50 protein-coding genes (1 of these 50 running past the window's edge) are annotated in these 57,671 nt (G+C 55.3%); 20 read left to right on the plus strand and 30 right to left on the minus strand.

All coding sequences use genetic code 11. The features are described from left to right. Positions 1 to 109 precede the first annotated feature (109 nt). The gene (amiC, locus tag DD597_RS09830) at positions 110 to 1,363 is read right to left on the minus strand and encodes an N-acetylmuramoyl-L-alanine amidase AmiC (protein ID WP_003862766.1); all 1,254 of its coding nucleotides are present in this window, start codon (positions 1,361 to 1,363) and stop codon (positions 110 to 112) included. Between the two features lie 227 nt (positions 1,364 to 1,590). Between amiC and argA the strand changes: the two genes are divergently transcribed. After that, positions 1,591 to 2,922 (plus strand): amino-acid N-acetyltransferase, encoded by a 1,332-nt coding sequence (gene argA / locus DD597_RS09835; RefSeq protein ID WP_003862767.1) that lies wholly within the window; start codon positions 1,591 to 1,593, stop codon positions 2,920 to 2,922. A 33-nt stretch (positions 2,923 to 2,955) separates the two neighbouring features. Here argA and recD read toward each other — a convergent pair whose 3' ends face one another. The 12 genes from recD to rppH form a co-directional block, all read right to left on the minus strand. After that, positions 2,956 to 4,776: an exodeoxyribonuclease V subunit alpha gene (gene recD / locus DD597_RS09840; RefSeq protein ID WP_129256141.1), complete on the minus strand. Its 1,821-nt coding sequence runs from the start codon at positions 4,774 to 4,776 to the stop codon at positions 2,956 to 2,958. Next, on the minus strand, positions 4,773 to 8,315 hold the full coding sequence (gene recB / locus DD597_RS09845) for an exodeoxyribonuclease V subunit beta (protein WP_129256142.1): 3,543 nt from the start codon (positions 8,313 to 8,315) through the stop codon (positions 4,773 to 4,775). Before recB ends, recD begins: the two co-directional genes overlap by 4 nt. Continuing rightward, positions 8,312 to 11,194, minus strand: a complete 2,883-nt coding sequence (gene ptrA / locus DD597_RS09850) for a pitrilysin (RefSeq protein ID WP_023314767.1) — start codon at positions 11,192 to 11,194, stop codon at positions 8,312 to 8,314. The genes recB and ptrA overlap by 4 nt, the downstream gene beginning before the upstream one ends. Before the next feature lie 139 nt (positions 11,195 to 11,333). After that, positions 11,334 to 14,708 (minus strand): exodeoxyribonuclease V subunit gamma, encoded by a 3,375-nt coding sequence (recC, locus tag DD597_RS09855; RefSeq protein WP_129256143.1) that lies wholly within the window; start codon positions 14,706 to 14,708, stop codon positions 11,334 to 11,336. A gap of 12 nt (positions 14,709 to 14,720) precedes the next feature. Then, entirely contained in the window at positions 14,721 to 15,044 is a 324-nt protein-coding gene (locus DD597_RS09860) for a prepilin-type N-terminal cleavage/methylation domain-containing protein (protein WP_003862776.1), read from the minus strand. Further along, positions 15,029 to 15,427, minus strand: coding sequence for a DUF2509 family protein (locus DD597_RS09865; protein WP_003862778.1), 399 nt, complete (start codon positions 15,425 to 15,427; stop codon positions 15,029 to 15,031). The genes DD597_RS09860 and DD597_RS09865 overlap by 16 nt, the downstream gene beginning before the upstream one ends. Further along, entirely contained in the window at positions 15,424 to 15,984 is a 561-nt protein-coding gene (locus DD597_RS09870; protein ID WP_003862779.1) for a prepilin peptidase-dependent protein, read from the minus strand. Before DD597_RS09870 ends, DD597_RS09865 begins: the two co-directional genes overlap by 4 nt. Further along, positions 15,975 to 16,439, minus strand: a complete 465-nt coding sequence (locus tag DD597_RS09875) for a prepilin peptidase-dependent protein (protein ID WP_003862783.1) — start codon at positions 16,437 to 16,439, stop codon at positions 15,975 to 15,977. The genes DD597_RS09870 and DD597_RS09875 overlap by 10 nt, the downstream gene beginning before the upstream one ends. Before the next feature lie 184 nt (positions 16,440 to 16,623). Further along, positions 16,624 to 17,418, minus strand: coding sequence for a thymidylate synthase (gene thyA, locus DD597_RS09880; RefSeq protein WP_003862785.1), 795 nt, complete (start codon positions 17,416 to 17,418; stop codon positions 16,624 to 16,626). A 6-nt stretch (positions 17,419 to 17,424) separates the two neighbouring features. Further along, positions 17,425 to 18,300: a prolipoprotein diacylglyceryl transferase gene (gene lgt, locus DD597_RS09885; protein WP_003862787.1), complete on the minus strand. Its 876-nt coding sequence runs from the start codon at positions 18,298 to 18,300 to the stop codon at positions 17,425 to 17,427. 227 nt (positions 18,301 to 18,527) lie between these two features. Then, the gene (gene ptsP, locus DD597_RS09890) at positions 18,528 to 20,774 is read right to left on the minus strand and encodes a phosphoenolpyruvate--protein phosphotransferase (RefSeq protein WP_045894997.1); all 2,247 of its coding nucleotides are present in this window, start codon (positions 20,772 to 20,774) and stop codon (positions 18,528 to 18,530) included. Between the two features lie 12 nt (positions 20,775 to 20,786). Beyond that, the gene (gene rppH, locus DD597_RS09895) at positions 20,787 to 21,317 is read right to left on the minus strand and encodes an RNA pyrophosphohydrolase (protein ID WP_003862791.1); all 531 of its coding nucleotides are present in this window, start codon (positions 21,315 to 21,317) and stop codon (positions 20,787 to 20,789) included. A gap of 683 nt (positions 21,318 to 22,000) precedes the next feature. Between rppH and mutH the strand changes: the two genes are divergently transcribed. The 3 genes from mutH to DD597_RS09910 all read left to right on the plus strand — a co-directional run bounded on the left by mutH (position 22,001) and on the right by DD597_RS09910 (position 24,213). Then, entirely contained in the window at positions 22,001 to 22,693 is a 693-nt protein-coding gene (mutH, locus tag DD597_RS09900) for a DNA mismatch repair endonuclease MutH (RefSeq protein ID WP_003862792.1), read from the plus strand. 128 nt (positions 22,694 to 22,821) lie between these two features. Continuing rightward, positions 22,822 to 23,040 (plus strand): YgdI/YgdR family lipoprotein, encoded by a 219-nt coding sequence (locus DD597_RS09905; RefSeq protein ID WP_003862794.1) that lies wholly within the window; start codon positions 22,822 to 22,824, stop codon positions 23,038 to 23,040. A 132-nt stretch (positions 23,041 to 23,172) separates the two neighbouring features. Then, positions 23,173 to 24,213, plus strand: coding sequence for an NADP(H)-dependent aldo-keto reductase (locus DD597_RS09910; RefSeq protein ID WP_003862795.1), 1,041 nt, complete (start codon positions 23,173 to 23,175; stop codon positions 24,211 to 24,213). Positions 24,214 to 24,306: 93 nt separating this feature from the next. Here DD597_RS09910 and lplT read toward each other — a convergent pair whose 3' ends face one another. Further along, the gene (gene lplT / locus DD597_RS09915) at positions 24,307 to 25,500 is read right to left on the minus strand and encodes a lysophospholipid transporter LplT (RefSeq protein WP_003862801.1); all 1,194 of its coding nucleotides are present in this window, start codon (positions 25,498 to 25,500) and stop codon (positions 24,307 to 24,309) included. Beyond that, positions 25,493 to 27,652, minus strand: a complete 2,160-nt coding sequence (gene aas / locus DD597_RS09920; RefSeq protein WP_023314771.1) for a bifunctional acyl-ACP--phospholipid O-acyltransferase/long-chain-fatty-acid--ACP ligase — start codon at positions 27,650 to 27,652, stop codon at positions 25,493 to 25,495. The genes lplT and aas overlap by 8 nt, the downstream gene beginning before the upstream one ends. 617 nt (positions 27,653 to 28,269) lie before the next feature. Here aas and galR point away from each other — a divergent pair. Continuing rightward, entirely contained in the window at positions 28,270 to 29,292 is a 1,023-nt protein-coding gene (galR, locus tag DD597_RS09925) for an HTH-type transcriptional regulator GalR (RefSeq protein WP_023314772.1), read from the plus strand. Here galR and DD597_RS09930 read toward each other — a convergent pair. The 4 genes from DD597_RS09930 to DD597_RS09945 form a co-directional block, all read right to left on the minus strand. Continuing rightward, positions 29,247 to 29,723 (minus strand): GNAT family N-acetyltransferase, encoded by a 477-nt coding sequence (locus DD597_RS09930; protein WP_003862808.1) that lies wholly within the window; start codon positions 29,721 to 29,723, stop codon positions 29,247 to 29,249. The two genes, galR and DD597_RS09930, sit on opposite strands and share 46 nt — an antisense overlap. Next, on the minus strand, positions 29,720 to 30,493 hold the full coding sequence (locus tag DD597_RS09935) for an FCD domain-containing protein (protein WP_003862809.1): 774 nt from the start codon (positions 30,491 to 30,493) through the stop codon (positions 29,720 to 29,722). Before DD597_RS09935 ends, DD597_RS09930 begins: the two co-directional genes overlap by 4 nt. Before the next feature lie 78 nt (positions 30,494 to 30,571). Next, on the minus strand, positions 30,572 to 31,999 hold the full coding sequence (locus tag DD597_RS09940; protein ID WP_129256144.1) for a glycoside hydrolase family 1 protein: 1,428 nt from the start codon (positions 31,997 to 31,999) through the stop codon (positions 30,572 to 30,574). A gap of 7 nt (positions 32,000 to 32,006) precedes the next feature. Then, positions 32,007 to 33,332 (minus strand): PTS sugar transporter subunit IIC, encoded by a 1,326-nt coding sequence (locus DD597_RS09945; RefSeq protein ID WP_003862812.1) that lies wholly within the window; start codon positions 33,330 to 33,332, stop codon positions 32,007 to 32,009. 299 nt (positions 33,333 to 33,631) lie between these two features. Here DD597_RS09945 and DD597_RS09950 point away from each other — a divergent pair, with 299 nt between their 5' ends. Continuing rightward, positions 33,632 to 34,669 carry a LacI family DNA-binding transcriptional regulator gene (locus tag DD597_RS09950; protein ID WP_003862814.1) on the plus strand — a complete coding sequence of 346 codons (1,038 nt, stop codon included), beginning with the start codon at positions 33,632 to 33,634 and terminating at the stop codon, positions 34,667 to 34,669. Here the strand turns inward: DD597_RS09950 and lysA are convergent. Then, complete coding sequence (lysA, locus tag DD597_RS09955; RefSeq protein ID WP_003862815.1) at positions 34,639 to 35,901, minus strand: diaminopimelate decarboxylase; 1,263 nt, start codon at positions 35,899 to 35,901, stop codon at positions 34,639 to 34,641. The genes DD597_RS09950 and lysA overlap by 31 nt on opposite strands. A 120-nt stretch (positions 35,902 to 36,021) precedes the next feature. On the opposite strand from lysA, the gene DD597_RS09960 reads away from it, so the two are divergent. Next, the gene (locus DD597_RS09960; protein WP_023314777.1) at positions 36,022 to 36,948 is read left to right on the plus strand and encodes a LysR family transcriptional regulator; all 927 of its coding nucleotides are present in this window, start codon (positions 36,022 to 36,024) and stop codon (positions 36,946 to 36,948) included. Here DD597_RS09960 and DD597_RS09965 read toward each other — a convergent pair. Continuing rightward, complete coding sequence (locus DD597_RS09965; RefSeq protein WP_023314778.1) at positions 36,943 to 37,635, minus strand: aspartate/glutamate racemase; 693 nt, start codon at positions 37,633 to 37,635, stop codon at positions 36,943 to 36,945. The two genes, DD597_RS09960 and DD597_RS09965, sit on opposite strands and share 6 nt — an antisense overlap. A 135-nt stretch (positions 37,636 to 37,770) precedes the next feature. Between DD597_RS09965 and DD597_RS09970 the strand changes: the two genes are divergently transcribed. Next, complete coding sequence (locus DD597_RS09970; protein ID WP_129256145.1) at positions 37,771 to 38,094, plus strand: cupin domain-containing protein; 324 nt, start codon at positions 37,771 to 37,773, stop codon at positions 38,092 to 38,094. Positions 38,095 to 38,127: 33 nt separating this feature from the next. Here DD597_RS09970 and wzz(fepE) read toward each other — a convergent pair whose 3' ends face one another. After that, positions 38,128 to 39,264: an LPS O-antigen length regulator Wzz(fepE) gene (gene wzz(fepE) / locus DD597_RS09975; RefSeq protein WP_129256146.1), complete on the minus strand. Its 1,137-nt coding sequence runs from the start codon at positions 39,262 to 39,264 to the stop codon at positions 38,128 to 38,130. Between the two features lie 544 nt (positions 39,265 to 39,808). Here wzz(fepE) and DD597_RS09980 point away from each other — a divergent pair. The 4 genes from DD597_RS09980 to DD597_RS09995 are packed head-to-tail and all read left to right on the plus strand — an operon-like array spanning position 39,809 to position 44,034. Continuing rightward, on the plus strand, positions 39,809 to 40,699 hold the full coding sequence (locus tag DD597_RS09980; RefSeq protein WP_003862825.1) for a carbohydrate ABC transporter permease: 891 nt from the start codon (positions 39,809 to 39,811) through the stop codon (positions 40,697 to 40,699). Next, complete coding sequence (locus DD597_RS09985) at positions 40,692 to 41,594, plus strand: carbohydrate ABC transporter permease (RefSeq protein WP_003862827.1); 903 nt, start codon at positions 40,692 to 40,694, stop codon at positions 41,592 to 41,594. The genes DD597_RS09980 and DD597_RS09985 overlap by 8 nt, the downstream gene beginning before the upstream one ends. A gap of 12 nt (positions 41,595 to 41,606) precedes the next feature. Beyond that, positions 41,607 to 42,734, plus strand: a complete 1,128-nt coding sequence (locus DD597_RS09990) for an ABC transporter ATP-binding protein (protein ID WP_003862829.1) — start codon at positions 41,607 to 41,609, stop codon at positions 42,732 to 42,734. Positions 42,735 to 42,747: 13 nt separating this feature from the next. Next, positions 42,748 to 44,034: an ABC transporter substrate-binding protein gene (locus DD597_RS09995; RefSeq protein WP_003862832.1), complete on the plus strand. Its 1,287-nt coding sequence runs from the start codon at positions 42,748 to 42,750 to the stop codon at positions 44,032 to 44,034. Between the two features lie 82 nt (positions 44,035 to 44,116). On the opposite strand, the gene DD597_RS10000 is transcribed toward DD597_RS09995, so the two are convergent. The 3 genes from DD597_RS10000 to kduI all read right to left on the minus strand — a co-directional run bounded on the left by DD597_RS10000 (position 44,117) and on the right by kduI (position 47,506). Next, positions 44,117 to 45,532: a sugar porter family MFS transporter gene (locus tag DD597_RS10000; protein WP_045895010.1), complete on the minus strand. Its 1,416-nt coding sequence runs from the start codon at positions 45,530 to 45,532 to the stop codon at positions 44,117 to 44,119. A gap of 312 nt (positions 45,533 to 45,844) precedes the next feature. Continuing rightward, on the minus strand, positions 45,845 to 46,606 hold the full coding sequence (gene kduD / locus DD597_RS10005) for a 2-dehydro-3-deoxy-D-gluconate 5-dehydrogenase KduD (RefSeq protein WP_003862835.1): 762 nt from the start codon (positions 46,604 to 46,606) through the stop codon (positions 45,845 to 45,847). 63 nt (positions 46,607 to 46,669) lie between these two features. Continuing rightward, complete coding sequence (gene kduI / locus DD597_RS10010; RefSeq protein ID WP_129256147.1) at positions 46,670 to 47,506, minus strand: 5-dehydro-4-deoxy-D-glucuronate isomerase; 837 nt, start codon at positions 47,504 to 47,506, stop codon at positions 46,670 to 46,672. 300 nt (positions 47,507 to 47,806) lie between these two features. On the opposite strand from kduI, the gene DD597_RS10015 reads away from it, so the two are divergent. Continuing rightward, complete coding sequence (locus tag DD597_RS10015; protein ID WP_045895014.1) at positions 47,807 to 48,982, plus strand: oligogalacturonate lyase family protein; 1,176 nt, start codon at positions 47,807 to 47,809, stop codon at positions 48,980 to 48,982. A gap of 187 nt (positions 48,983 to 49,169) precedes the next feature. Here DD597_RS10015 and DD597_RS10020 read toward each other — a convergent pair whose 3' ends face one another. The 3 genes from DD597_RS10020 to DD597_RS10035 form a co-directional block, all read right to left on the minus strand. Then, a complete protein-coding gene (locus DD597_RS10020) occupies positions 49,170 to 49,853 on the minus strand; it encodes an oligogalacturonate-specific porin KdgM family protein (RefSeq protein WP_003862842.1) in 684 nt (227 codons plus the stop codon). A gap of 318 nt (positions 49,854 to 50,171) precedes the next feature. Next, entirely contained in the window at positions 50,172 to 51,350 is a 1,179-nt protein-coding gene (locus tag DD597_RS10030; protein WP_003862843.1) for an acetyl-CoA C-acetyltransferase, read from the minus strand. Between the two features lie 92 nt (positions 51,351 to 51,442). Continuing rightward, positions 51,443 to 52,309, minus strand: a complete 867-nt coding sequence (locus DD597_RS10035; protein ID WP_003862845.1) for a LysR family transcriptional regulator — start codon at positions 52,307 to 52,309, stop codon at positions 51,443 to 51,445. A gap of 101 nt (positions 52,310 to 52,410) precedes the next feature. Between DD597_RS10035 and DD597_RS10040 the strand changes: the two genes are divergently transcribed. Next, positions 52,411 to 52,875, plus strand: a complete 465-nt coding sequence (locus DD597_RS10040; protein WP_022651793.1) for a multidrug/biocide efflux PACE transporter — start codon at positions 52,411 to 52,413, stop codon at positions 52,873 to 52,875. A gap of 115 nt (positions 52,876 to 52,990) precedes the next feature. Continuing rightward, positions 52,991 to 54,220, plus strand: coding sequence for an amino acid permease (locus DD597_RS10045; RefSeq protein ID WP_003862847.1), 1,230 nt, complete (start codon positions 52,991 to 52,993; stop codon positions 54,218 to 54,220). Between the two features lie 33 nt (positions 54,221 to 54,253). On the opposite strand, the gene DD597_RS10050 is transcribed toward DD597_RS10045, so the two are convergent. Together DD597_RS10050 and yjdI are read right to left on the minus strand one after the other, a co-directional pair. Further along, positions 54,254 to 54,526: a GNAT family N-acetyltransferase gene (locus tag DD597_RS10050; RefSeq protein ID WP_045346656.1), complete on the minus strand. Its 273-nt coding sequence runs from the start codon at positions 54,524 to 54,526 to the stop codon at positions 54,254 to 54,256. A gap of 10 nt (positions 54,527 to 54,536) precedes the next feature. After that, positions 54,537 to 54,767 (minus strand): 4Fe-4S mono-cluster protein YjdI, encoded by a 231-nt coding sequence (gene yjdI, locus DD597_RS10055; protein ID WP_129256148.1) that lies wholly within the window; start codon positions 54,765 to 54,767, stop codon positions 54,537 to 54,539. A 453-nt stretch (positions 54,768 to 55,220) separates the two neighbouring features. On the opposite strand from yjdI, the gene DD597_RS10060 reads away from it, so the two are divergent. The 5 genes from DD597_RS10060 to DD597_RS10080 form a co-directional block, all read left to right on the plus strand. After that, entirely contained in the window at positions 55,221 to 55,409 is a 189-nt protein-coding gene (locus tag DD597_RS10060) for a general stress protein (protein WP_022651794.1), read from the plus strand. A gap of 90 nt (positions 55,410 to 55,499) precedes the next feature. Beyond that, positions 55,500 to 55,997 (plus strand): ferritin-like domain-containing protein, encoded by a 498-nt coding sequence (locus DD597_RS10065; RefSeq protein ID WP_003862851.1) that lies wholly within the window; start codon positions 55,500 to 55,502, stop codon positions 55,995 to 55,997. Between the two features lie 62 nt (positions 55,998 to 56,059). Then, entirely contained in the window at positions 56,060 to 56,566 is a 507-nt protein-coding gene (locus tag DD597_RS10070) for a ferritin-like domain-containing protein (protein ID WP_003862853.1), read from the plus strand. A gap of 17 nt (positions 56,567 to 56,583) precedes the next feature. Then, positions 56,584 to 57,456 (plus strand): manganese catalase family protein, encoded by an 873-nt coding sequence (locus DD597_RS10075; protein WP_032610071.1) that lies wholly within the window; start codon positions 56,584 to 56,586, stop codon positions 57,454 to 57,456. A 70-nt stretch (positions 57,457 to 57,526) separates the two neighbouring features. Next, on the plus strand, positions 57,527 to 57,671 hold the 5' end (the start) of the coding sequence (locus DD597_RS10080; protein ID WP_003862857.1) for a cytochrome ubiquinol oxidase subunit I. The gene runs 1,259 nt beyond the window's last position; the window shows 145 of its 1,404 coding nt (coding positions 1-145); the start codon lies at positions 57,527 to 57,529; its stop codon lies off the right edge, out of view.

Consider the following 57,671-nt stretch of genomic DNA (forward strand, 5'->3'; position numbering starts at 1 on the left):
AAATCCGGCCCCCGCAACCAACACTTCTTAAAACAATAAACACCCTGAAGGGTGTTTTTTTGTATCTGGCGTTTGTGAAAATGCCGGGCATGATACCCGGCTTAATGCCCTACCCCCGCCGCGCCAGCGTTTCCCCGTCTGAGAAGTAGGCCCGGATCCCCGCCAGAATCGACTCCGCCACTTCCTGCTGGAATTTAGCCGTCTTGAGCTTACGTTCCTCTTCCACGTTACTGATAAACGCGGTTTCGACCAGAATGGAAGGAATATCCGGCGCTTTCAGTACCGCAAATCCGGCCTGCTCGACGCTGTTTTTGTGCAGCTTGTTGACCCGGCCCAGTTTGCCCAGCACCGCTTTACCAAACTTCAGGCTGTCGGTAATAGTCAGCGACTGCACCATATCAAACATCGTATGGTCGACGTAACGGTCGCCACTTTTGCTCACACCACCGATTAAATCCGAGGCGTTCTGCGTGTCCGCCAGGTATCTCGCCGCGGTGCTGGTCGCCCCTTTTGTTGACAGGGCAAACACTGAGGATCCGCTCGGCTGGCGGCTGGTGAAGGCATCCGCATGAATAGAGACAAACAGATCCGCGCGCTGCTTTTGCGCTTTTGCCACGCGGACCTTCAGCGGAATAAAGACATCTTCGTTGCGCGTCATATAGGCGCGCATATTGCCCTCTTTGTCGATCAACGCCTTCAGACGACGGGCAATTTGCAGCACCACATCTTTTTCGCGGGTGCGATATTTCCCGACGGCGCCGGAATCTTCTCCGCCGTGGCCAGGATCGAGCATGATCACAATCGGGCGATCGCGCCCCGCCTTGCCAGGCTTTGGACCACTTTGCGCTGGCGGAACCTGGCTGTCGAGATCGCCTTTGTTGTAATCCTCAAGTAATGCCAGGAGCGGATCCTGAATATCCGTCGCATTCGCCGGATAGAGATCCATCACCAGACGCTCCTTAAAGGCGGCAACAGGCGCAAGGGCAAAGAGCTGCGGTTTCACGTTCTGCTTCAGCTCAAACACCATGCGCACGGTTTGCGGATCGAACTGCCCGACGCGCGCCGATTTGATAAACGGATCGTCGCCACGGATTTGTGCTGCCATGCCTTTAAGCACGGAGTTAAGGTTCACACCTTCGAGATCAACCACCACACGTTCAGGATTGCTGAGGGCAAATTGCTTGTATTTCAGCACGCGATTGGACTCGACCGTCACGCGCGTATAGGTCGACGACGGCCAGACGCGCACCGCGACTACCTGGCTTGTGGCGGCAAGACCCACCTGGCTGACGCTAAGCAACCACATCGCCCCGGCCCCTTTTAACAGGCGGCGGCGGCTTATTGCTGAATTGGATCCCGACATGCTTCTCCCGAGCAAGAAATCTGATTGATGAACAAAACGCCCAAATTGACCGAAAACTTTAACGAATGACGCATAAACTGTCATCTATAAAAGGGTAAACAATCATACGTTAACGCACGGATTACTTATTATTTTCTGTGGGTCGCAGAAAATTTAGGCTTGCACACGCGGCCACGATCGAATAAAAATACATAAATTACGAATAAACATTCACTAAGGGTTGTGTCATGGTTAAGGAACGCAGAACCGAACTGGTCCAGGGATTCCGCCATTCTGTTCCCTATATCAACACCCATCGGGGAAAAACGTTTGTCATCATGCTTGGCGGCGAAGCCATTGAGCATGAAAACTTTTCCAGCATCGTCAATGATATCGGCCTGCTGCACAGCCTCGGCATCCGTCTGGTGGTGGTGTATGGCGCACGTCCGCAAATCGAAGCCAACCTGGCCGCCCATCACCATGAGCCGATCTACCACAAACACACGCGCGTGACGGATGCGAAAACCCTCGAACTGGTCAAACAGGCGGCGGGTCTGTTGCAGCTCGATATCACCGCCCGCCTGTCGATGAGCCTGAATAATACGCCGTTGCAGGGCGCGCACATTAATGTGGTGAGCGGCAACTTTATCATCGCTCAGCCGCTCGGCGTGGACGATGGTGTGGATTACTGCCATAGCGGCCGCATCCGCCGTATTGATGAAGACGCCATTCACCGCCAGTTAGACAATGGCGCGATCGTCCTGATGGGGCCCGTTGCCGTCTCCGTAACGGGTGAAAGTTTTAATCTGACCTCAGAAGAGATTGCCACCCAGCTGGCCATCAAGCTGAAAGCGGAAAAAATGATCGGCTTTTGCTCCTCGCAGGGTGTCGTGAACGATGAGGGCGTAATTGTGCCAGAACTTTTTCCGAATGAAGCCCAGGCGCGCGTGGAAGCGCTGGAAGCAGAAGGCGATTACTATTCCGGTACCGTGCGTTTTCTGCGCGGCGCCGTTAAAGCGTGCCGCAGCGGGGTGCGCCGCAGCCACCTGATCAGCTATCAGGAAGACGGTGCGCTGTTGCAGGAACTGTTCTCCCGGGACGGGATCGGTACGCAGATCGTCATGGAGAGCGCCGAGCAGATCCGCCGTGCCACCATCAACGATATCGGCGGCATTCTGGAGCTGATCCGTCCGCTGGAACAACAGGGCATTCTGGTTCGCCGCTCCCGGGAGCAGCTGGAGATGGAGATCGACAAGTTCACCATCATTCAGCGCGATAACCTGACCATTGCCTGTGCGGCGCTTTATCCGTTCCCGGAAGAGCAGATTGGCGAAATGGCGTGCGTTGCCGTGCACCCGGATTACCGTAGCTCCTCGCGGGGGGAACTGCTGCTTGAACGCGTGGCGGCACAGGCGCGCCAGATGGGTCTGAGCAAGCTGTTCGTGCTCACCACGCGCAGCATTCACTGGTTCCAGGAGCGCGGCTTCACGCCGGTGGATATTGATTCCCTGCCGGAAAGTAAGAAAGAGATGTACAACTACCAGCGCCGCTCGAAGGTGTTAATGGCGGACCTGGGATAACAGTCACCCTCTCCTGTTGGAGAGGGCGTTCACTCAGACAGATTCAAATATCGCGCTTAATCCGCTTCTGCGCTCGGTACGGGTGGCAATAGCCTGGCTCAACACGCGCTCATCCGCATATAGCGACAGGCGCTGGCGCGCACGGGTAATGGCTGTGTAGACCAGTTCGCGGGTCACTACCGGCGACAGCTGTGTCGGCAGGATCAGCGCCGCATGGTTGAACTCGGAGCCCTGAGATTTATGTACCGTCATCGCCCATGCCGTTTCATGCTCTGGCAGGCGGCTGGGCTGGACGGACTTCACGCTACCGTCCGGTAGCTGGAACCAGACGCGCAGACCGTTACCGCGATCGAGCGCAATGCCGATATCCCCGTTGAACAGCCCCAGCGCACTGTCGTTGCGGGAGATCATCACTGGCCGGCCTTCATACCATCGCGAATGCAGCTGACGGTTAATTTTGCGTTTCTGCACCAGCAACTGCTCCAGCCTGTCGTTCAGGCCCGTGACGCCAAACGGCCCTTCCCGCAATGCGCACAGAAGCTGGTATTCGCCAAATGCGGCGATGACCTGTCCGGGCTGACTGCACTGCTGCACGCAGCTCAGAAAATGCTGGTATCCCTGGAGAGCCTCCTCAAGCATAGCCTGATACTCTTCCCCGCTTTGCAGCGATTTCTTTTCAATGTCAGTGAAGGTACCGTCAAACACCGTGCGCGTGGCGTGCCTGTCGCCACGGTTGACCGCCGCAGCCAGCTGGCCGATGCCGGAGTCGCTACCGAAACGGTAGCTTTTTTGCAGCAGGCACAGGCTGTCACGCAGTGCGCCCGCGATCGGCGTGTGATCGGGTTCAAGCGAGCAGCCGGTCAGACGGGCGAGCTCCTGCGCCCGCGCGGCGGTATAACCGTAACTGGCGTAGGTACAGATATCTCCCAGCACCGCCCCGGCTTCTACAGAGGCGAGCTGGTCGCGATCGCCCAGGAAAACCACCCGCGCATGGGGTGGCAGAGCATCAATCAGGCGCGACATCATGGTCAGGTCGATCATGGAGGCTTCATCCACCACCAGCACGTCCAGATGCAGCGGATTACCCGCATGGTAGCGCAGCCGCTGGCTACCCGGCTGCGCGCCGAGCAGACGGTGCAGAGTACTGGCTTCACCCGGGAAAAGCGCAAGCTGCTCCTGGGTGAGCGGCAGCCGTTGCATCGCACCGCCCAGTGATTCGGTCAGACGCGCCGCGGCCTTCCCGGTGGGCGCCGCCAGACGAATACGGCATCGCTGCTCGCCTGAAAGCTGTATCAGGGCTGCCAGCAGCTTTGCGACGGTCGTTGTTTTCCCGGTTCCCGGGCCGCCGGATATCACCGAGATCCGCCGCGTCAGGGCGACGGCTGCCGCCACTTTCTGCCAGTCTGTGGCCTCACCGGAGTCAAACAGCCTGTCCAGCGTCTGGCGAAGCTGTGCTTCGTCGCAGGGAAGCGGCGCATTGGTCTCACTAAAGAAACGCGCTACCGTCAGTTCATTTCGCCACAGGCGGTTCAGGTATAAGCGCTCCCCCGTCAGGATCAGCGGTGCCTGGTTGTCTCCCGGCCCAACGGCTGACGATTCCCGCAAGATTTTCTGCCAGTCCACCCTCTCCCCCAGCAGCGCAAAGCAGGACTGGAGGACAGGCGGCATTTTCTCGTCAACCACCAGACGCGAGAGCGGCAGACACACATGCCCCTCTCCGGCATCTTTACTCAACAGGGCAGCGGCAAGCATCACGGCGGGCTGGTCAGCGGCAATCATCATGGCAAACTGCACGTCCAGCTGACGCAGCACGCGTTGCTCTACCGCATCCAGCAATAAGTCCTGCATCGTCATGCCATCTCCTCCGTGTTTGCTGCAAACAGGTTATCCATTTTATTAATCAATTCCGCATCCGGACGAGTGCTGAAGATCCCGGAGCGCGGATCGGCAGCGTCAACCCCGCGCAGGAACAGGTAGATGACGCCGCCAAAATGATCGTCGTAGCGGTAATCCGCAATACGGTGGCGCAAATAGCGGTGCAGCGCCAGGGTATAGAGCTGATATTGCAGATCGTAGCGATGCATTTGCATGGCGGCCGCCATCGCCTGCTGGGTATAGGCTGCGCTGTTCTCGCCCAGCCAGTTTGATTTGTAATCCAGCAGGTAGTACCGTCCTTCGTGACGGAAGACCAGGTCGATAAACCCTTTCAGCATGCCCTGCACCTGACGGAAGTTCAGCGGCGGGCAACCGGCTGACAGCGGATCGTACTGACGGATAAGCGCATCGAGCGCGTCGGCCTTAAGCGGGCCTGCGACGGGCAGATAAAACTCCATCTCAACCTGCTTATTTTTGGCCGTTAACTGGCGAAGAGAGAAGCCCTGCGCCGTCAGCGGCGCTTGCAAAATGGCGTTGATCCAGTCAGTGAGAACGGGCTGCCAGTGCGCGTCATAGCCTCCGCTCTGCAACATCTTCAGCACCCACTCCTCACTGACAGGCTGGGTGAAATCAAGCTCTTCAAAAAGGCTGTGCAAAAAGGTGCCCGGCGACGCGCCGCGTGGGAACTGATGCGGAGTTAACGTCGGTTCAACCGGAACATCGCCTACCCCTGCGGCATCCACGTCCAGCTTCGGCATGAGATCCTGCGCAATACTTTGCCCTTGCTGGTGCAGGCCAGAATAGCTGGTGACGCGCCAGTCGTCGGCAAGCACCCGTGTGATCTGGCGCGCGTTAAGATCGGTCACGGGCTCTTGCGCCATTTCCCAGCGGCTGTTGTCTGGCAGAGAAGGGATATGCAGGGCGATATCGTCTCCGCAAAGCGACTCAATACAGAGGCGCAACCCCGCCGCATCTTTTGGCTCACCACGCTGAATAAGCCGCCCTAAGGCGCTTAAATGGAAATCGCTCTCCCCTGTTTTTTCCCCGCGACGGCGGAAAACCGGCGCGACGCCCAGGCTGCAATGCCAGACAGAACGGGTCAGCGCCACGTAAAGCAGGCGCAAATCCTCCGCCAGACGCTCCGCTTCCGCCAGCTCAACGCTGGTTTCCGCCTTGCTGAGATCGAGCACCGCATCGAAAGTCTCGCGGTCATGATAATAGGCCTGATCCTGAACGCGGTAGTTGGCGATAAAGGGCAGCCAGACCAGCGGATACTCGAGACCTTTCGATTTGTGAATGGTGACGATTTGCACCAGATGCTTATCGCTCTCAAGACGCATCTGCTGGCTTGAGGCGTTACTGTTTGGATCCGCGATTTGCTGCGCCAGCCAGCGCACGAGGGCATGTTCACTTTCAAGCTGGGTGCCGGCTTCCTGCAACAGTTCGCTGATGTGTAAAATATCGGTAAGACGCCTTTCACCGCCGGATGACGCCAGCATATTTTCGGCAATCTGACGCCGCGTCATCAATTCGCGCAGCATCGCCATGACGCCGCGTTTTTGCCAGCGTTCACGGTAATGGACAAACTCTTCCACCACCGCATCCCATGCGTTTTCGTCATGGTTGAGCTCATCAATATCGCGCGCGTTCAAACCCAGCATAGAGCTGGCCAGCGCGCTTCGAAGCGTATTTTCGCGCTCCGGCGCCAGTACCGCCTGAAGCAGCCAGAGCATTTCCTGGGCTTCCAGCGTGTCGAACACGCTGTCACGGTTAGAGAGATACACTGATGGAATATCCAGCAACGTTAGCGCATCGCGGATTAACGCCGCTTCCTGACGACTGCGCACCAGCACGGTAATATCAGAGGCTTTAACAGGATTTGCCTGTTCCCCCTTCCACAGCAGCGCCTCGCCGCGGTTGCCTGCGCTCAGCCAGTCACGGATTTGCGCGGCGCAGTGCTGGGCCATCACCGCCTGATAGTCAGCAACGCCATAGCCTTCCCCTTCAAGCAGCCAGAAGGTCATGGCGGGCTGCTCCGCGCCACTGACTTCGAAGCGCAGGGATGCGTTTTTTGGGGCGGATTTCACCGGCAGAAAAGGGATTTCCTTGAACATGAACGCCGTCTCCATACGGCTGAACAGCGCATTGACGCTCTCAACCATCCCCGGAGCGGAACGCCAGTTGGTGTCTAACGTGTAATGCGCGACAACTTCACTACGGGCTTTCATATAGGTGAAGATATCTGCCCCACGGAAGGCGTAAATCGCCTGTTTAGGGTCGCCAATCAACAACAGGGCAGTGTCGGGCTGCTGTCGCCAGATGCGGCGAAAAATGCGGTACTGCTGGGGGTCGGTGTCCTGAAATTCGTCAATCATCGCCACCGGAAAACGGGTACGGATCGCGCTGGCGAGCGCTTCACCATTCTCGCTGGACAGGGCTTCGTCCAGGCGGCTCAGCATGTCATCAAACCCCAGCTCGCCCCGGCGACGTTTTTCGCGCGCGACGGCCTGGCGGATCTCCGTCATGGCGCGGGTGATCATCAGGTCATTGAGCGTTAATGGCTCCGCAAGCAGCGCTTCAATCGCCACAAACAGGGGATGCTCAGGCACAATACCGTCGGCTTTGGTTCGCTCGGTCAAAAAGCGTTGCGAAAATTTTTCCAGTGCGTCCGGAAGCTGGTAACCCCGCGTCTCCTCCTGGGCCCAGGCGCTGATCTTTTCGATCCACTTCCCCTGGTTCCCACGGTTGAACTTGCGTCTGTCGATGCCTGAGTTTTCGATGATTGCATCAATTTCACCAACCGACTCATTCCACTTCTGCTTAAGCGCGGTAATTTTGGCGACGATCTTTTCATGGCGCGAGGCCAGCGTTTCATCGGCAGGCGGAGGAGATTTAATGACCGGCGCCTCGCCTTGCAGGTAACGGTCGATGGCGCGAAGAAGCTCTTCCGGACCTTTCCACAGGGCGTGAACCGCTTCGGCAATGTCGCGCTGCAACGGATAACAGTGTCGACGCCAGAAATCCGCACAGGCCTGATAGCGAAGCTCGGATTCATCTTCAATAAGCTGCTGCTCAAAGAGCATGCCGGATTCAAACGCATTCAGGCTCAGCATGCGCTGACAAAAACCGTGAATGGTGAAGACGGACGCTTCATCCATTTGCCGTTCGGCCAGCAGCAGCCATTGCGCAGCCTGTTGCTTATCCGCAATCTCGTCCAGCAGGCTCGCGTAGAGGGGGTTATCCGTCGTCTGACGCAGACAGGCGATGCGCAGCTCATGAATGTTGCTGCGAATACGGCCACGCAGCTCGGCAGTGGCCGCTTCGGTGAAGGTTACCACCAGCAGCTCTTCCACGCTTAACGGGCGCGAAAAAGCGGCGTTGCCGCCGAGCCCCAACAGCAGACGCAGATAGAGCGCGGCGATGGTATAGGTTTTTCCCGTTCCCGCTGAGGCTTCAATCAGTCGCTCACCCTGTAGAGGTAAACTTAGGGGATCAAGCGGCTCAGCGGTATGGGTCATTCTTTCTTACTCCAGGGCATTGTTTGTTGCAGCGCGCTGACGCTCTTCCAGACGGTCCACTCTTTTGATTTTACGTAGTCCGTTTTCCCGTTCTGGCTGCCAGAAACCTGAGACAGGATGGCCATACCCTGCGGTTTTACTACCGCCTGATGGAAGAAATCGGCAACCTTTTGTGGCGTCAGCTGTTTTATTTCGGCCACTATTTTATCACGCGAATCAAATTTCATATTACCGCGATCAAAATCTTTGCTCAGCTGCGAGGTCTCTTCACCCAGCGTCTGCGGCGGTTGCATCACCTGGGCGATAACCGCCTGCTGGATTTGGGCAAACTCTTCCGGCTTCATGGCGCGCAGTTTTGCTTCCGCCTGCGGGAAGAACGCCTGATAACGCTGCCACAGGTAAGCGGGTTGCTTGTCACTGCTTTGCAGAAGGAAGCCCAGCCCCCACTGACGGCCCACATTCATGGAGAAAGCGAACACCGCATAGCCCAGCTGCTCTTCGGTGCGCAGCTGGTTGTAAAACCACGGCTGAATAATTTGACCAAGCACCGCACTCTGGGCAGAGCTGGTAAATTCGTCATAACCGACAGGGACAAACACCGCGGCCAGCGCGGAATCCGTGCTGCTTCCCGCTTTTTCGAAGATCACGTTCTGCTTTTTCTCTACCAGCACATCCTGGTTACGGCACCACTCATCGCCTTTTGAACCCAGTTGCGCACGGACGTTTTGCGCCAGCGTTTTAGCCTGATCTTCGCTCATATTCCCTACAACCAGGAACTCCGGACGGGTATTGGTTTTCAGCGCATCACGGTAAGCCAGCACCTCTTTTAAGGTGACTGAGGGCAATATCGCGCGGCGATCTTCGCGCTGGAAGTACGGAATTTGCGACAGCATCTGTGCTGGCATAATCGCCTGATCGTAGGCTTTACCCTTCTCGGCAGAATCCATCATCTGGGCATACCAGGACTTAGCCTGCTCGAGCTGTTCTTCCGTAGGCGTATAGCTGAAATAACCGTCCAGCAGCGCCTGGAACAGCTGCGGCAAACGCTGGGTATAGCCGTTGGCATTCACCATCAGGCCGTTATTGGCGTTGGTGGAGAAACTGATACCACCAACGGCAGCCTGGTTGCTGAGCTGATCGAGGGCAATACCGGCCAGATAATCATTAAGCGCAAACAGCACCTGGTTTCTGGCGCTGTCCATTGCTTTGGGGTTACGCAGCACCACGCTGACATCCGCTTTTGGCTCGTCGGCGAAATAGCGGCTTGGGGTATAGACCACGCGCAGCGTCGGCTCATCAACAATCAGCTCCGGGTGCGGATACGCCTTTGCGGGTTTGATCAGCGAGAAATCGTCCGGAATGTAGGGGTTAAGCTCCGGTAACTTCAGCGCAATTTCCCCCGCCTTTTTCTGCCAGCCCGCGAAGGTCTGTTCGCTGATTTTTTCAACCTGATACGGGGCATCAACGAAGTAGGCCATTTTGTTATGCGGTTCGTTCGGGCTGATATACCAGACGCGGGCATTCTGCGGAGTCATCATCGCCAGACGCGCTTTGAGCGCTCCGGCGTCAAACTGGTCGGCAATATTTACCGCATCCAGCGTATGTTCCACCGGCACGCGGATCATGGTATCTGCCAGCCACTCAACGTAGTCCATATCACGCGTGATAGAGGGATAGCGGAAATCGAGATCCAGCACGTGCGCCAGCTCGTCAAAGTAGCGTTTATCGACGCCTTTGTCGCGCAGCAGAGAGAGGTAACTGAAAATGGCCGCAACGACGTCGTCCCGGTGAGCCAGCCCTTTATCGGTCAGCGTCGCGGAGATGGCCAGCACGCCGCTATTCCCATTTACAACGGGATCGGAGTCAGCGCGAATACCTTCCACCAGCCCCTGCTTTTGCAGCCAGTCGGAGAGCGTACCCGGGCTGCGATTGCCGATAAGATACGTCACCAGCTCGTCGGTTTTGCTGCGGAACTGCGCAGTGTTGTTATCAATACGGAATTCAACGCGTAACACCTTGCGCGGCAAGGCCGGCACATAGTGAATAACAATGCCTTTTTGCGCGTCCGTGACAACTGGCACGTTAATCTGCGGCAGATCGATATTTTTATTTGGCACCCTGCCGTAGGTCTGCGCGGCCATGTTTGCCAGCGTCGGCAACGGTTTATTGCTGTAGATAACCGCTTTCATCAGATTGGCGGAATAGTATTTTTCACGAAACGCATGCAGCGCATCGAGCACCGGGCTACCTGGCTTGTCGCTCAGCGTTTCAAGGTTGCCGCCTGAGAAGCGCGAACCCGGGTGCGCCGGATTGATGGTTTCAGCACTAACCTGCGCCATGCGCATACCGTCTCGCGTGCGCGCCATCGTCAGTTCGGCGTTCACGGCATTACGTTCACGGTCAGCGTATTTTTTATCCAGCAGCGGTGCGGCGATGGCATCCGCCAGACGGTCCACTGCCCCATCAAGCGCATCATTTTCCACTTCCAGGTAAAACGCGGTGCGATACGGCGCGGTACTGGCGTTGTGGCTGCCGCCATGCATTTTCAGAAATTCGGACAGGCTGTCAGGCTGTGGGTATTTTTTAGATCCCATCAGCGTCATGTGCTCAAGGTAGTGCGCCAGTCCCGGATGGGCGTCAGGATCTTCCAGCGAACCCACCGGCACAACCAGCGCGGAGAGCGATTTCACCGCCTGAGGATCGGAAACCAGCAGTACGGTCATCCCGTTATCAAGACGAATCGCCTGATACTGACGGGTGTCCTTATCGCTCTTACGGATTGTTTCCTTGACAGGTTGCCAACCGGAATCGGCCTGAGTGACGGGAGCCCAAAGGGCGATAAACAAAACAAACGCTTTGAACAAGGTGCTGCCTGGCATTACGACCTCTTTATCACGGCTACATCATTAACAACGTGCGTGCTGGACACGCCAGCATCTCTTTCTTTGGGTACATCAGTCCGTGATAAGAGGTGCATCATAAATGAACACCTCATACTGCGCAATTTTTATACAGCACTCAGGACTGATTAAATTTGTATAACGGTAACAGGTAGCGTTGCGCCTCCTGGGTGATAATGTCGAAATATTCTGGCTCCAGCGTTCGCCATAAACGTTGATACCAGACATCGTCACCTTCGCCACGTACCATCATGTTCCCTTCGTAGGCCTGCAAAAACTTGCTGCGCGCTTTCTGGAGCGAAGCCTCATCCGTTAACATGGCATCATTCTGCGCGTCATAACAGGATTTTATCCATGCCCCCCCACTTTCAGGCAGCAAAAGCAGGGGTTTGTTCATGCCCTGCCGGTAGCCTTCAATATAAAGCGACAGGTACGTCAACGCCTGCTCAGGCTCCATCCGCGGGAAGCGCCATTCGCCGTCCTTACGTACAAACAACCGGCTTTCACCTTCGTGACCACTCGCACTGTAGACAAGATGTTCGAGCCAGAGTTGCAGGCCATGTGAAACGCTGAGCATGGATGGGCGCCAACGCAGCAGCCCGTCAGACTGCACGTGCGTGAGCCAGCCGCTAAGGTGCATACCGTTACAATCGAGATCGATTTCAATGCTGCTCGCCGGCTGCCGACACGCGATAACGCGGTCAGCTAGCGCTCGCATCTCCTCGCACTGGGCATCCCAGACGATTTCGCCGAATGCACCATACGGAAGTAATCCCGACGCCCTGTAACGTCGAAACAGTTTACTGGCGTCTTCTTCGTCAACCAGCGCATTCAGAAGCTGGGAATTAAGCTTAAAACGCTCCAGCCCATCAAGAATAAACGGTTCCGCATCGGGGATTTCGCTCTCTTCAGAGCGGAAATTCACCTGCAAGCGTTGCTGGAAAAACGCCCGAACCGGGTGTGCCCAAAAGCGCTGTAGCTGCTCAAACGTGAGGGTGTCTATAGCGCGCGGTTCGAGCGCCTGAATAAAATCGGTTTGCGGCGTCCCCGCTTTCTTCGCGGCGGGAAGCCACTCGCGGGCATAGCTTTGCAGTTCATCAGGAACGTAGTTGACAGGATCGAACGGCATACGGCTATGGTGGCAAGTGATATGCGCTATCACCCGACGTTCGCTTTCGTCGCAGTTGCAGGCTTCATCGCCCGGCAGATAGTGGCTCTGTCCAATGTAGTCCACTAGCTCCTGCACCAGCACAGACGGGAAACGCTCGCTGTTATCCTGAATTGAACGTCCGATATAGCTGATATACAGCCTGCTTTGCGCAGACATCAGCGCCTCAAGGAAGAGATAACGGTCATCATCGCGGCGGCTGCGGTCACCCCGCTTCGGTTGTGCGCTCATAAGATCAAAGCCCAGAGGCGGCAGCGCACGCGGATAAATACCGTCGTTCATGCCAAGCAGACAGACCACTTTGAACGGGATTGAACGCATTGGCATCAGGGTACAAATATTCACCGGCCCCGCAAGGAAGCGCTGGCTGATGCGCTCCTGATCGAGACGTTGCGTCAGCTCATCACGCAGAAGCGAAAGGGGAACCGCCTCGTGATAGTGCGAATTAACCCCTTCATCAACGATGGCCTGCCACTGCTTCTCGATAAGCGCCATGGCGGCTTCAGTTTCGCTGTCCGGCAGGAAGAAATCATTCAGCATTTCGCGGCAAACTGGCAGCCACTCTTCGAGCGGGCGGGGCTGCATCAATGCACGGCGCCAGCGGTTGAGCTGCATAAGCAGCGAGGCTAAGTGACCAACCAGTTCCGCGATCAACCCACTGGATTCATCGTACGGCAGCACGTCATTCCATTCGCCGTGGATGCTCTCCATTGCATACCCCAGCAGCATGCGCGTCAGCCCAAACTGCCAGGTATGCTGGCCGGTTGCTGGCAGTTCGAACTCCTGGACGTTATCATCGTCGATACCCCAGCGGACACCGGATTCGTTGACCCACTGGCGCAGATAGCGCAACCCCTCTTCGTTAATGTTGAAACGTGCGGCCAGAACTGGCACATCCAGCAGTGCCAGCACATCCTCAGAGATAAACCGGCTATCAGGCAGCGAAAGCAGGCTGATAAAGGCCTGTAGCGCCGGGTGTGACTGACGAGCGCGACGGTCAGAGATTGCGTAGGGCAAATAGCGGTCGCCCGTTGCGCTGCCAAATACCGCCTGAATAAACGGGCTGTAGCTGTCGATATCCGCCACCATCACCACGATATCGCGCGGTGTCAGGGTTGGGTCGTCCTGCAACATGGCCAGCAGGCGGTCATGAAGAATTTCAACTTCACGCTGTGGGCTGTGACAAACGTGGATCGCGATACTACGATCGTCAGGATCCAGTTTTCGCTTCTTATCGCTTCGCGCAAACTCCTCGGCAGTGATCCCGGCAACGGCACGGTTCTCTAAATCCAGAATATCAAGCTGAATATTGTGCAGCAGGCTATCCGGCGTAATATCGGCAAACGCATCCACATCCCCTTCTCCCGAGGAGGTGATATCTGAAAGCAGATAAATATAGTCACGTCCGAGCTTGCCCCACGAGGCAAGCAGCGGGTTCGGCAGGTTCTGAATCCCCTCTTCATCAAAAAGCTGCGCCGCGTTTTCACTGTCTTTAAACAGCGGCACCGCGCGTTCTTCAAAGAGACGTTTTCTCTGACGGGTGACCAGCCGTGAAAGCCAGCGCGGATCCTGAATATCCCCCCAATAGTGCCGACACGGGTTGGTAAAGAGGATATGGATATCAGTGTGCTTACCGAGCGCTTTTAGCGCGTTCAGGTAGACAGGCGGCAACGCGGAGATACCGCAAATGAACACGCGTGACGGCAAACGGGCTGGCCGTTCTGCGCTGTTCTCAAGTATCGAGATAAAGCGATCGTACAGGTTAGCACGGTGCCACTTAGGCTGACCGAGTTTCCCGGTATGCTCGACCAGCGCTTTCCAGAGCGGCGCCTGCCAGATTTGCGCTTCCGGTAACCCATCGACTAATTCTCCTGCTTCCCAGCGAATCAGCCAGTCTGCACGGTAAACCAGATACTGGTCATAGAGGTCGGCAGTACGTGAGGCCAGCTGGAAAAGTTTACGCTTGTCGGTGTCGTCATTCAGGTAGTGCCGCAGCATGGCAAACTCATCACGCGCCAGCATGTCCGGCAGCAGCGTCATCAGTTTCCAGGCCATGCTTTGTTTGTTGAAGGCGCTCTGCTCAGGGATGTCCGGCAGGACGCGAACAAACATCTCCCAGATAAAGCTCGCGGGCAGCGGAAAATCGATGTTCGCCGCAATGCCAAATTTCTGCGAAAGGGACATTTGCAGCCACTGCGCCATACCGGTGCTCTGCACCAGCACCATTTCTGGCTCAAACGGATCGTCAAGACGCTCTTGCTCAACGATATACTCCATCAGTGCTTCCAGCACATCCAGACGATTTGAGTGGTAAACCCTTAGCATAAACGCTCCCGACTAGCGGCTAACCGGGCAGTGCAGACGCGTTAACGCGCCCTGCCGCCCCATAGGAGAAATAAGTGTGACCGTGATGCTGACACATCCGGACTGTGTTGTCTGCCCCCGACTGACCTGCCAGCCCGGCGGGAGCGTTAATGTTGAGATCTGCGATTGATTCCACGCATGATGCCATAGCTGACGATACTGGCTAAGCGCCGCATACCGGGCTGCCAGCGCGCGATGATATCCGGATAACGCCGTCACAACCACAACCAGCAACATCATTGCCAGCAAAACCTCCACCATGCTAAATCCTTTTTGTCTGCTCAGGGTAACTGACATAGCGTACTTTCCTTAAGGGGGCAGAAATCACTCCAGCCGTGGGCGGAAAAGCGTATCTGCCCTTCCGCGATGTCCCCGCCTTGCCATAGCAACAGATCGTCATTGCCGGCAATAAGCAAAACACGCTCCCCAAACAGCCTTACACAGACCCGCAAACGCTGTGTCTGTTTGCACTGAACCTCTGGCTGTAAAGCCCATTCCTGAACGCGCCCCCACTCCAGTGCAGATTGCACGGCAGCCTGCTGGCGAACAGACAAACTCTCGCCACTTACCAGCGTGCTAAAGGTTTGCAACTGCTGATTTAATCCGGTGAGGATCAGCGTGCCGAGCACCAGCAATAGCAGGACCAGCGCCAGCGATGACATGCCCCGCTGACGATTCACAGATTAAACCCCGTTACGGTATGGCGAGCTGAAAAGGGTGCGGTCAGTTCACCTTTACGGCGGGCACGCAGCTCGATACTGATGACCGGCGCAAAGCCAGCACGATCGGTTTTAGTGACCATAAATTGCTCTATCAGGACCCGATCCGGGTCGGTGAGCTTATCCCATCCCTTACCGTCACAGGATGTGGCGCCCCGCAGCGTTTCAAGCGATCCGGACTCAAGCCGAAATCCCGTACTGTCGTTTTCTGACGCGGTGCTATCCCACTGGCCGTTGCTGTTCGCATCCCATTGCACAATCGCACATCGTCCTTGCCTGCCGATGATCATCCCCTGTCCCTGGCAATGCCCTGCACAGTATCCTGCTCTCTGAAACTGTTTACCGACCGCGAACAGACGTTGCCAGACCTCATCCTCCAGCTCCTGCTGCCCGGATTGCAGTAAAACCCCCCGCTGTAGCCCCGGTAAAAAACGTGACGTGCTGAGTAACAAAATGCTGCTTATCGTCATCGCAATCAGCACTTCCAGCAGGGAAAACCCTTTTCGATTTACTGGCATGCACCTTCTCCTGCGGCATTACACAGCCTGATACGTCCGCCATTTGAGACAATAACCCACCACCCACCAGCGCGGCTCTGCACCCGGATATGTCCGGCCCACGCGGTATCTCTTAAACCGTAAAATCCCAGCGCAGGTGTTATGTCGCTTATCGTGACCCCTGGCCACATCGGCTTCATCACGAACGGTCCGCCGCTGTCACAACCGGTCACCGCTGAACTGGCCAGACAGTTCTTTTCACCGTCGTTATACAGCGCGATCCTGTGCTCGCTGTTGTGACGGTTGGCGTCATTGCGCAAAAACACCAGGTAATCCCGCACCTGGCAGGCGGTTTGCCAAAGCCGCTGCCGCTGCTGCCAGCTGTCCCAGCCATAGAGTCCTGTGGCGCTGAGGATCACTGCCAGCGAAACGGCGATAAGGGTTTCGATAAGCGTAAAGCCTTGTTCGTTTTTCATGGCGGGAGTGTGGAGGAATAGCAGAAACGGTGCGAGCGTCAAACCAGAACTTTACGAGCCGCTTTCAGGAGAATTTCACCAGTTGCAACGCGTTGCATCATCTCTGGAAACAGGCTCGAAAAACAAAACGGGCGTGAAAAAAAACCGGCGCTAAAGAGCACCGGTTGTGTCAGGATTTGCCGTATCAGATGGCGACAGGAGCTTTAATGCCGGGATGCGGGTCGTAACCCTCAATCTCGAAATCATCAAAACGGTAATCGAAGATCGAGTCCGGTTTACGTTTGATCACCAGCTTCGGCAATGCACGCGGTTCGCGCGTCAGCTGGAGATGCGTCTGTTCCATATGATTGCTGTAGAGGTGGGTATCACCGCCCGTCCAGACAAAATCGCCCACTTCAAGATCGCACTGCTGCGCCATCATATGCACCAACAGCGCGTAGCTGGCGATGTTAAACGGCAGGCCGAGGAACACGTCGCAGGAGCGTTGATAGAGCTGGCAGGAGAGCTTGCCGTCCGCCACGTAAAACTGGAAAAACGCGTGGCAAGGCGCCAGCGCCATTTTATCCAGTTCACCCACGTTCCAGGCAGAGACAATGATACGGCGCGAGTCCGGATCATTTTTCAGCTGGTTTATGACGGTCGTGATCTGGTCAATATGGCGGCCGTCCGGGGTAGGCCACGCGCGCCATTGCTTGCCGTAGACCGGACCCAGGTCACCGTTCTCATCTGCCCACTCGTCCCAGATGGAGACATTGTTTTCATGCAGATAAGCAACGTTGGTATCGCCTTGCAGGAACCAGAGCAGTTCATGAATGATCGAGCGCAGATGGCAGCGCTTCGTTGTCACCAGAGGAAAGCCTTCTTGCAGATTGAAGCGCATCTGGTGGCCAAAAATGGAGAGCGTACCGGTGCCGGTGCGGTCGTTTTTCGGCGTGCCCTCGTCGAGCACTTTTTTCATCAATTCAAGATACTGTTTCATGATTCCTCAGGAAAGTTGTTGCTGTGGACGACGACGATACGCCCAAATCATCATAATGGCACCCGCGACAATCATCGGGATGGAGAGGATCTGCCCCATGCTGATGTACTGTACCCATTCACCGGTAAACTGCGCATCCGGCTGGCGGAAGAACTCGACGATGATACGAAACGCGCCGTAGCCAATCAGGAACAGACCGGAGACAGCCCCCATTGGACGCGGTTTGCGGATATAAAGATTCAGGATGATGAACAGCACCACGCCTTCCAGCGCCAGCTCATAGAGCTGTGACATATGGCGCGGCAGGACGCCGTAGGTATCGAAAATGGACTGCCACTCAGGATGCGAAGGCAGCAGCGCGATATCCTCTGCGCGGGAGCCCGGGAACAGCATGGTAAACGGCACGCTCGGATCGACACGCCCCCACAGCTCACCGTTGATGAAATTGCCCAGACGCCCTGCGCCCAGCCCAAACGGGATTAACGGCGCAATAAAATCAGCCACCTGGAAGAAGTTGCGTTTGGTGCGTCTGGCGAAGATCACCATCACGAGGATCACACCAATCAGTCCGCCGTGGAAGGACATACCGCCGTCCCAGACGCGGAACAGATAGAGCGGGTCGTTCAGGAATACAGGGAAATTATAGAACAGGACATAACCGATGCGACCTCCCAGGAATACGCCGAGGAAGCCGGCATAAAGCAGGTTTTCCACTTCGTTCTTCGTCCATCCACTGCCCGGACGACTGGCGCGACGGCCAGCAAGCCACATGGCAAAAACGAAGCCCACCAGGTACATCAGACCGTACCAGTGCAGCGCTACAGGTCCTATTGAGAAAATAACCGGATCGAATTCCGGAAAATGCAGATAACCACTGTTCATCTGTCACCACAAGATGTTGTTATTCCGCTGAAAGTGGACAGCGGGTGAATTGCATTCCCGCCGTTGGCAGGTGCTCCAAAGTTGCGAATCATAGCATAAGGCAGGCGCGGAGGATGCGCCTGAGATGTAAAAGATGTGTATAGGGGTTCATGCGCGCAGTTCTCCCTCACCCCATCCCTCTCCCTCAAGGGAGAGGGGTCGTCCGAGCAGTCATTATTTTGTGGGGATCAGCGGCCACCGCGGATCAAACCGCCCATGCCGCGTCGCTCCATAAACGCAGCCACCTGATGGCGCACTTCGGCTGCCAGCTGTGCTTCCAGGCTACGCGCGGCCAGTTCGCGCGCCTCATCTTGTTCGATGTGACGTAACAGGTATTTCACACGCGCAACGGAACGTCCGTTCATTGACAGGTGACGGAAACCGAGACCAATCAGGATCGCCACGCACATCGGATCGCCGGCCATTTCACCGCACAGGCGCAGGTCGATATTATGCTGCTCGGCTTCGCGGGCGATCATCGCCAGGGCACGAAGCATCGCCGGATGCAGGCTATCGTAGATGCTGGCAACACGCGTATTGTTGCGATCGACTGCCAGAATGTATTGCGTTAAGTCGTTGGTACCAACGGAGATAAAATCAACGCGGGTCGCCAGCTGCGGCAACATAAAGACCATTGAAGGCACTTCAAGCATCACGCCGATACGGGGTTTAGGGATCGCATAGCCGATCATCTCTTCCACTTCGCGCCCTGCACGTTCTATCAACCGCCGCGCTTCGTCGATCTCGTCAATACTGGTGACCATCGGCAGCAAAATGCTGAGATTCCCCGTGGCCGCGTTGGCACGCAGCATGGCACGAACCTGGATAAGGAAGATTTCCGGCTGATCGAGGGTTATGCGGATCCCACGCCAGCCGAGGCAGGGATTCTCTTCACTGATGGGCATATAGGGCAGTTGCTTATCCGCGCCGACGTCCAGGGTGCGCAACGTGACGGGTTTGTCATTAAACATCTGCAACATGCCCTGATACTGCGCCACCTGCTCCTCTTCTGACGGGAAGCCGCTTTGCAGCATAAACGGTATTTCAGTGCGGTAGAGGCCGATGCCATCGATGCGGCTGCCGAGCTTCTCTTCATGCTCGGGGCTTAAGCCAGCGTTGAGCATCACCTTCACCCGCTCACCGCCCTTGAGCTGCGCGGGCAGGTTGACGTCATCTTCCGCCAGCTTGCTTAATTCATTCTCTTCGCTGATAAGACGCTGGTACTCCTGAAGGAGAACCGGTTCAGGATCCACCAGCAACTCACCACGATATCCGTCCACCACCAGCGTACGGCGATGCAGTACGGAGGGCTGAATATCCGCCCCCATCACGGTCGGAATACCGAGCGCGCGCACCATAATGGCGGCATGGGAGTTAGCAGCGCCATCGCGCACCACCACGCCCGCCAGCCTGTCCTGCGGTAATTCAGCCAGCGTCGTCGCTGAGAGTTCATCGGCCACCAGCACAAACCGGTTCGGCCAGGCGTTCGCCCCCTGAATAGTATCATCGAGGTGGAACAGCAGACGTTGCCCAAGCGCGCGTAAATCGCCGGCGCGCTCTTTCAGATAACCGTCAGTCAGCACCGCAAACTGCTCAGCAAATTTTTCAATGACCTTTTTAACCGCCCATTCTGCCACCGACCCTTTATCGACCTCGGCAAATAACTCACGACGCAAACGCGCATCGGAAAGCAGGTGTGAGTAGAGATCGAAAATAGCCGCCGTCTCTTTTTGCGCGCCAGCGGCAAAGCGTTTGCTGTAGCGACGAAACTCATTCGCCGCCTCTTCCAGCGCAGCGGTAAGCCGTTCGCGCTCAAGCGCTTCATCCAGCGTCGAGGCTTCGTAGACCTGCTCCATCAGCGGGAGCGTGGCATCCATCCAGCCTTCGGCAATCGCGACGCCCGGCGAGGCCGGAAGCGCGCGGATGCGGGTATGACGATACTGCCCAAAAAGGGCTGCCAGCTGAGACTGGGAGAGGATAGCAGCCATCTGCGTTGCCAGCGTGACGAGGAAAGACTCCTCGCTTTCGTCGTACTGCCGCAACTCTCGTTGCTGGACAACAAGCACGCCAAGCAGTTGGCGGCGCTGAATAATAGGCACGCCAAGGAAAGCGCGGAACCGCTCCTCTTTGACGGAAGGGATATATTTGAAGCTGGGGTGTTTTTGCGCATCGGCAAGGTTGATTGGCTCCGCCAGTCGCCCGACCAGGCCAACAATACCTTCATCAAACGCGAGCGTGACGGTGCGTCCCCGTGGTTTTTTTAAACCGCGGGTTGCCATCAGGTAGTAGCAACGTCGGTCATGATCGGCCAGGTAGACCGAACAGACCTCGGTTTCCATCGCAAGACAGATGTCCGTCACCAGAATATTCAGCGCCTCGTTGAGGCGAGGCGCACTGGCAACCTTTTCAACTATTTCTCGCAAGCGGGTGAGCATGATTTGCGTAGCTTAACCTCTTTTACGTCGCCAGGCAGGTGCGCTCTGTGGCTTCGGAGGCGTCTCCTGAAGCTGCATCACGACACTTGCGAACTCTTTCATCACCCTACGATATACATCGCGCTTAAATGACACGACCTGACGAACCGGATACCAGTAGCTTACCCAGCGCCAGCCATCAAACTCTGGCGTGCTGCTGGTTTGCATATTGATATCTGAATCGTTGCCCACCAACTGCAAAAGAAACCACTTCTGTTTCTGGCCGATACAAACCGGCTTTGTGTCCCAACGCACCAAACGTTTCGGTAACTTGTAACGCAACCAGTTGCGGGTCGAAGCCAGAATACGAACATCTTTTCGGCTTAAACCAACCTCTTCAAACAGCTCCCGGTACATCGCTTGTTCTGGGGACTCTCCAGGATTGATCCCGCCTTGCGGGAACTGCCAGGAGTGCTGACCATATCGCCGGGCCCACATCACCTGGCCCTGACGATTACAAATTACTATTCCTACGTTTGGGCGGTAGCCATCGTCATCAATCACCGGACTACCCCAAACTAAATCTGATATATGAATGATTGTTTCACACTACAGGGAGGCGGTAAACCACTCTCTTACAGGCCTGCAACCTAATAACATTTGAATAACTCACAATTTAGTGAGGAGTTATAAACAGATGCGGGCGACAGAGACCATTTTTATTCACCTTTTCTGTGGATATAGTTGTGAAGAAGTGCGGAATTACCGATGAACAACCTTTTAACCCGACGAAACGCCACTTTACCCTGCCAAAAATAAATCATTTAAATTCATAATATTATATTGGAATTAAGGGTGCCAGAGGCGATTAACGTGACGATCGTCACATCAAAGATCCTCCTGCTGATGAAAGATCGAACAGCGTCGGTTTTATCCACAGATTGTGCCAATAAGTTAGGCACAATTTGTGTGAAAATTCGATTTTCATCGCACGTCAAGGCTGTAAATTGAAACAGTAGTGGCAGTTATTCCCAGTTATCCCATTTTTCTGTGGATAACATGGTGTAAGATCCTGTTTATTGTCAGTGACCAGAATTGCACAACCTGTTTTTTAGCCGCGGCGCGACGGGCTATAGTCTAAAAAAGATGAAATAAATCATACGCATGGGATATTCACTCAGAAAAAGGTAAACTCTGTCCACAAGGGATAAAATATCAGCTCATTTTTTAATCAAAAGGTTGTTAGTATGCATTCTCTCGCCCCACTGCTCTCCCCTCCCGTCAGTGAAGCCCAGTTGCTCCAGCAGGCGCAACGTCTGGCAGGCTATTCACTGGGCGAGCTGGCCGTGATGGCGGGGTTGACGATACCCAACGATCTAAAGCGTGATAAGGGCTGGATCGGCGTGTTGCTGGAACGCTGGCTGGGCGCAAGCGCGGGCAGTAAACCCGAGCAAGATTTTGCGGCGCTGGGGGTGGAACTGAAGACGATCCCCATCGATAGCCAGGGGCGGCCGCTGGAAACCACCTTTGTCTGCGTTGCGCCGCTCACGGGTAACAGCGGAGTGACCTGGGAAACCAGCCACGTCAGGCATAAGCTGAAGCGGGTGTTGTGGGTACCCGTTGAGGGCGACAGGCAGATCCCGCTGGCAGAGCGTCGCGTTGGCGCCCCGCTGCTCTGGAGTCCGAATGATGAAGAGGAGAGACTGCTTTCCCAGGACTGGGAAGAGCTGATGGACATGATTGTGCTGGGACAGGTTGAGCGGATCACCGCCCGGCATGGCGAAGTGCTGCAACTTCGTCCTAAAGCCGCCAATAGCAAAGCGCTCACTGAAGCGGTAGGCGCACAGGGCGAGCCGATCCTGACGCTGCCGCGCGGTTTCTATCTTAAAAAGAATTTCACCGGGGCACTGCTGGCACGCCACTTCCTGTTGAAAACATAGTTTTTTACTAATTTTGCGCTCCGGCTAACATAATCTCCTCCTTTTTAAGATTTCCCCCCTTTCACCTGTCGTAATATCAGGTTATTACTACACTATGATTTGATACGAGCCAGGTGAGGATGAGAACGATGAAAAAATGGGCAGTAATTATCTCAGCAGTCGGTTTAGCGTTTGCGGTATCGGGTTGTAGCAGCGACTATGTCATGTCAACGAAAGATGGTCGTATGATCCTGACCGATGGCAAACCCGAAGTCGACGACGATACCGGTCTGGTGAGTTACCGCGATCGCGAAGGCAATCAAATGCAGATTAATCGCGACGAAGTCTCCCAGATCATCGAGCGTTAAACAGATAAAGGTCAGTAGCTTGCTGGCCTTTTTGATTTTTTCCTTCCCCTTTTGCCTTCCCTCTGCCATGTTTATATTCCTTTGTCGGGAGGCTCCTGACGCAGTCTGTATGTCTAAAAAAGGAAACCGGCTATGCATTATCATCGTATCCCCCACAGCGCTCTGGAGATCAGCCAACTGGGGTTGGGCACCATGACATTTGGTGAACAAAACAGCGAAGCCGATGCCCATGCACAACTCGATTACGCCGTCAGCCAGGGCATTAACCTGATTGACGTGGCGGAGATGTACCCCGTTCCTCCCCGCCCGGAAACACAAGGTCTTACTGAAACGTATGTCGGCAACTGGCTGGCGAAACGCGGCAATCGCGAAAAGCTGGTCATCGCCTCCAAAGTCAGCGGACCTTCCCGTAATAACGATGCCGGGATCCGCCCTAATCAGATCCTCGATCGCAAGAATATCCGTGCGGCGCTGGATGCAAGCCTCAAGCGCCTGCAAACCGACTATCTCGATCTTTATCAGGTGCACTGGCCGCAGCGTCCGACGAACTGCTTCGGTAAGCTTGGCTACACCTGGAACGAAAGTGCTCCGGCCGTTACCCTGCTGGAAACGCTGGAAGCGCTCACGGAGTGCCAGCGGGCGGGTAAGATCCGCTACATCGGCGTTTCCAACGAGACGGCGTTTGGCGTGATGCGCTATCTGCATCTGGCCGATAAACACGATCTGCCGCGCATCGTGACCATTCAGAACCCGTACAGCCTGCTGAACCGCAGTTATGAAGTGGGTCTGGCGGAGGTGACGCAGTACGAAGAGGTGGAGCTGCTCGCCTACTCCTGTCTGGGCTTCGGTACCCTGACGGGCAAATACCTGAACGGCGCGAAACCGGCTGGCGCGCGTAACACGCTTTTCAGCCGCTTCACCCGCTATAGCGGCGAGCAGACGCAAAAAGCCGTTGCGGCCTACGTGGATATCGCGAAACGCCACGGACTCGATCCGGCGCAGATGGCGCTGGCCTTCGTGCGTCGTCAGCCGTTTGTGGCGAGTACCCTGCTCGGCGCAACGACGATGGATCAGTTGAAAACCAATATTGAGAGTTTCAATCTGAACCTGAGTGAAGAGGTATTAGCGGAGATAGAAGCGGTGCATCAGGTTTATACCTACCCGGCACCGTAATAAAAGCAAAACGGCAACGCACGTTGCCGTTTTTAGGGTTTTCACCCTCTCTCTGTGGGAGAGGGCCGGGGTGAGGGCATCAGGCAGCACAATTCAACGACGACGCTGCCAGACCCACAGCCCGCTAATCGCCAGCGCGAACAGCGCGCCGAATCCTACCCCGATTGCCACGACCGGCGCACCTGCTTTTACCGCCAGCGAGTAAATCCCCAGCATCAGCAACATCGCCATGTTTTCACCAAGGTTTTGCACCGCAATGGCGTTACCCGCCCCAACGGTCTGCTTGCCGCGCTCCTGCAACAGCGCGTTTAGCGGCACCACAAAGAAACCGCCTAACATGCCGATCAGCAACAGCAGGGCATAGGCAGGCAATAGGGCATGTTGCAGGGAGAAGAACAGAACGCCGACGCCAATCAGGATCCCCGCAGGCATGCAGCGCGCGACGGTTTCCAGCGTCACCAGTTTTGCCGCAGCCCCGGCCCCGACAACAATCCCGACGGCGACCATGGCATTCAGATAAGTCGGCGTGGCGTTGTCAGTAATGCCCAGCGCCACCGGCACCCACAGCACCAGCAGGAAACGCAGCGTAACGCCGGCCCCCCAGAACATGCTGGTGCCCATCAGCGAGAAGCGTGTTTCACCGTTACGCCACAGTACGCGGCAGGCGTTGAAGAAGCTGCCGGTCATGGGCCCGAAGCGCCAGGATTGCCCCGGACGCGCCACGGCCAGTTTGGGGATAAACAGGTTGGCGATCACCGCGCCACCGTACATCAGGGCGCAGATGCCAAGCGCGGCGAGCACATGCCAGTCTGCCAGTACGCCACCCGCCACCGAACCCAGCAGAATAGCCGCAATGGTGGAGGACTCCATCAGGCCGTTGGCCTTCACCAGCTTATCACCGGTGGTGAGCTCACCCAGAATACCGTACTTCGCCGGGGAGTAGGCTGCCGCACCAATGCCCACCAGTGTGTAGCCGACAAACGGGTTGATACCAAAGCAGATACTTGCCGCGCCCAGAAGCTTAAGGCTGTTGGCAAACATCATGACACGACCTTTCGGGAAGCTGTCCGCCACCTGGCCGACAAACGGCGCAAATACGATGTAAGCACCCACAAACACCATCTGTAGGATCGGCTGGCTCCAGTCGGGATAAAACTCAGCTTTCAGCAACGCCAGCGTGGCAAACAGCAACGCGTTATCGCCGAACGCGGAAAGAAACTGGGCGGCGATAACCGCCATCATGCCTTTCGACCAGATTGAAGTGTTAGTGTGCACTGACTCACGCATTTTGCTGTTCTGCCTCTTCAACCATGCCCTTCAGGGTCACGAAATCGGGTTTACCGCTGCCCAGCACCGGTAACTGTTTGAGGTAACGAATATCGCGGGGGACCGCCAGCTCGGGGATACCGTGTTCGCGTGCATACCTGAGCAGCGCGTCACGCTTCAGTTCACCGTCTGTCGTGAAGAGCACCAGCGCCTCGCCTTTACTGGCATCACTTTTCACCACGGTCGCATGCATTTTCTCAGCTGAGACTGCGGTCGCCAGCGTCTCGACCATTTCAAGAGAGACCATTTCCCCGGCGATTTTGGCGAAGCGTTTTGCGCGTCCCTGGATCTGCACGAAGCCCTGATCGTCGAAGCGCACGATATCGCCCGTGTCGTACCAGCCCGTTTCAACCTCGCCATTGACGTTCTCAGCCGTCGGCGCCTCAAGCACCCCCGGGTTTTCCACACGCAAATAGCCGTTCATGACGTTCGGCCCTTTCAGCTGAAGACGTCCGCCGTCTTCAATACCCGGCACCGCCAGCAGACGCGCGTCCAGCCCCGGCAGAATGCGGCCAACCGTTCCGGGTTTTGCCGCCATCGGAACGTTGATGGAGACCACCGGCGCGCACTCCGTCACGCCATAGCCTTCCAGAATGCGCAGGCCAAACTTGTCCTGCCAGATTTGGCGCGTGCTGTCCTGGAGTTTTTCTGCCCCCGCCACCACGTAGCGCACGCGGAAGAAATCATACGGGTTGGCGAAGCGCGCGTAGTTTCCGAGGAAGGTGGACGTCCCGAACAGCACCGTGCAGTTACGGTCATAAACCAGTTCCGGCACAATGCGGTAGTGCAGCGGGCTTGGGTAGAGGAACACCTCGGCACCGGTCAGCAGCGGCGTAAAGAGCCCCACGGTCAGACCAAAAGAGTGGAACAGCGGCAGCGCCGACATAAAGCGATCGTTGGCGGTAAAGTCAGCAATGGTTTTAATCTGTTCGACGTTCGCCAGAATGCTTTTGTGACTGTGAACCACACCTTTCGGGTTGCCTTCAGAGCCGGAGGTAAAGAGGATAATGGCATCATCCTCCGGCTGCTGCTTAACCTGCGCCAGACGCGGCATCAGCAGGTGCGCGAAAATCCACAGCTTGTCGGCGGTCGTGACGTCTGCTTTCAGATCTTCCAGGAACACCCAGCGCACCTGCGTCAGCTGTTCCGGCAGGTGCCACAGCTTGCCTTTATCCAGGAACTGGCGGGAGGTAAAGACGGTGTTGATTTGCGCCGCGGTAATCGCGCTGGAGAGCCCTTTCACGCCCGCCGTGTAGTTCATCATCGCCGGAATGCGGCCCCGGGAGACGGCACCAAAGATCACCGCCGCGCTGATACCCGCGTTTGGCAGCATCAGGCCGATCTTTTCACCCTGTTTGCTGTATTTTTCCAGGATACGCCCGACAAACAGCGTTTTGGTCAACAGCTTACGGTAGGTATCCGGCGTAAAGTTGATGTCTTCGATGCAGTTTTTCTTCGCACCGTAGCGATACTGGGCTGACAGCAACGATTCATACAGCGTCTCGCGCGGGCGAACGGCCATGCGCGCTTCCATCATAATCTGGTGCAGCATTTCCCCGGCGATTTTACGGCGGTCGCGCGCACGCGGCGCCTCGGGCATCGGCAGTGACGTCGGCGGTAATATATGCAGCGTAATTTTCGGGAACAGACGCTGCTTCACCAGCCCTTTCAGACGGCTGAAAAAGGTCAGCTCAGCCCCGTCGATGCGTAGCGGCACGACGGTGGCCTGAGACTTCGCCGCGACAAAACCGGCCCCATCGTAAATTTTCATCAGGGAGCCCGTCACTGAAATCCGCCCTTCCGGGAAGATAACCACCGGACGCCCCTGCCCAATCAGACGCACCAGATGTTTAATCATCATCGGTTTGGTTGGATCGAGCGGGACAAAATCAATCAGCGGTTTGAGCCAGCGCATGTACCATTTTTCACTGATGGAGCTGTACACCGCGAAGACGGGCCGCACGGGCAAAAACAGCGCCAGCAATACGCCATCAAGAAAAGAGACGTGATTCGGTGTGATAAGAACACGCTCGCCATAGAGTGCCTGCGTATCGCCAGTCACGCGGATGCGAAACAGGACACGAAACAGTGTGCGGAAGAACCCAAAAAGCATTTCAACTCCCTTTGCCAGCCAGTGTGAAAGGTATAAATGGTGGCAGATTACACGAGAAGTAGTGAGGGAGCGATAGCAAAAACAGAGGCGAAAAAAAACCTGCGCATCCGCGCAGGTTGGTGCAAGAGAAGAGTACGAAAACGTACCAGGAATTCTCACCAATCAATACCTCTGGGATCTTGATTGTGGCCTCCGGCGACAGGCTTCGCCAGCGGGAAAACGCAAGGGAATGAGCCGAAGTGCAACCAGGTGTGAATATTCTCTTTTGCTGTTACAGGTTGAACTTACAGGCAAAAAAAAACCTGCGTAAAACGCAGGTTGGTGTAAATCGTGTTAATCAACCGAAGTTGATTCCACCTATCAATACCTCTGGGATCTCGACTCTAGCAATTCATAACGCATCGTTGCTAACGGACAATCGCAACAGCCTGAGGCAAAGTGTAACTAAAGGTTCAGATTACCATTATTCAGACATGACTGGCCGTGTAACGATTACACCGCGAGGGATGTTCTGCTTCACGTTTGCAGAGGACGCTCACCCGCTCCCCTTGAATGCGCGCCGCTTTTCCGCAACACTAGTTAGTGTGTAAACGCTTACCCCTATAAGAAGGTATTGAATGGCGACAATTAAGGATGTGGCTCGTCTGGCCGGTGTTTCCGTCGCGACCGTCTCCCGCGTAATCAACAACTCTCCTAAAGCGAGTGATGCATCGCGCCAGGCCGTGCAGGACGCCATGGAAAACCTGAATTATCACCCTAACGCCAACGCGCGCGCCCTTGCCCAGCAGTCGACAGAAACCATCGGGCTGGTGGTCGGGGATGTATCCGATCCGTTTTTCGGTGCGATGGTCAAAGCCGTAGAACAAGTCTCTTATCACACCGGAAATTTCCTGCTGATTGGTAATGGCTACCACAATGAACAGAAAGAGCGCCAGGCCATTGAGCAGCTGATCCGTCATCGCTGTGCGGCACTGGTGGTCCATGCCAAAATGATCCCCGACGCCGAGCTGATCCATCTGATGAAACAGATGCCGGGGATGGTGATTATCAACCGTATTATTCCCGATTTTGAAACCCGCTGCGTGGCGCTCGACGACCGTTACGGCGCATGGCTCGCAACCCGTCACCTGATCCAGCAGGGCCATACCCGAATTGGTTATCTGTGTTCCAACCACCCAATTTCCGATGCGGAAGATCGCCTTCAGGGCTATTACGACGCGCTGCGCGAAGCCGGTCTGCCCTGCAACGATCGTCTTGTGGCGTACGGAGAACCGGATGAGAGCGGCGGCGAGCAGGCGATGACCGAGCTGCTGGGACGCGGGCGGAATTTCACCGCCGTGGCCAGCTATAACGACTCCATGGCCGCCGGCGCAATGGGCGTGCTGAATGATAACGGGATTGACGTCCCGGCAGAAATTTCGCTGATTGGCTTTGATGATGTGCTGGTGTCGCGCTACGTGCGCCCTCGCCTGACCACCGTGCGTTACCCGATTGTAACCATGGCAACGCAGGCGGCAGAACTGGCGTTAGCGCTGGCCGAGCATCGCCCGCCACCGGAAATTACCCACCTGTTCAGCCCAACCTTAGTGCGCCGTCACTCGGTGGTATCGCCCGCGGAAGCCGTGAGCGAACAGCGATAGAGATGGACGGTTTTATCCGGGTATTCCAGCGCATCGCCGATGTAGTGCCAGCCGTAACGTTCGTAGAAGTCGCGGCAGGCAGACCAGAGATGAAGCTCGTGATACCCGGCGCGTCGCGCGTAGCCGATAACATGCTGCTGAAGTTTTCCCGCCAGCCCGTTTCCCCGGGCGGCTTCATCGACATACAGCGCAGCCAGCCAGGGGTGGAGATCCTGTCGGGAAATTAAATCGCAACGCCACAGCCCAACGGTGCCCAGCAGCTGGTCATCCTCAACGGCAATAAAGGTGAGCGGTAACTCGCCCGGCGTCAGGCTGTGCTCGACAATGCTCTGGAAAAAGGCACGCGGCATACCTTCACCAAACGCGTACCAGATCCAGTCGATCACCTGCTGTGTAAACTGCGGCGCAGCGTGAAGCGGCAGTATATTCACACCAGCTTCCCCTGGAAAAGAGGGACCGATTCGAAGAGATAGCCGTCGAAATCGGGTGCGTCTTCGTCTGACAGCTCAAGCAGGCTCTTTTTGACGTTTTCAAGATGCTGGAACATCGCCTGCCACGCCCCCATCACGTCGCGGCGGCGGAGCGCAGCGAGAATGGTTTGCCTGTCGCCGAGCCATTTCAGCCGCCATGCGCGGCTGGCGATGTGGCCGTTGAATTGCTGCCACAGTGGGCTGCTGTCCATGTGATGCCAGACGCTTTCAACGGTCGCCAGCAGCATCTGGTTTTGTGTGGCCCCCGCCAGTACCAGGTGGAACATTTTGTTGTTGTCCTGGCTGCGATCGTCGGCGGCAATCGCCCGTTGCTCCTGCTCGATGATGCGGCGCAGGTTGTCGATATCCGCCCGCGTCGCCATTTTTGCGGCAAAGGCGGCAATGTTGCTTTCAAGCAGCTGACGCGCCTGGAGAATTTCAAACGGCCCCACGTCACTGTTCAGAAAACGCTCTTCCTCGTTTTCATGCTCCTCCGGAATGCGCATCACGTACACGCCAGACCCCTGGCGAATATCCACCGTCCCCTGAAGCTCAAGCATCAGCAGCGCCTCGCGCACAATAGTGCGGCTCACGCCATACGTCTCGGCGATGTTGCGCTCCGGCGGCAGACGCGATCCCACGGGATAATGCCCCTGGATAATCTGCGCCCGTAAATCCTCGCCAATCTCCTGGTACTGTTTTTTTTCCGGCAGGATGACAGCCTTATCCACGTTTTCACCTGTGTTTTTCAGTTAATGCGCGGGCCGGACGTCCTCCCGGCCAGTTTGTGCGCTATTTTACCAGAAGGCTTACTTCCATTCATCGTCTACCCTGAGCGTCAGCACACGCTCATCGCGCAGCTGGCGGAACCAGGACGCTGATTTCTTTGCCCGCCGTGCGCGTTGATTTTCAAGGTCGATCTCAATCAGCCCGTAGCGGTTTTTAAACGCGTTCATCGGCGAGACATTGTCGGTGAAGGCCCACAGCATATAACCGTGACAGTTTGCCCCCGCCTCCCGCGCCAGCAGCGTGTAGTAGAGATGTTCGCTGATAAACGCGATGCGGTACGCGTCATCGATAATGCCGTCGCGATTGCGAAACTGCGCTTCGTTCTCCACACCCATCCCGCTTTCCGCTACAAACCAGTCAATGTTGCGATAGTCGTTTTTAATCCGCATCGCCATGTCGTAAATAATGCGCGGGAAGATCTCCCAGCCGCGGGAGGTGTTCATCCTCCGCCCCGGCAGCTCGAACGGCTCGTAGTAATACGCCGGGTGGAACGGCGTCTCCGGGTGCCAGGCGCGGGACGGGGCTTTGACGCGATGCGGGTAATAGAGGTTAATGCCCAGCTCGTCGACGGTGTTGTCGGCAATCAGCGCCAGCTCGTCAGCCGTGTAGTCCCACTGCACCTGATGCTGCGCCAGCAGGGTAAAGAGCGCCTGCGGATAGCGCCCGTGCACCAGTGGGTCGAGAAAGACGCGGTTGTAGAACAGATCGTACATCTCTGCCGCTCGCACGTCATGCGGTGCGCGCGAGCGTGGATAGGTCACTTCCGGGTTAAGAATACAACCCACTGAGCCGTCATACCCTTTCTCGCGAAACAGCTTCACCACTTTCGCCGTCGCCAGCACTTTATGGTGGTTCCACTGCATCCAGGTGCTGGTGTTCTGCTCATAGGGCCAGCGCAGTGCGTCAAGGTAGACGCGCGTCTGGACCACAATCGGCTCGTTGAAGGTAAACCAGCGGGTGACTTTGCCGTGAAAGCGCTCAAACACTTTTTCCGCATAGCGAACGAACAGCTCGACGACGTGCTTCGACGCCCAGCCGCCGTAGGTTTCCAGCAGCACGCCCGGCAATTCGTAGTGTTCCAGGCAGATCATCGGCTCAATGCCCTGACGGTGCATTTCATCGAACAGCGCGTCGTAATAGGCGGCGTACTCTTCATCTACGGTGGCGTTTTCATAGTCGGTCAAAAAGCGCGACCAGTTGATCGAGGTGCGATAGTGCGTCAGGCCCGCCTGCTTCATCAGCGCCACGTCTTCACGGAAGCGATTAATAAAGTCGGTTGCCACCGCCGGGCCATAGCCGTTGTGCCAGACGTGACGATCGTTCTTGTACCAGAGATCGATCCACGAATCCTGCCCCGGCTTTTTGCCGCTCCAGCCCTCGGTCTGCCAGGCCGATGCCGCCGCGCCCAGCATAAAATCCTGCGGTATAGTTATCTGTTTTATGCTCATCCGGTCCTCATGCGTTATCGGTGGCTTGTTGCAGCGCGGCCTGCTCTGCGCGGCGTGAGGCAATTTTCACAAACGGCAGATAGATAATCACCGCGGTCACGATGCAGATAAACTGGGTGATCACCGCCCCCATGGAGCCCGCGGTTGACAGCCAGGCGTTGATCAGCGGCGGCGTGGTCCAGGGCACCATCACCACGGCTTTCCCGGCAAATCCGGTCACGGTGGCAAAGTAGCCAATCGAGCCCGTCACCAGCGGCGTGATGATGAACGGGATAGCCAGGATCGGGTTGAGCATGATTGGCATCCCGAAGATCACCGGCTCGTTGATGTTAAAAATACCCGGGCCGATGGAGAGCTTAGCGATCTCCTTCATCTCTTTACGTTTGGTGGCAATCATGACGGCGATCAGCAGGCCGATGGTCAGGCCGGAGCCGCCGATGCTCATATAGACGTCCCAGAACGGCATGGTGATGATGTTTGGCACCTCTTTGCCCTGCTCGAACGCGCTCATGTTAACGGTGATTGCCCCCAGCAACAGCGGCTCGCGGATCGGCTTGATCATCTGGTTGCCGTGAATACCAATCACCCAGAACAGCTGGGCGACAAACATCAGCAGCAGGATCCCCGGCAGGCTTTGCACCACGCGCTCCAGCGGCTGTTGCACCACCTGGTAAACCGCGTCGTAGAGATACATGCCGGTAATCTGATGAAACACGAAGCCAAAGGTGGCGATGGCGGTGGTGGTGATAATGGCCGGGATCAGCGCAGAGAACGACGCGGCGACGTTCGGCGGCACCGTGTCCGGCATCCTGATTTTCAGCCCCTTGCGGTTTTCCAGCCAGCAGTAAATCTCCACTGACAGGATAGCGATAAACATGCCGAGGAACAGGCTGCGGGTATCGGAGAACTGGCGCAGCAGCACGTCTTTCACCACGTGCATCTCGCCGTCCACCAGCATTTCCACCGTGGTTGGCGTCACGCAGATAAAGCAGATCACCGCCAGCAGGCCGGGGAACAGGGACTTAATGCCGTTAATACGCCCCAGCTCAATGCCGATTAAAAACACCGCACCGATGTTGAGAAAGTTAAGCGTGGCATAGTTGAGCGCGCTGGTGATCGGCTTTAACGCCGCAAGAAACGACAGCGACTGAAAGCTCGCCAGGCCGTTTTTCGGATCCAGCACCATATTGGAGATCAGTACCGAGAACGCCCCCACAATGATGACCGGCATTAAGGTAATAAACGCAGACTTGATCGCCTGGATATAGCGATAGCTGTTGAAGGTGGTGGCAAAACTGCCCAGAGCGTCGATCAGTTTTTCCTGAAATGCCATAGGGTAATACCTCAGTAAAAGGGCTTTTATTGAATAAGATGGACAGCCGGATACTATTGGTATGCCAAAAATAGCGCCCACAGGCGCTTTGTTCTGTGATTAAGCTCTCAATGAGGTAAGAGGTATTCCAGATTGCGATTTATCACCATTTTGGCATGCCAATGACAGGCATTTATCCCGCTGGCGAGGATCGTTACCGAAAAGCGTGATCGTTATGGGGTTTTGCCCTTCCCACGTCGCTTATGCGCCGGATGGTCTGTGTTAAACTGCAAACCATTACGTGGAAACAGGAATTTCGAATGGCAACAATGCTGGATGTCTCACTGCGTGCGGGCGTGTCGAAGGCCACCGTTTCGCGCGTGCTGAACGGCACAGGTCAGGTTAAAGAGAGCACGCGTCAGCAGGTATTTCGCGCGATGGAGGAGCTGGGCTATCGTCCGAACTTTCTCGCGCGTTCGCTGGCTAACCAGACCAGCAACAGCATTGGTCTTGTCGTCTCGACGTTCGACGGTTTTTACTTTGGTCGTTTGCTACAGCAGGCGTCACGGCAGACCGAAAAGCACGGAAAACAGCTGATTGTTACCGACGGTCACGACGCCCCTGAACAGGAAGAACAGGCGGTGCAGATGCTCGCCGACCGCAAGTGCGACGCCATCGTGCTGTACACGCGATACATGAGCGAAAAGACGATCCTGAAGCTGATCAACAGCGTGCAGACGCCGCTGGTGATCATTAACCGTGAAGTGAGCCAGGCGGCGGATCGCTGCGTCTTCTTTGAACAGCAGGACGCGGCCTTCAAAGCGGTGGATTACCTGATAAGCCAGGGTCATCGGGAGATCGCCTGTATCACCGTCCCGATCCACACCCCAACGGGTAAAGCGCGGCTGATGGGCTACCGTAAGGCGCTGGAGAAGCACGGTATTCGTCTCGACGAGCGGCGGATTAAATACGGCGATGCAGGCATGACGCGGGGTTACGAGCTGTGCAAGGAGCTGATTGCGGAAAAGACATCGTTCAGCGCCCTGTTTGCCTGTAATGATGATATGGCCCTGGGCGCCTCCAAAGCATTACACCAGGCCGGGCTGAAGATCCCGCAGGATATTTCGCTGTTTGGTTTTGACGATGCCCCCAGCGCAAAGTGGCTGGAGCCTGCCCTGTCGTCGGTATATTTGCCGATCGACAACATGATCGTCACGGCAATCGACCAGGCGATCCGGCTGGCAAAAAACCAGCCGGTTGAAGCGATCCCGCCGTTCACCGGCACGCTGGTTTTACGCGATTCGGTGACAACAGGGCCGTGGTTTAATCAGACCAGCTCTAACGCCAGCAGCTCCTGAATGGTCTGGCGACGGCGAATCAGCCGCGCCACGCCGTTATCAAACAGCACTTCCGGCAGCAGCGGGCGGCTATTGTAGTTGGAAGACATAGACGCCCCGTACGCACCGGTATCATGCAGCACCAGATAATCTCCCGGTTTTACCTCTGGCAGCGAACGGGTTTCGACTTTCCCGCCTTCCTGCTGAGTAAAGACGTCACCGGATTCACACAGCGGGCCGGCAACAACGGTCTCGATGCGCGGCGCGTTGACCAGATCGCGGCCATCGGCGGCAAGCGCGGTAATGTGATGATAGCTGCCGTACATGGACGGGCGCATCAGGTCGTTGAAGCCAGCATCAATCAGCACAAAGTGACGGCTTCCCATCTCCTTCACGCTCCGCACCTGCGCCACCAGCACGCCAGCTTCGGCGACCAGGAAACGACCCGGCTCAATCTCCAGCTTCACCGCATGGCCCAGATGGGCAGCGATCCTGTCACGCGCGGCGCTCCACAGGCCGTAATAGTGATCCGTATCGATCGCCTCTTCTCCTTCGCGGTAAGGGATCGAAAGCCCTCCCCCGGCGGAGATCGCCTCCAGATCCTGACCAAAATCGATAACCTGACGCACCATTGCGCCACAGACCTGCTCAAGATGGCCATAATCCACGCCGGACCCGATATGCATGTGAATGCCCACCAGCTTGAGGTTGTAGCGTTGTAAAACCTCCAGCGCCGCAGGCATATCGGCATACCAGATCCCGTGTTTACTGTTTTCGCCCCCGGTGTTGGTTTTCTGACTGTGGCCGTGACCAAAGCCCGGGTTGACGCGCAGCCAGACGCGATGGCCAGGAGAGACCTGCCCAAGCTGTTCCAGCATATCCACCGAACCAGCATTGACCGGGATTTGCAGCTCGTGCACGCGCGCCAGCGTGGCGTCGTCTATCAGGTCAGCGGTGAAGACGATCGCGTCGCTGTCGGCTTTCGGATCAAACCCGGCCGCTAGCGCACGTTCGATCTCACCCAGCGATACGGAGTCAACCTTCACGCCCTGCTCGCGCATCAGGCGCAGAATATGAATATTAGAGCAGGCCTTCTGCGCAAAACGCACCACGTCAAACTGATGCAGCGCGGCGATCTTCTCGCGGACAATCTGCGCATCGTAGACCCACACCGGACAGCCGAATTCGGCAGGCAGGCGCAGCAGGTTATCGGCGTTTAAATCGGTTTCGGTCTGGTTGAGCGGGCGTGGCATGGTCGTCTCCGGAAATCTGTTTTTTATCATTACGCCATAGCCTGAAGAGAATAAAAAATATCGTTTTATCTTGAGTCTATGCAAAAATGATATGGAACACGCTCAGCCATCAGGTGCCCTATGCCCGCCGTTAACCTACGCCATATCGAGATTTTTCATGCGGTGATGACCACCGGCAATCTCACTGAAGCCGCGCACATGCTGCACACCTCGCAGCCGACGGTCAGCCGCGAGCTGGCGCGTTTTGAGAAAGTGCTGGGGCTGAAGCTGTTTGAACGCACCCGCGGCAGGCTGCATCCAACGGTGCAGGGTTTACGTCTGTTTGAGGAGGTTCAGCGCTCCTGGTACGGGCTGGACAGGATCGTGAGCGCGGCAGAGAGCCTGAGGGAGTTCCGCCAGGGCGAACTGTCCATCGTCTGCCTGCCGGTCTTTTCCCAGTCATTCCTGCCGGTACTTTTACAGCCGTTTCTGGCCCGCTATCCGGAGGTCAGCCTGACCATCGTGCCGCAGGAGTCGCCGCTGCTGGAGGAGTGGCTTTCGGCCCAGCGCCACGATCTGGGTCTGACTGAAACCCTCGTCACGCCAGCGGGAACGGAACGCACGGAACTGCTGTCGCTGGATGAGGTCTGCGTGCTGCCTGCCAGCCACCCGCTTGCCCACAAAACCGTGCTGACACCGGCGGATTTTCACGGTGAGAACTATATCAGCCTGTCGCAGACCGACAGCTACCGGCAGCTTCTGGATGGCCTGTTTGCCGAACATCAGGTGAAGCGGCGGATGGTGATGGAAACGCACAGTGCGGCGTCAATTTGCGCGATGGTGCGCGCGGGCGTGGGTATTTCGGTGGTGAACCCGCTCACGGCCATGGACTACGCCAGCAGCGGCGTGGTTCTGCGCCGTTTTAGCGTTTCCGTTCCCTTTACCGTGAGCCTGATCCGCCCGCTGCACCGGCCCGCCTCAGCGCTGGTTGATGCCTTTTGTGAACATCTGATTGCGCACGCGCGTCAGGTGGCGCTTCGCTTACCTGACCTGCAAAAACCTTTATGACAGCATAAACTCCACCGCATCCGCGGCATGGATGGCGGCGGTATCGAAGACCGGTATCGGGCTTCGGTCTGCCGGCACCAGCAGACCGATTTCGGTACAGCCGAAGATGACCCCTTCCGCTCCCTGCTGCGCCAGTTTCTCTATCACGCTGACGTACCAGGCGCGCGAAGCTTCGCTGAAGGTGCCCAGACACAGTTCATCAAAAATAATCTGGTTAATGCGCGCCCGGTCAGCCTCCTCCGGGATCAGGCTTTCAATCCCGAACTGGCTGCTCAGCCGCCCGCGGTAAAAATCCTGTTCCATGGTGTAGCGCGTCCCCAGCAGCGCCACGCGCGTCATGCCGGCGGTACGTATGGCACGCCCGGTGGCATCCGCGATATGTAAGAACGGCAGCGAACAGCGGTCTTCAATGTGCGACGCCACCTTATGCATGGTGTTGGTACACAGCAGAATACCCTGCGCGCCCGCACGCTCCAGCCCGAGCGCGGCGTCCGCCAGTATCTGCCCCGCTTTGTCCCACTCCCCGCTCGACTGGCAGGCTTCTATTTCATGGAAATCCACGCTGTGCAGCAGCAGGCTGGCTGAATGCAGACCGCCCAGACGCTGTTTAACGCCTTCATTAATCAGGCGGTAGTACGGGATCGTTGATTCCCAGCTCATGCCCCCTAACAGACCGATCGTTTTCATCTTTCCTCCTGTGCGTTTCACCCAGTGAAGCAAACTTGTGATCGCCTTTCCAGTTATTTGGCTAAACGTTTCCTTTTCTCGGCGGGTGAGATAAGTTAATTGAAACAATGTTTCATTACATAACAGGGCGAAAATATGTTTATTTTCCATAAAGAGACCACGCTTGAGGATCTGGGCAACGGCGTGACGCGTCGTATTCTGGCGCACGACGGCAGGATGATGGCGGTGGAAGTGAATTTCGAGGAAGGCGCGATTGGCCCGATGCATAACCATCCGCATGAGCAGCTCACCTACGTTCTCTCGGGGGAATTTGAGTTCACCATTGGCGAGGAGAAGCATGTGGTGATGGCGGGCGACACCCTCTATAAAGCGCCGCACGTGATGCACGGCTGCGTTTGCCTGAAACCCGGCACCCTGCTGGATACCTTTACGCCGGTTCGCGAAGATTTCCTGAAATAAAAAAAGGCGCTCAGTTGAGCGCCTTTTTTGATGTTATTCCGTAACCGGCTCAGGAAGTTGTTCCGGCAGCGGGTTGCGGGCGCTCATTGCCTCGCGCAGCAGCACGCTGCCACAGGCGAACAGTCCACCCAGAATACACGCCAGCAGCACGATCAGGGCTTTGCCCGGGCCATCTTTTTTCACCGGCATAGAAGGTGAAAGCTGGTATTTGAACGGCTCCAGGCTCACATCTTCGAAGGAAAGTTTTTGCAGCTGTGCCAGATAGTATTCACGGTTCTGGAAATCGGCGTTCAGCTCAGAAACGTCCTTCAGATTTTTTTCAATCTGCAATTTCTGCGCAATCCCGTCCGCACCGAGGGCGACGGAATAATCCGGATCGTCTTTCACCGCCTGTCCATTGCTGTAGACCGGCTTTTTGATCCCTGCCGCGTTCGCCACTTCCAGCGAGTAGTTCAGGCGTTGCAGGTTGGTATTATGGATATTTGTCAGACGGACCCGATCCAGCTCCAGCTGCTGCTGAACCGTTTTGGTTCTCAGGATCAGCTGATCGCGAATGTTTTGCATGGTCTCCTGCTCGACGATGCGGGAGATGTACTGAATGTAACCATTCAACACTTTCTGCGCGTCCTCTGCCGTTGGGGCAGTGAAGCTTAACGTCCAGGAGAGGTACGGTGCTTTATCGGCATTTTTTTCCTGCGTGTTATCAACGGCTTTCATCTTTTCGGCAATATTGACCACCGCGCGGTGCAGCTCCAGCGGGTCAACCTGAGCGCCATCGAGCTGAGCCATCACGTAAGGTGAGCTCTTCATGTACTCTTCAAGCAGAGACTGGGACTGAAACTTTTTAACAAACAGATAAAACACATCCGCACGGGTAATTTTCACGTCGACATCAAGCACCTGGAGCGCCACCATCATCTGGCGTAGCGAACTCCACTGCGTCTGTTCCGCGGGCGTAATGACCGCTTTACTGGTCCATTTTTGCGGTATCAGAAAGGCGATTGCCAGGCCGACCAGTGCAAATGCAAAGACAATGGTGATGATGCGTTTTTTTGCTGCCAGCAGGACGTCCAGCAGACCCAGAAGATCTATTTCTTTAGCGCTGACCGCCGGGGGAGCATAGTGAGGAAAGTTGAGATCCGTATGTTTTTTGAAATCCATCGCTGACATAACTGTTCTTCTTTTAAGGATGCAGTGAAATTCTGCCTGACTGGTTCCGGTGTAACAAATCATACAAGAATGTAAGAATTATCTGAATGACGAATTGGTACATCTGTAGACCTGCTATCAGATCTGGTAGTTAGCCACGCTGCGTGACTATTGTTATTCCTGCTCCCCTTTTGCTTCATTATCTCTTCCTCATGGGCCGCGGCGAACGTCCGTGGAAAGTCAAAAATGCCACCTTCCTCACTATATTGAAACAGCGTTTCGACGCTGATCACATTTCCACCATTAAGCGAATGACGCAGAAATAAATCGCAATAATATAAAATAAAACGATGTTTTAGTATCCAAGAACACCGGTTCAGCTCTTTTGAAACCCGAAGCGCTTACACCACGACGAAAGACAAAAAAGCGTTAAAAAACAAACGTAGGTTTTGCCGTTGCCAGACGTTGCACCCTGAATTTCAGCTCCCATGCCGCGCATCGCAGGCCTGGGAAAATGTAACAAAGCAGATTTCGTATTAAACCATTGATTGCCAGGTAGGTATGTATGAATGAAAACAAGCTGCTGGGGCTCGCATGGATATCACCCTATATCATCGGGCTGATACTCTTTACGGCATTCCCCTTCGTCTCATCGTTTTTCCTCAGCTTTACGGATTACGATTTGATGAGTCCGCCGGTGTTTAACGGCATCGAAAACTATCGCTACATGTTTACCGAAGACACGCTCTTCTGGAAATCCATGGGCGTGACCTTTGCCTATGTATTTTTAACCATCCCGCTAAAGCTCGCCTTTGCATTAGGAATTGCCTTTGTCCTGAACTTTAAATTACGCGGCATCGGCTTTTTCCGAACGGCCTACTATATTCCGTCGATCCTCGGCAGCTCCGTCGCCATTGCCGTATTGTGGCGCGCCTTATTTGCCATCGATGGCCTGCTGAACAGCTTTATCGGCGTTTTTGGCTTTGATCCGGTGAACTGGCTGGGCGAGCCGTCGCTGGCGCTGATGTCCGTTACCCTGCTGCGCGTCTGGCAGTTCGGTTCCGCGATGGTCATCTTCCTGGCCGCGCTGCAAAACGTACCGCAGTCCCAGTATGAAGCGGCAATGATCGATGGCGCATCGAAATGGCAGATGTTCATGAAGGTGACCGTGCCACTGATTACGCCGGTGATCTTCTTCAACTTCATCATGCAGACCACGCAGGCGTTCCAGGAATTTACCGGGCCGTACGTGATTACCGGCGGCGGGCCAACCTATTCGACCTATCTGTTCTCGCTCTACATCTACGACACCGCCTTTAAGTATTTCGATATGGGCTATGGCGCGGCGCTGGCGTGGATCCTGTTCCTGGTGGTGGCCGTCTTCGCCGGTATCGCCTTTAAGTCGTCGAAATACTGGGTGTTCTACTCCGCCGATAAAGGAGGCAAAAATGGCTGATATTCAACAACTCTCCACGGCAAGAAGCGTCGCCGAACGCGAAGTGGCCCGCACGCTGCGCAGAGAGAAAATCAACGCCTCCGTTCGCTATGTGATTCTGCTGGTTGTCGGCCTGCTGATGCTTTACCCGCTGGTGTGGATGTTCTCCGCGTCGTTCAAACCGAACCACGAGATCTTCACCACATTGAGCCTGTGGCCTGCCCACGCCACCTGGGATGGTTTCGTAAACGGCTGGAAAACCGGCACCGAGTACAACTTCGGCCATTACATGCTGAACACCTTTAAGTATGTGATCCCGAAAGTGATCCTGACCATTATCTCCTCCACCATCGTGGCGTACGGCTTTGCCCGCTTCGAGATCCCGTGGAAGAAGTTCTGGTTCGCCACGCTCATTACCACCATGCTGCTGCCCAGCACCGTGCTGCTGATCCCGCAGTACCTGATGTTCCGTGAAATGGGCATGCTAAACAGCTATATGCCGCTGTACCTGCCGCTGGCCTTCGCCACTCAGGGGTTCTTCGTCTTCATGCTGATCCAATTCCTGCGCGGCGTCCCGCGTGACATGGAAGAGGCGGCGCAGATTGACGGCTGTAACTCCATTCAGGTGCTGTGGTACGTGGTAGTGCCGATCCTGAAACCGGCCATTATCTCCGTCGCCCTGTTCCAGTTCATGTGGTCCATGAACGACTTTATCGGGCCGCTGATTTACGTCTACAGCGTGGATAAATACCCCATCGCACTGGCGCTGAAAATGTCCATCGATGTCACCGAAGGCGCGCCGTGGAACGAAATTCTGGCAATGGCGAGCATCTCCATTCTGCCATCCATCATTGTCTTCTTCCTGGCACAGCGCTACTTCGTACAGGGCGTCACCAGCAGCGGAATTAAAGGTTAAGAGGGAAATACCATGGCTGAAGTTATTTTCAACAAGCTGGAAAAGGTCTACTCCAACGGCTTTAAAGCGGTACACGCTATCGATCTTAAAATTGCTGAAGGGGAATTCATGGTGATCGTCGGCCCATCCGGCTGCGCCAAATCCACGACCCTGCGCATGCTGGCGGGGCTCGAAACCATCAGCGGCGGCGAGGTGCGCATTGGCGACAAGATCGTGAACAACCTCGCGCCGAAAGAGCGCGGTATTGCAATGGTGTTCCAGAACTATGCCCTCTATCCGCACATGACGGTGCGCGAGAATCTGGCCTTTGGTCTCAAGCTGAGCAAACTGCCGAAAGATCAGATTGAGTCTCAGGTGAATGAAGCTGCCAAAATTCTTGAACTGGAAGAGCTGCTCGACCGCCTGCCGCGCCAGCTTTCCGGCGGCCAGGCGCAGCGCGTGGCGGTAGGCCGTGCGATTGTGAAAAAACCGGATGTGTTCCTGTTCGATGAGCCGCTTTCAAACCTCGACGCCAAACTGCGCGCTTCGATGCGTATTCGTATTTCCGACCTGCACAAGCAGCTGAAGAAGTCAGGAAAACCGGCGACCACCGTTTACGTGACACACGACCAGACCGAAGCGATGACCATGGGCGACCGCATCTGCGTGATGAAGCTCGGCCATATCATGCAGGTGGATACGCCGGACAACCTCTACCACAGGCCGAGGAACATGTTCGTGGCGGGCTTTATCGGCGCGCCGGAGATGAATATACGCAAAAGCGTGCTGGTCGAAAAAGCGGGCCAGCTGCACATCGCCATTGGCGATGAAACCATGCCGCTGAACGCGGAGAAGCAGGAGAAAGTCGCGGCCTACGCGGGTCAGGAGATTTACTACGGCGTGCGTCCGGAATTTGTGTCGCTCTCTGATGAGCCCTTCCCGAACGGCGGCTGTAGCGGGGAGATGGTGCGCGTTGAGAACATGGGCCACGAATTCTTTGTGTACCTGAAGGTCGCGGACTACGAACTGACCGCCCGAATCCCGTCCGATGAAGCTAAGCCAATGATTGATAAGGGTCTTCATCGTAAGGTGTATTTCACGTTTGAGATGAACAAGTGTCATATTTTTGACGCAAAAACTGAACAGAACCTCTCTCTCTGATGGAGTGATAAAAATGAAAAAAGTGCTTTTAAGCGCAGCAATCTCCGCGACCCTGGGTCTTACCGCTTTGCCATCGATGGCGCAGAATGTGGATTTACGGATGTCCTGGTGGGGCGGCAACGGCCGTCACCAGGTCACCCTGAAAGCGCTGGAAGAGTTCCATAAGCAGAACCCGGACATCAACGTGAAAGCGGAATACACCGGCTGGGATGGTCACCTCTCCCGTCTGACCACCCAGATTGCGGGCGGCACCGAGCCGGACGTAATGCAGACGAACTGGAACTGGCTGCCGATCTTCTCGAAAACCGGTGACGGCTTCTACGATCTGAACAAGATGAAGGACGTGATTGACCTGTCGCAGTTCGATCCCAAAGAGCTGCAAACCACCACCGTGGACGGCAAGCTGAACGGCATTCCGATCTCGGTGACGGCGCGCGTGTTCTACTTCAATGACGAAACCTGGAAAAAAGCGGGTATTGCGTACCCGAAAACCTGGGACGAGCTGATGGCGGCCGGTAAAACCTTCGAGAGCAAGCTCGGCAAGCAATACTATCCGGTGATCCTGGAGCATCAGGATACGCTGGCGCTGCTGAATTCGTACATGATCCAGAAGTACAACATTCCTGCGGTGGATGAGAAAACCAAAAAGTTCAGCTACACAAAGGAACAGTGGGTAGAGTTTTTCCAGACCTACAAAAAGCTGATCGACAGCCACGTCATGCCGGACACCAAATACTATGCCTCTTTCGGTAAGAGCAACATGTATGAGATGAAGCCGTGGATCCAGGGTGAATGGGGCGGCACCTACATGTGGAACTCCACCATCAACAAATATTCCGACAACCTGAAGCCACCGGCGAAACTGGAGCTGGGCAACTACCCAATGCTGCCGGGCGCCACCGACGCAGGTCTGTTCTTCAAACCGGCGCAGATGCTGTCGATTGGTAAGACGACCAAAAACCCGGAGGCGGCAGCAAAGCTGATTAACTTCCTGCTCAACAGCAAAGAAGGGGTCGATACGCTGGGTCTTGAGCGTGGCGTACCGCTGAGCAAAGTGGCGGTGCAGTATCTGACCGAAGACGGCACCATTAAAGAGGACGATCCTTCCGTGGCGGGCCTGCGCCTGGCGCAGTCGCTGCCGGCGAAACTCACCGTCTCGCCATACTTTGACGACCCACAGATTGTGGCGCAGTTCGGTACCTCTTTGCAGTATATCGACTACGGGCAGAAAACCGTGGAAGAGACGGCCGCTGACTTCCAGCGTCAGGCGGAGCGTATTTTGAGACGTGCGATGCGGTAAAAACAAAGCCGGGTGGCGCTTCGCTTACCCGGCCTACACGGTATCGTAGGCCCGGTAAGCGAAGCGCCACCGGGCAATGACATTACACGCCGATATTACGTAGTTTCTCCCCTTTCATCAGCTTGCGTTCAATATGCTCCAGGGTCACGCCTTTGGTTTCCGGGATCAGCCAGAACGTCACGCCGATAAACGCCACGTTCAGCACCGTATAGAGCCAGAAGGTGCCTGCCGCGCCAATCGCATCCAGCAGCGTCAGGAAGGTCGCGCCAATGATCATATTCGACACCCAGTTGGTGGTGGTGGAACAGGTGATACCAAAGTCGCGGCATTTCAGCGGCTGAATTTCAGAGCACAGGATCCACACCACCGGTGCGGCGCTCATCGCGTAACCGGCGATGCACATCATGGTCATGCCAACGGAGAGCCAGGAGAGGCCGCTTGACGCCGTGCCGTTATCGAACTGCATCAGGCAGTAACCAAGGATCAAGGTGCCGAGCGCCATTACGCTAAAGCCAATTTTCAGGGCCGGTTTACGTCCAGCCTTATCGACGGTGAACACCGCGATAAAGGTGGCGAACATAAAGGTCAGCCCCACCACCAGCGTGGCGATCATCTGCTGTTCGGTGGTGGTAAAACCAGCCATTTTAAAGATGCGTGGGGCGTAATACATGATGATGTTCATCCCCGTGAACTGCTGCATCGCCTGTAACAGCATGCCGAGGAACACCGCGCGGCGCACGTTGCGGTTCGCCTTAAACAGGGACCAGCCGCCCTGCTTCAGCTTCAGGCTTTCGCGGATTTCGTTCAGCTCTTCACGCGCTTTTTCAGACGTGTCGCGCAGCATGCGCAGCACCTCTTCCGCCTCCACGTGACGCCCTTTTTGCGCCAGCCAGCGCGGGCTGTTCGGCAGGAAAATGACTAACACAATCAGCAGCACCGCAGGCAGCGCCAGCACGCCAAGCATTGCCCGCCAGTTGCCGCTGTAGCTGAAGTACGTATCCGACAGGAACGCCAGCACGATACCGAGCGTCACCATCAGCTGGTACATGCTGATCATCTTCCCGCGCACGTTTTCGCTCGCCATTTCGGAGAGGTAAAGCGGCGCGGTGTAGGACGCGATACCTACCGCCACGCCCAGCAGCACGCGGGAAAGCAGCAACACTTCAACGTTGGTGGCAAACGCCGAACCAAGAGAGCCAGCAACAAACAGGATCGCCCCGACCATCAGGCTGTATTTGCGCCCGAGACGGAACGACAGCCAGCCGTTAAACAGTGCGCCGATGGCCGCACCCAGCATCATGCTGCTCACCACCCACTCTTGCAGGCGGTTGCTTAACGTAAAGTGGTCGGTAATAAAGGGCAGTGCGCCCGCGATAACGCCGATATCCAGACCAAACAGTAAACCGGCTACGGCGGCCGCAACAGAAACAAACTGGTTCATGCGTCGGGTATCGCGCAGCGCAGCGGGCATAATGGTAGAGTCATTTACAGATGTCATAGTTTCCTGCCTCAACAGCGAAATTCGTTAAGTGAAATTACGAGATACCGGAAGAAAGTGTCAGGCCGGAAATGGTGAAGATATGGATTATTTCGCTACGACACACCGATCTGTGATGGACATTACAGTTTCAAATCAGGATGGTTTAACCTTATTTTTGATTAATTAGTTAATATTTAAGCAATAAATGTGTGACACCCGTCATTCATTCCATTTCAGTATGGATTTTTCATCTTTAAGGATATGGATAAAGCCAATTTTGGCGCAAAAAAAACCTCTACCCGAGGGCAGAGGTTCTTTATTCGGGCTGACTTAACGTGCCAGCCAGCCGCCGTCTACGGCAACGGTGTAGCCGTTAATGTAGTCCGAAGCCGGGGACGCCAGGAATACAACCGGGCCCATCAGATCGCTCGGCAGACCCCAGCGACCCGCTGGAATACGCTCCAGGATTGCCGCGCTGCGCTCTTCATCCGCACGCAGCTGCTGGGTATTGTTGGTGGCCATGTAGCCCGGCGCAATCGCGTTGACGTTGATGTTGTGCTGCGCCCACTCGTTCGCCAGCAGACGGGTCACGCCCATCACGGCACTCTTCGATGCGGTGTAAGACGGCACGCGGATGCCGCCCTGGAAAGAGAGCATGGAGGCAATATTAATGATCTTGCCACCTTTCCCCTGAGCAATGAAGTGCTTCGCAGCCGCCTGGGACATAAAGAACACGCTCTTGATGTTCAGATTCATCACGTCGTCCCAGTCCGTTTCGCTGAAGTTAATCGCGTCTTCACGACGGATCAGGCCGGCGTTGTTGACCAGAATATCGATATGCCCAAACTCCGCCACCGCGCGATCCAGCAGCTCAGGGATCGCATCGATTTTGCGCAGGTCCGCGGTCAGGCTCAGGAAACGGCGGCCCAGCGCGGTGACGCGCTCGATGGTTTCCGTTGGCTCAACGATGTTAATCCCGACGATATCGCAGCCCGCTTCCGCCAGACCTAACGCCATACCCTGCCCCAGCCCGGTGTCACAACCGGAAACCACAGCCACTTTACCTTGCAGAGAAAATGCATCCAGAATCATGTTTGTTCCTTAATCGTTCAGCGCCTGTCAGCAACAGGCAGATGTATGCTTAACTGCCTGCGACTAGCGCAGATCCTTAACAGCGACGTGGTCCATGTCATCAAAGACCTGGTTTTCACCGACCATCCCCCAGATAAAGGTATAGGCTTTCGTCCCCACGCCAGAGTGGATGGACCAGCTAGGCGAAATGACTGCCTGCTCGTTGTGCATAACGATATGGCGCGTCTCCTGCGGCTGTCCCATCATGTGGAACACGCAGGCGTCTTCATCCATGTTGAAATAGAAGTAGACTTCCATGCGGCGCTCGTGGGTATGGCACGGCATGGTGTTCCACAGGTTGCCCGGCGCAAGCTCGGTCAGCCCCATGCTGAGCTGGCAGGTTTCCAGCACATCCGGAACAAAGTATTTGTTGATGGTGCGACGGTTGCTGGTGAGGTTATCGCCAAGGGTCACCGGGGCAACGTCCGCTGGCGTGACTTTTTTGGTTGGGTAAGTCGTATGAGCCGGGGCGCAGTTGTAGTAAAACTTCGCCGGTTTGCTGGCATCACTGCTGGCGAACACCACCTCTTTTGCGCCTTTGCCGACGTACAGCGCGTCGCGGTGACCAATTTCGTAGCACTGGCCATCGACGGTAATGGTGCCCGGCCCGCCGATGTTAATCACGCCCAGTTCACGGCGTTCGAGGAAGTAGCTCACGCCCAGCTGTTTGCCCACTTCACCGCTCACGGAGACGGTTTTCGCCACCGGCATAATCCCGCCCACAATAATGCGGTCAATATGGCTGTAGACCATGGTGTACTTGTCGGCTTCGAACACTTGCTCAACTAAAAACTCACTGCGCAGCCCCTGAGTATCCAGCATTTTAGCGTGCGCACTGTGGATGCTTTGTCTGACGTCCACGTAAACCTCCAGAATTGATCGTGCCCGAAGGCAAAGATAAATAACGAAACAACGTTCCGTTTTAGTGATGAACACATATTATCCCCTGACAACGGGGTTTTCAATTGCATTTAAAACAACGTTTCATTTTTCCTGCCTGTTTATGCCAGAAATGGTGTTTCGATCACGATAAATCTTTAAGACCCTCAATCTGGTTAATGAAAATGAGAAAGTGCGCTGTCAGTCACACACAATGAAACAGCGTTTTGATAATTTATCACCTAGTTTTCAACCTACATTACGCGTTCAAAGGAGTGCATTATGGCTAAAGGTATGCGGGTCAAGCTGAACTATGAGGTCAGCCGCGATCCGGATACAGGCGTGGAAGTCACCCGCCTGACCCCACCGGAAGTAACCTGTCATCGCAACTACTTTTACCAGAAGTGCTTCTTTAACGATGGCAGCCACCTGCTGTTCGCCGGGGAGTTCGACGGTCACTGGAACTATTACCTGTTGGATCTGAAAAACGCCGAAGCGGTACAGTTGACCGAAGGCGCGGGCGATAATACCTTTGGCGGGTTCCTCTCTCCGGACGATAAATCCCTCTACTATGTGAAGAACGATCGCACCCTGCTGGAGGTGGATTTACAGACGCTGGCAGAGCGCGAAGTGTACCGCGTTCCGGAAGAGTGGGTCGGCTACGGCACCTGGGTCGCGAACAGCGACTGCACCAAACTGGTGGGTATTGAGATTGCCAGACGTGACTGGACGCCACTCAACGACTGGAAAATTTTCCACGACTTCTTCCACAAAGGGCCGCACTGCCGCCTGCTGCGCGTTGATCTGAAAACGGGTGAAAGCACCACCATTCATGACGAGAAGATCTGGCTGGGACATCCGATTTATCGCCCGTTCGATGACAATACCGTGGCCTTCTGTCATGAAGGGCCGCACGACCTGGTCGACGCCCGCATGTGGCTGGTCAACGAAGATGGCAGCAACGTGCGGAAAGTGAAAACGCACGCGGAAGGTGAAAGCTGTACACATGAATTTTGGGTGCCGGACGGGTCCGCGCTGATCTACGTCTCTTATCTGAAAGGTCAGCAAGGGCGTACCATCTCCCGCTTCAACCCGGACACCGGCGTGAATGAAGCGGTAATGAACATGCCCGCCTGTTCGCATCTGATGAGCAACGTTGACGGCAGCATGCTGGTTGGCGACGGTTCCGGTACGCCTGTTGACGTGAAAGACACCGGCGGCTACACCATTGATAACGATCCTTATCTGTATGCCTTTGACGTGGCGAAGAAAGCTTATTACCGCATCGCCCGTCATGACACCTCATGGGCTACGGTGGCGAACAGCCGCCAGGTAACCCACCCGCATCCGTCCTTCACGCCGGACGAAAAAGCGGTGCTGTACAGTTCCGATAAAGACGGCAAACCGGCCCTCTATATCGCGAAACTCCCCGAGCAACCTGAAATGTTGCATGCCTGAATGAGTTAGTGTTTCTGTAACTGGCCTTGCCCTCCGATTCGGAGGGCTTTTTTTTGGGTGATTGCGCGGCGCTTTTTGCCGGGTGGCGCTTCGCTTACCCGGCCTACGAAAAAATGGATTGGAAAGAATGTGTAGGCCGGGTAAGCGTTAGCGCCACCCGGCGGTTTTTAGCGAAGGAACTGAATTATCAGAAGGAGTACGCCACACCTAAACGGAAACGGGTCTGGCGTTCGTCCGTGTCTTTAACCCCCACGTTCCCCACCTCCACATACGGTGCCCAGTTTTTATCCCATTTGTAGGCCAGCTTGGCGTTATATTCGTTGGAATAATCTTTATTATTATTTCGGGCCACGCCTTCAGAACTTTTCGCGTAAACATAGTTCAGCTCGGTACGCCAGTCACCTAATACCCAACCGACCCACGCATCGCCACGGTTAACTTTATCATCGTCCTTATTTGAGCTTGACGGGTAGCGAGTATATTCGTAACGGTAACGCGCAGCCACGTAGAAGCCATTATCGAAGCTATATTGCACATGCAGATTCGGTTTATAAATGGTGCGACTGTCTGTGCTTTCAATCGTAAACGCAGGGGTCAGGGCGATATTGTCTGTCGCTTTCCAGCGCCAGCTAATCTGATCTTCGTGACCGTTCCCCACTACATCCGCGAATGGCTGATCTGCCTTGTCCCCGCCTGATTTCCACTTCGCCTCGACTGAAAAACCAAAGCCATTATCAAAGCGGTGCGAGACGGCAACACGGTCGGCATTCGAGCCGCTGTCAATATATTCGTGACGCAGATCGACGGTAACGGCGCTAGCCGCAAAAGAGGCACTAATAAGGGAAGCAAGGAGCAGAGATTTCTTAAACATGAAAAAACCCTCAATTAAAATAACGTTTCGTTTTTATGAAACTTGAGTTTATTTTTTATGCACCGTTATTTTAGTGACAAGGATCGAAATTATTTGTTTCATTTTTTTTGGCAAAGATCGACGTGAACCCCATCAACAAAAAAAGGGCATTAACCGTAAATTTCAGGGTGGAGATCACATTAAGCACTTCACAAAGCAAATAATTAACCGCGCAATAATTATTGCGGGCTTCAGAAATAACGCAGAAGTGTTAAAAAAGGATTCTGGGGACACAAAAAAACCTCCCGTGGGAGGTTTTCTGTGCACAGAGAGGGGAAACTACCGTTCGATAGCCAGGGCCACCCCCTGCCCTCCGCCAATACAGAGCGTTGCGATCCCTTTTCGGGCGTTACGCTTTTTCATTTCGTGGACCAGCGACACCAGAATGCGGCAGCCGGAGGCGCCAATGGGATGACCCAGCGCAATTGCACCGCCGTTGACGTTGACCCGCAGCGGATCCCATTCCAGCATTTTCCCGACCGAGATCGCCTGTGCAGCAAAGGCTTCGTTGACCTCAATCAGATCCACATCGCTCAGCTCCCAGCCCGCCCGCTCCAGGCAACGGCGCGTGGCATAGACCGGGGCGATCCCCATTAACGCAGGATCAACACCCACGCTGGCAAACGCTTTGATGCGCGCCAGCACCGGCAGCGCCAGCTCCTGGGCTTTGCTTTCACTCATCATCATCACCGCCGCCGCACCGTCGTTAATGGATGAGGCGTTGCCTGCCGTTACAGAACCGAGCGTTTCAAAGGCCGGATCGAGTTTTGCCAGCCCTTCTGCGCTGGCATCGGTGCGCGGCTGCTCGTCGGTATCGACGATGAGCGCTTCGCCGTTCTGGCGCTGGGTACTGACCGGGACAATTTCATCGCGAAAACGCCCGGAGTCGATCGCTGCACGCGCTTTTTGTTGTGAGCTGAGGGCATATGCATCCTGAAGCTCGCGGCTGATACCGTATTCCCGCGCCAGGTTTTCCGCCGTTACGCCCATATGGTAGTCGTTGAAGGCGTCCCACAGCCCGTCGTGAACCAGACTGTCAAGCAGCTGACTGTTCCCGAGCTGCGCGCCGGTCCGGCTGTCGGTCAGGACGTGCGGGGCGCGGCTCATATTCTCCTGCCCGCCAGCAATAACCACGTCCGCTTCACCGCACTGGATGGCCTGCGTCGCAAGATGGAGCGCTTTCAAACCTGAACCACAGACGTCGTTGATGGTAATTGCCGAAACGGTATTGGGCAGGCCGCCCTTCAGCGCTGCCTGGCGCGCAGGGTTTTGTCCCGCGCCAGCGGTCAGCACCTGGCCAAGGATCACCTCATCAATTTCATGTGCGGCAATCCCGCTGCGTTCCACCAGCGCTCTTACCACCACGCTGCCGAGATCAACCGCAGAGTGACGCGCAAGCGCTCCCTGAAAACAGCCGATAGCCGTACGTAACGCACCCACTATAACGACATCTTTCATCACGACCTCTGTGCAAAATGACATGACGATAGTAGAGGATTGTTATCAACAATTGACGCAAATGTTTAAAATTAGTGAGTTTAGTCACAGGATTATCGTGCGTCCTGCAAGTACTGGCGCAGCCAGCTTCCGGCGACGCCGGGCGGGGTTCGTTTGTTCCATACCAGATCGATGGCAATCGACCTCGGCCAGCCCGGCACGTTCAGCTGCACCAGCGATTTCGACGCGGCAAATTCGTCGACCAGCGCGCAGGGTAACGCGCACCAGCCAAAGCCCTGTACCGCCATACTCAGCAGTAACAGGTAATTCGGCGCAGACCAGACCGGCCCGCGCGCAAGGGGCGCTTCCCGTTCAAGATAGGTACTCAGCCGCAGCTCGCGCCAGCCATGCAGCTCGTCCGCCTGCGTCTCATGTTGCCCTGCCAGAGGATGTCCGGCAGAAACGTAAATAGCCATCCTTGTCTGCATAGGCAGACGGGTCGCGCCAATATCGGTCGGGTAGCTGTCGCGCGCTTCCGTCAGGCCAATTTGCGCCCGCTCCTTTTGCAGCAGATCGATCACGTCCTCCTCTTCCCCAATCAGGCACTCAAATTCCGTGTGCGGAAAACGCTGGTCGAACTGGCTCATCATCTGTTCCAGCACGGCCGGGTTAAGCGTATCGGAGAGAACAAAGGTAAAACGCGCCTCCGTTTGCGCCGTTAAGGATACGGCCAGCTCATCCAGGCGCGCGCTGGCGGCGAGTATCGACTGGACATAGCCCAGCACCTGTTCACCCTGGGCGGTCAACACCGGGTGACGCGCCGAGCGATCGAACAGCTCAAAGCCAAGGTCAGCTTCAAGGTTGGCGATGGAGGTGCTGATGGTGGACTGGCTTTTACGCAGCCGCCGTGCCGCAGCAGAAAACGAACCTGCGGCGACAGTTTCAACAAACGCGGTCAGTGCTTCGGGAGAATAACGCATGATGTATCTACTTTATCGATGGATACCATCTTTTATATATCACCTTAAACGATAAGAATAGACCGCATCAACGCCCATACTGGCGTCAATATGAGGTAAATATGCAACATCAGGATGCACTCCAACGTAAATTGCCGGAGCGGATCTTCCATGCCGTCTGTTTTGAAGGCATTGCTACGGCGATCCTCGCCCCGACGGCCGCGTGGCTAATGCAGCGCTCGGTGGTTGAAATGGGGGGTCTCACCATAATTCTGGCGACCACGGCAATGCTCTGGAACATTATCTATAACTTTGGCTTCGACCGTTTCTGGCCCGTCCAGCGGGTGAAGCGCACGGCGAAAGTGCGCGCCCTGCATGCGCTGGGTTTTGAATGCGGTTTTATTGTGATTGGCGTAACCATCGTTGCCGCCGTGCTGGGCGTGACGCTGCTCCAGGCCTTTACGCTGGAAATTGGTTTCTTCCTGTTCTTCCTGCCGTACACCATGCTCTACAACTGGGCGTACGACACCCTGCGGGAGAAAATCATCAAGCGCCGCCAGCAACGCCGCGCCCTGGCAAGCGAATAACCTTCCGGCCGGAGACCTGATCCGGCCCACCCCTGCGAAGCAACGGCGACCTCAACGCATAATTATGGTAAATTGCACTCCTTTTTGTTCGTTTTATAGTTGATACGTTGCTCTAATGTCGAAAATTTGGTCAAAAGAAGAGACTCTCTGGAGTTTCGCCCTCTACGGCACTGCCGTGGGCGCAGGAACCCTGTTCTTGCCCATTCAGCTCGGCTCTGCTGGCGCGATTGTCCTGCTGATCACCGCCCTTGTGGCGTATCCCTTAACCTATTGGCCGCATAAAGCGCTGGCGCAATTTATTCTGTCGTCGAAGACGAAAGGCAACGAAGGGATCACCGGTGCCGTTTCCCATTACTACGGCAAAAAGATCGGCAACCTGATCACCACGCTCTATTTTGTGGCTTTCTTTGTGGTGGTTCTGATTTATGCGGTGGCGATAACTAACTCACTCACTGAACAGCTGGCGAAACGGATGACGGTGGATACCGGCATGCGGATGCTGGTGAGTTTTGGCGTGGTGCTGATTTTGAATCTGATCTTCCTGATGGGGCGGCACATCACCATTAAGGTGATGGGTTTCCTTGTCTTTCCGCTGATCGCCTATTTCCTGTTTGTCTCGCTGTATCTGACGGGCAGCTGGCAGCCGTCGCTTCTGACGAGCCAGATGGCCTTCGACCAGCATACGTTGCACCAGGTGTGGATTTCGATCCCGGTGATGGTTTTCGCTTTTAGCCATACTCCGATCATCTCGACTTTCGCCGTGGACCGTCGCGAGAAATACGGTGAAGAGGCGATGGGTAAATGCAAAAAAATCATGAAAGTGGCGTATCTGATCATCTGCCTCAGCGTGCTGTTCTTTGTGTTCAGCTGCCTGCTTTCGATTCCACCGTCGTATATCGTGGCGGCAAAAGAGGAAGGGGTGACGATCCTGTCCGCGCTGTCGATGATGCCTTCGTCCCCGGCATGGCTGGGTATTTCTGGCATTATCGTGGCGATTATTGCGATGTCGAAATCGTTCCTCGGCACCTATTTTGGCGTGATTGAAGGGGCAACGGAAATTGTGAAATCGTCGCTGAATCAGGTGGGTGTGAAGAAAAGCCGCGCCTTTAACCGCGCGGTTTCTATTCTCGGCGTGTCGCTGATTACCTTTGCGGTCTGCTGCATCAACCCGAACGCCATTTCAATGATTTACGCTATCAGCGGTCCGCTTATCGCCATGATCCTGTTCATCATGCCGACGCTGTCGACGTACCTGATCCCGTCGTTAAAACCGTACCGCTCCATCGGTAACCTGCTGACGCTGATTGTAGGTGTGCTGTGTGTGTCGGTGATGTTTGTCGGTTGAGTATGCTGCCCGGCGCAATGCCGGGCATCAGTTTTACGCCCGAATATCGTCATACTCCCGCGTATTATCAAACTCATGCTTCGCAAACGGACACAGCGGGATAATTTTACGGTTCTCCCCGCGCATCTTCTCTACCACCCTCGCCACCAGCTGCTTACCCACACCCTGCCCTTTCAGGCTTGGATCCACATCGGTGTGCTCAATGATGCTCAGATGCTCGCCGGTCGGGACAAAGACAATCTCCGCTACCTGATTGCCTTCGGCGTCGTTGACGTAAAACTTGTTATGGCCTTCAAGAATTTCCATGGTTCCTCACTTATTTTTGGCGGTACTTCAGCGCACCGCTCGGGCAGGTATCAATTACGCGCACAACCGTTTCTGCATCTACTTCATCCGGCGCGATCCATGGTTTACGCTTCAGGTCGAACAGCGCCGCGCTGCCGCGCACGCAATTGCCCGAGTGTTTGCAGATCCCGGTGTTGAAGTAAACATCAATTTTCTCACCGGTGTAGGCCCGGTACCCCGCCTCCAGTAGCTCCTGATCCATGATATTGCCTCTGTAATTATTGTGGTGACAAAAGAAGCATACCCTCAGCCGATCCGCCTGACCACGTCAAAAACGAGGTTTGGCCACCTTCTTTTCAACACGTTATTTCGCCAGGCACTTAAGATTATTCCGAATACAAAAGCACCCGTTGCGACGATATATTTTTGCGTTGTGTCAACTCTTGTAATAATTCACGCCACGTTCACATTAGGATTATTAGCTAAGCGAACTCCCAACATCCAGATTTATTTCTCCCTAACCAGTGGATTTACCGTCCGTTTTTAAAGTTCGTAACGAAGCGGTATTTCCTGAACACCTGCAAAATTACCGCAAAACAACCCAGACATGAAATTTGACTCTTCTCACATAACGACTAATGTTAATTCCTGAACGACAACTGATACGAATTACTTATCGTATCTCCTGACATAAACGCAACATGAGGGTTGATATATGGCAGAGCAACATCGTGGTGGTTCCGGTAATTTCGCTGAAGACCGTGAAAAGGCATCAGAAGCTGGACGTAAAGGCGGCCAGCACAGCGGCGGTAATTTCAAAAACGATCCGCAACGCGCATCTGAAGCGGGTAAGAAAGGGGGCCAGAACAGTCACGGCGGAGGCCGTAAATCTGATAACTCCTGATCTTATTTAAAGCTCTTATAAATATACCGAGAGCATGCTGCGGGCCCGTCGGCTCGCAGTACCTTCCCTTTATTTCACTGGAGCGAAAATATGAATATGAAAACTGTTGAAGATGTATTTATTCACCTGTTATCCGACACCTACAGCGCTGAGAAGCAGCTGACCCGCGCTCTAAGCAAGTTAGCTCGCGCCGCATCCAGCGAGAAGTTGAGTGCCGCGTTCACGGCCCACCTCGAAGAGACTCAGGGACAAATCGAGCGTATCGATCAGATTATTGAGCAGGAATCCGGCCTCAAACTGAAGCGCATGAAATGCGTTGCGATGGAAGGCTTAATTGAAGAAGCCAACGAAGTTATTGAGAGCACTGAGAAAAATGAAGTGCGTGACGCTGCATTAATTGCCGCAGCACAAAAAGTCGAGCATTACGAGATTGCCAGCTACGGCACCCTGGCCACCCTGGCTGAACAATTAGGCTATAAAAAAGCCGTTAAACTTCTTGCCGAAACGCTGGAAGAAGAAAAAGAAACCGATCTCAAATTAACCGATCTGGCTGTCGGCAATATTAATCAAAAAGCCCAGAAAGGATAAATATTAATTTGATGAGCATCAGCAACAAAAATTAACCAGATAATAAATCACAGGAGTTAATTATGAATCATGTAGAACACTACCATGATTGGCTACGCGATGCCCATGCGATGGAAAAGCAAGCCGAATCCATGCTGGAATCTATGGCCAGCCGTATTGATAATTATCCCGACTTACGTGCACGAATTGAACAACACGTTAATGAGACTAAACACCAAATTACCGTGCTGGAAGAAATTCTCGACCGCAATGATATTTCCCGTTCGGTCATAAAAGATTCCATGAGCAAAATGGCGGCGCTCGGCCAGTCCATTGGCGGCATGTTCCCTTCCGACGAAATTGTTAAAGGCTCCATCAGCGGCTACGTTTTTGAGCAGTTTGAAATTGCCTGCTACACCTCTCTGCTGGCTGCGGCCAAACAAGCGGGCGATACCGCCTCCATTCCTGCCATTGAGTCCATTCTGGAAGAAGAGCGCCAGATGGCTGACTGGCTGCTCCAGCATATTCCACAGACGACGGAACAGTTCCTGCTGCGCTCCGATGCGGACGGTGTTGAAGCGAAAAAATAACGAAAGAGGGAGAAACTATGTTTCGACACGTAAAACAGCTGCAATACACGGTACGCGTAGCCGAACCGAATCCGGGCCTGGCCAATCTTCTGCTTGAGCAGTTTGGCGGGCCACAGGGCGAACTTGCCGCGGCATGTCGTTACTTTACGCAAGGATTGAGCGACGACGATCCCGGTCGTAAAGATATGCTGATGGATATCGCGACCGAGGAATTAAGTCACCTGGAAATCATCGGCACCCTGGTGGGTATGCTGAATAAGGGTGCGAAAGGTGAACTGGCGGAAGGCGTTGAAAATGAAGCGGAATTGTACCGCTCCATGACCGAGAACGGCAACGACAGTCATATCACCTCCCTGCTCTACGGCGGTGGTACTCCACTGACCAACTCCGGGGGCGTACCATGGACGGCGGCGTATGTGGATACTATTGGCGAGCCCACCGCCGATCTGCGCTCTAACATTGCGGCCGAGGCGCGCGCCAAAATTATCTACGAACGGCTTATTAACGTAACGGACGATCCGGGTGTTAAAGATGCGCTGGCGTTTTTAATGACGCGTGAGGCAGCACACCAGCTCTCGTTTGAGAAGGCGCTCCAGTCGATCCGTAACAATTTCCCACCGGGTAAATTGCCGCCAATCGAAGAGTACACTAATAAGTACTACAATATGTCTGAGGGGGGAGAAGTTCGCGGTAGCTGGAACAGCGATAAGCACTTCGACTACGTGGAATCTCCTCAGCCCGCGGTCGATGGCGGTGACGGCGGCGCAAGCGTAACGCTCACGACAGAGCAGGAAACGCTGGTCAAAGCGATGTGCGCACGTACGAAATCCGACCCTAACGCCGATCCGCTTACCGGTGCCGAGCTTGGCGCAGGTAAGAAAAAACCGTAACCGGTTTTGCCAGGCAGCCTGAGGCTGTCTGGCAATGCCTTGTGCGCTATCAGTTCCAGAGGTACGGAGCATGTTCGAGCTTGATGCGTTTCATCTGGCCAGGATACAGTTCGCCTTTACCGTCTCTTTTCATATTCTCTTCCCGGCGATCACCATCGGGCTTGCGAGCTATCTGGTGGTTCTCGAAGGCATGTGGCTTCGCACCAAAAATGATG

It is taken from the genome of Enterobacter cloacae complex sp. 677-3DZ2D5B (genome assembly GCF_004136695.1).
GTDB lineage: Bacteria > Pseudomonadota > Gammaproteobacteria > Enterobacterales > Enterobacteriaceae > Enterobacter > Enterobacter hormaechei_C.

Excerpts from the sequence above, each read along its gene's own strand:
- recC (WP_129256143.1), bottom strand. The coding sequence starts at position 14,708 with ATGCTAAGGGTTTACCACTCAAATCGTCTGGATGTGCTGGAAGCACTG.
- DD597_RS09995 (WP_003862832.1), top strand. The coding sequence starts at position 42,748 with ATGAAAAAAGTGCTTTTAAGCGCAGCAATCTCCGCGACCCTGGGTCTT.
- DD597_RS09905 (WP_003862794.1), top strand. The coding sequence starts at position 22,822 with ATGAAAAAATGGGCAGTAATTATCTCAGCAGTCGGTTTAGCGTTTGCG.
- DD597_RS10065 (WP_003862851.1), top strand. The coding sequence starts at position 55,500 with ATGAATATGAAAACTGTTGAAGATGTATTTATTCACCTGTTATCCGAC.
- recD (WP_129256141.1), bottom strand. The coding sequence starts at position 4,776 with ATGACGATGCAGGACTTATTGCTGGATGCGGTAGAGCAACGCGTGCTG.
- DD597_RS09860 (WP_003862776.1), bottom strand. The coding sequence starts at position 15,044 with ATGTCAGTTACCCTGAGCAGACAAAAAGGATTTAGCATGGTGGAGGTT.
- ptrA (WP_023314767.1), bottom strand. The coding sequence starts at position 11,194 with ATGCCAGGCAGCACCTTGTTCAAAGCGTTTGTTTTGTTTATCGCCCTT.
- DD597_RS10015 (WP_045895014.1), top strand. The coding sequence starts at position 47,807 with ATGGCTAAAGGTATGCGGGTCAAGCTGAACTATGAGGTCAGCCGCGAT.
- ptsP (WP_045894997.1), bottom strand. The coding sequence starts at position 20,774 with ATGCTCACCCGCTTGCGAGAAATAGTTGAAAAGGTTGCCAGTGCGCCT.
- DD597_RS10060 (WP_022651794.1), top strand. The coding sequence starts at position 55,221 with ATGGCAGAGCAACATCGTGGTGGTTCCGGTAATTTCGCTGAAGACCGT.
- DD597_RS10000 (WP_045895010.1), bottom strand. The coding sequence starts at position 45,532 with ATGACATCTGTAAATGACTCTACCATTATGCCCGCTGCGCTGCGCGAT.
- DD597_RS09910 (WP_003862795.1), top strand. The coding sequence starts at position 23,173 with ATGCATTATCATCGTATCCCCCACAGCGCTCTGGAGATCAGCCAACTG.
- DD597_RS09870 (WP_003862779.1), bottom strand. The coding sequence starts at position 15,984 with ATGCCAGTAAATCGAAAAGGGTTTTCCCTGCTGGAAGTGCTGATTGCG.
- DD597_RS09960 (WP_023314777.1), top strand. The coding sequence starts at position 36,022 with ATGCCCGCCGTTAACCTACGCCATATCGAGATTTTTCATGCGGTGATG.
- DD597_RS10050 (WP_045346656.1), bottom strand. The coding sequence starts at position 54,526 with ATGGAAATTCTTGAAGGCCATAACAAGTTTTACGTCAACGACGCCGAA.
- lysA (WP_003862815.1), bottom strand. The coding sequence starts at position 35,901 with ATGCCACGCCCGCTCAACCAGACCGAAACCGATTTAAACGCCGATAAC.
- DD597_RS10075 (WP_032610071.1), top strand. The coding sequence starts at position 56,584 with ATGTTTCGACACGTAAAACAGCTGCAATACACGGTACGCGTAGCCGAA.
- DD597_RS10020 (WP_003862842.1), bottom strand. The coding sequence starts at position 49,853 with ATGTTTAAGAAATCTCTGCTCCTTGCTTCCCTTATTAGTGCCTCTTTT.
- DD597_RS09950 (WP_003862814.1), top strand. The coding sequence starts at position 33,632 with ATGGCAACAATGCTGGATGTCTCACTGCGTGCGGGCGTGTCGAAGGCC.
- aas (WP_023314771.1), bottom strand. The coding sequence starts at position 27,652 with ATGCTTTTTGGGTTCTTCCGCACACTGTTTCGTGTCCTGTTTCGCATC.
- kduD (WP_003862835.1), bottom strand. The coding sequence starts at position 46,606 with ATGATTCTGGATGCATTTTCTCTGCAAGGTAAAGTGGCTGTGGTTTCC.
- galR (WP_023314772.1), top strand. The coding sequence starts at position 28,270 with ATGGCGACAATTAAGGATGTGGCTCGTCTGGCCGGTGTTTCCGTCGCG.
- DD597_RS10070 (WP_003862853.1), top strand. The coding sequence starts at position 56,060 with ATGAATCATGTAGAACACTACCATGATTGGCTACGCGATGCCCATGCG.
- argA (WP_003862767.1), top strand. The coding sequence starts at position 1,591 with ATGGTTAAGGAACGCAGAACCGAACTGGTCCAGGGATTCCGCCATTCT.
- DD597_RS09945 (WP_003862812.1), bottom strand. The coding sequence starts at position 33,332 with ATGGCATTTCAGGAAAAACTGATCGACGCTCTGGGCAGTTTTGCCACC.
- lplT (WP_003862801.1), bottom strand. The coding sequence starts at position 25,500 with ATGCGTGAGTCAGTGCACACTAACACTTCAATCTGGTCGAAAGGCATG.
- DD597_RS10030 (WP_003862843.1), bottom strand. The coding sequence starts at position 51,350 with ATGAAAGATGTCGTTATAGTGGGTGCGTTACGTACGGCTATCGGCTGT.
- DD597_RS09965 (WP_023314778.1), bottom strand. The coding sequence starts at position 37,635 with ATGAAAACGATCGGTCTGTTAGGGGGCATGAGCTGGGAATCAACGATC.
- amiC (WP_003862766.1), bottom strand. The coding sequence starts at position 1,363 with ATGTCGGGATCCAATTCAGCAATAAGCCGCCGCCGCCTGTTAAAAGGG.
- DD597_RS09985 (WP_003862827.1), top strand. The coding sequence starts at position 40,692 with ATGGCTGATATTCAACAACTCTCCACGGCAAGAAGCGTCGCCGAACGC.
- DD597_RS09875 (WP_003862783.1), bottom strand. The coding sequence starts at position 16,439 with ATGAAAAACGAACAAGGCTTTACGCTTATCGAAACCCTTATCGCCGTT.
- DD597_RS09940 (WP_129256144.1), bottom strand. The coding sequence starts at position 31,999 with ATGAGCATAAAACAGATAACTATACCGCAGGATTTTATGCTGGGCGCG.
- DD597_RS10040 (WP_022651793.1), top strand. The coding sequence starts at position 52,411 with ATGCAACATCAGGATGCACTCCAACGTAAATTGCCGGAGCGGATCTTC.
- DD597_RS09970 (WP_129256145.1), top strand. The coding sequence starts at position 37,771 with ATGTTTATTTTCCATAAAGAGACCACGCTTGAGGATCTGGGCAACGGC.
- DD597_RS10045 (WP_003862847.1), top strand. The coding sequence starts at position 52,991 with ATGTCGAAAATTTGGTCAAAAGAAGAGACTCTCTGGAGTTTCGCCCTC.
- yjdI (WP_129256148.1), bottom strand. The coding sequence starts at position 54,767 with ATGGATCAGGAGCTACTGGAGGCGGGGTACCGGGCCTACACCGGTGAG.
- thyA (WP_003862785.1), bottom strand. The coding sequence starts at position 17,418 with ATGAAACAGTATCTTGAATTGATGAAAAAAGTGCTCGACGAGGGCACG.
- DD597_RS09980 (WP_003862825.1), top strand. The coding sequence starts at position 39,809 with ATGAATGAAAACAAGCTGCTGGGGCTCGCATGGATATCACCCTATATC.
- mutH (WP_003862792.1), top strand. The coding sequence starts at position 22,001 with ATGCATTCTCTCGCCCCACTGCTCTCCCCTCCCGTCAGTGAAGCCCAG.
- recB (WP_129256142.1), bottom strand. The coding sequence starts at position 8,315 with ATGACCCATACCGCTGAGCCGCTTGATCCCCTAAGTTTACCTCTACAG.
- DD597_RS09990 (WP_003862829.1), top strand. The coding sequence starts at position 41,607 with ATGGCTGAAGTTATTTTCAACAAGCTGGAAAAGGTCTACTCCAACGGC.
- lgt (WP_003862787.1), bottom strand. The coding sequence starts at position 18,300 with ATGAACAGTGGTTATCTGCATTTTCCGGAATTCGATCCGGTTATTTTC.
- DD597_RS10035 (WP_003862845.1), bottom strand. The coding sequence starts at position 52,309 with ATGCGTTATTCTCCCGAAGCACTGACCGCGTTTGTTGAAACTGTCGCC.